Source organism: Streptomyces sp. NPDC057939, from assembly GCF_042887545.1.
Lineage (GTDB): Bacteria > Actinomycetota > Actinomycetes > Streptomycetales > Streptomycetaceae > Streptomyces.
Window position 1 is genome coordinate 1 of record NZ_JBHVPG010000055.1, and the last position, 55,534, is coordinate 55,534.

A 55,534-nucleotide genomic window follows, 5' to 3' on the forward strand; every position below is an offset into this window, starting at 1 on the left:
CCCGCCGCCGCCCACGGGGGTGGCGCGGACGCCGGGGTGGCCGCGGCGAAGGGGGAGCCGCGGCGAAGGGGCCGCCCCGCGGCGCGGGCGGCCCCGGTGCGCCGCGGCGTGCACGGCGTGCGCCGTGGGCGTTCCCGGCGCATCGTGGGCGTCCCGCCCGTCGGCGTGGGCGGGACGCCCCGGGGTGGGGCGGGGCCGGTCGCACGTCGGCCCCGCCCCCGGCTCACGGCACTACGTCCGCGGCGCGGGGCACGCCTGCCAGGCGAGGTGGTACAGGGTGTTGACGCTGGCGTCGGTGGAGTCCATCGCCATGAAACTGGTCGCCTGCGGGTTGGAGGTGCCCGCATTCACGCGCAGTTCCGTATTGATGTTGAAATTGCGCTTTTCCCCGCAGGGCGCCCATACCAGGTCGGCGTATTCCGTCCTGTCGGTCGCCTGCCAGTTGTCGTTGAGGGGTCCGTTGAACTGATGCGTCCGCTGGGAAGTCTGGGGCATTCCCTGGAAGTAGTAGTTCGCCCTTTCCTGACCCGATGCCCCCGGTTGGAGGAATGCGAATCCGCGGTAGTCGGCCTGGACGATCGCGTAGGTGAAGCCGTTGGGCACGTGGACGCGGAGGTTGAGCTGACAGTTCTTGCGGAAGGCCGTCGGCGGGGCGCCGGGCCCGACCTGGGCGAGGTACTCGCTGTACGTGACGGTGAAGGCGGTGTTGTCCGGGGCCACGGCGACCTCGGCGGTGCCTTCGCGGCAGCCCGAGCCGTTCACGGTGGCGAGTTCGATCACGATCTTGTCGGGCGGCGCGGTGATCGGTCCCGATCCGGAGGCTCCGGCCGGCGTGGCGGTGGCGATCAGGGCGGCGGTGGCTCCGCCGATGAGCAGGGTGCGGGACAGCGAGGGGGACATCGTCATCACTCCTGACGGGGTCGGGGGTTGCCGTACTCGCTCACGCCGGTCGGCCCGCGGGGCATTCCTTCCACTCGAAGTGGTAGACCGTGCTGACGCTGCCGTCCGTGGAGTCCATGCTCATGAAGCTCGGGGCCTGCGGGTTCGACGTTCCTGCGTAGACCCGCAGTTCGGTGTTGACGTTGAGGTTGCGTTCCTCGCCGCAGGGCGCCCAGACGAGGTCGGCGTACTCGGTGCGGTCGCTCGCCTGCCAGTTGTCGCTGACGGGGCCGTTGAACTGGTGGGTGCTGCGGGCGGTCTGGGCCTGGCCCTGGAAGTAGTAGTTCGCGCGTTGCTGGCCGAAGGCGCCGCGCTGGAGGTGCGCGAAGCCGCGGTAGTCGGCCCGGGCGATGGCGTACGTGAAGCCCTGGGGGACGTGGATCCGCAGGGCGAGCTGACAGTTCTTGCGGAACTCGGTGCCGCCGGCGCCCGCCCCGGCCTGGGCGAGGTAGTTGCTGTACGTGACGGTGAACGCGGTGTTGTCGGGAGCCGCGGCGACCTCGGAGGTGCCCTGCGGACAACCCGATCCGTTCACCCCGACCACGTCGACGGTGACCCTTCCGGGCGGCGGGTTTTCCGGTGCGTCGGCCTGGACCGGTGCGGTCACGGCCATGGCGGCCAGCGCCAGGACCGCCGCGCCGGTGCAGAGTCTGCGGAGCTGCATTTGTTTTTCTCCATCCTGTGGGAACCACTGCCGAATTCGGCGTGGACATGCCACCACAGGGGGGAGGGAAGGGGAAGGACCCGATGTGGCCAATGACCGTGGGCCGCTTTTCCTGGCCGGATTCCGCGCGGGCGTCATCCGTCGTGTCACCCCGCCCAGCAGCCCGACCGCCCCGCGACGCCCGCCGAAGGCGCTCCGGCCGTTCCGGCGAAGATGTCCAGAAGCACCCGACGCGCCGCCGCGGCACGGCCCGGCGGCACGGCCGGCCGGCACGGGGCGCCGGCACGACACGGCGGCACGACCGCCGCGGCACGGCGCGGCTCGACCCCGGCCCTGCACGACCCGACCCGACCCGACCGCAGTGCGCCATCGACCGCGGTGCGCCATCGACCGCGGTGCGCCCGCGGTGGGGGCACGGCCCCGTACAGCACGGCGGGGCGCGGCCCGCACCGGACCGCGCCCCGCGCCTCCTGGTTCCGCCCGCCCGGGCGGCTACCGCGCCCCGTACACCGGGTGCGGCGGTTCGGCGGCGGCCAGCAGCTTCGCCGCCGCCTCGCCCGCCTCGGCCGGTGTCCGGCGCGCCCCGCTGTCCGCGGTGGGGCCGGGGCGCCAGCCCTCCATGACGGTGATCCGGCCGCCCTCGGTCTCGAAGACCCGGCCCGTGACCCCGGCCGAGGCGTCGGAGCCGAGCCACACCACCAGCGGGGACACGTTCTCGGGAGCCATCGCGTCGAAGGCCCCGGCGGCCGGGGCGGCCATCGTCTCCGCGAAGGTCCGCTCGGTCATCCGGGTCCGGGCCGCAGGGGCGATGGCGTTGACCTGGACCCCGTACCGACCCATTTCGGCCGCGGCGACCAGGGTCATCCCGAGGATGCCCGCCTTGGCCGCGCTGTAGTTGCCCTGCCCGACGGAGCCGAGCAGTCCGGCCCCGGAGGAGGTGTTGACCACCCGCGCGGCCACCTGCCGACCGGCCTTCGCCTCCGCCCGCCACCAGGCGGCGGCCTCCCTCAGCGGCAGGAAGTGGCCCTTGAGGTGGACCCGTACGACCGCGTCCCAGTCGTCCTCGCCGAGGTTGACCAGCATCCGGTCCCGCAGGAACCCGGCGTTGTTGACGAGGGTGTCAAGCCGGCCGAAGGCGGACACCGCGCACTCCACCAGGGAGGCCGCGCCGGCGCCGGTCGCGATGTCCCCGCCGTGCGCGACCGCCTCCCCGCCCCGCTCCCGGATCTCGGCCACGACCCGGGCCGCGGGCCCGTCCGTCTCCGGGTGCCCGTCGAGCCCGACGCCCAGGTCGTTGACGACGACCCGGGCCCCTTCCGCCGCGAAGGCCAGGGCGTGGGCCCGGCCCAGCCCCCGTCCCGCGCCCGTCACGACGACCACACGTCCGTCCGCCATGCCCATATCAGCTCTCCTTGTTGACAGTTGCCGCATCGAGGAACGCCGGACGTTCGCCGCCGCCGTGCACCAGCAGGCTCGCCCCGCTCACGTAGGCGGCCCGGTCCGAGGCGAGGAACACCGCCGCCTCCCCCACGTCCGAGGGCTCGGCCAGCCGACCCAGGGGCACGGTCGCGCCGACCGCGGCGACACCGGCCTCGTCGCCGTAGTGCAGGTGCGACAGTTCGGTCCGCACCATGCCCAGGACCAGCGAGTTGACCCGTACGTCGGGCGCCCATTCCACGGCCATCGACCGGGCCAGGTTCTCCAGGCCCGCCTTGGCGGCCCCGTACGCCGCCGTACCCGGTGAGGGCCGGGTGCCGCTGACGCTGCCGATCATCACGACCGAGCCGCGCGCCGCGCGCAGCCACGGGTGGGCCGCGAGCGAGGCCGTCAGCGGGGCCACCAGGTTGAGGTCGACGACGCGCGCGTGCCGCTCGGCCTCCCCTTCGCCCAGCAGCCGGTACGGGGTGCCGCCCGCGTTGTTGACCAGGCAGTCGAGCCGCCCGTACCGCTCGGCGACCCCGGCGAAGAACTCCCGTACGGCGTCCGGATCGCGCAGGTCGAGGGCGGCGAAATCGGCCTGCCGGCCGTCCGCCCCGACCGGCTCGGTGGGCGGGCGCCGCGCGCAGACGACGACCCGCGCGCCCGCCGCGAGGAACGAGCGGGCGATCCCGGCGCCGACGCCCCGGGTTCCGCCCGTGACGACGACGACCCTCCCATTGAGCTCCATCGGCTGCTACCTTCCTCACCTAACAAATGTTTGGTGGAAAGGTAGCTGATCCGCTCATGGGTGTCTCCACCTCCAGCCCGGACAAGGGCATCGCACTCGTCACAGTCGACTTCCCACCCGTCAACGCGCTGCCCGTGCAGGGCTGGTACGACCTCGCCGACGCCCTGCGCGCGGCCGGCCGCGACCCCGCGGTCCGGTGCGTCGTCCTCGCCGCCGGGGGCCGCGGCTTCAACGCCGGCGTCGACATCAAGGAGATGCAGCGCGACACCGGGCACGCCTCCCTCATCGGGGCCAACCGCGGCTGCGCCGAGGCGTTCGCCGCCGTCTACGAGTGCGAGGTCCCCGTCGTCGCGGCCGTGCACGGCTTCTGCCTCGGCGGCGGCATCGGCCTGGTGGGCAACGCCGACGCGATCGTCGCCTCGGACGACGCCACCTTCGGGCTGCCCGAACTGGACCGGGGCGCCCTCGGCGCCGCCACCCACCTGGCCCGGCTGGTCCCCCAGCACCTGATGCGCACCCTCTACTACACCTCCCGCACCGCGACCGCCGCCGAACTGCACGCGCACGGCTCGGTCTGGAAGGTGGTGCCGCGCGAGGAGGTGCGGGACGCGGCCCTGGAACTGGCCGCCGAGATCGCGCGGAAGGACGGCTACCTGATCCGCCTCGCCAAGGCCGCCATCAACGGCATCGACCCCGTGGACGTGCGCCGCAGCTACCGCTTCGAGCAGGGCTTCACCTTCGAGGCCAACCTCAGCGGTGTCGCCGACCGGGTCCGCGACACCTTCGGGAAGGAAGGGACGGCGTGAGCGACAAGACGATGACCCCCGAGGAGGTGGTCGGCCGGCTGAGCAGCGGCATGACCATCGGCATCGGCGGCTGGGGCTCCCGGCGCAAGCCGATGGCCCTGGTGCGGGCACTGCTCCGTTCCGGGATCACCGATCTCACCGTGGTGTCCTACGGTGGCCCCGACGTCGGGCTGCTCGCCGCCGCCGGCCGGATCCGCCGGCTGGTCGCCCCCTTCGTCACCCTCGACTCCATCCCGCTGGAGCCGCACTTCCGGGCCGCCCGCGAGAGCGGCGCCCTCACCCTCACCGAGCTCGACGAGGCCATGTTCATGTGGGGCCTGCACGCCGCCGCGAACCGGCTGCCCTTCCTGCCCGTCCGCGCCGGACTCGGCTCCGACGTGATGCGGGTCAATCCCGAACTGCGCACCGTCACCTCCCCCTACGCCGACGGCGAGGAGTTCGTCGCCGTCCCCGCCCTGCGCATGGACGCCGCCCTGGTCCACCTCAACCGCGCCGACCGCCTGGGCAACGCCCAGTACCTGGGACCCGACCCGTACTTCGACGACCTGTTCTGCGAGGCCGCGGACACCGCGTACGTATCCTGCGAACAGCTCGTGGAGAGCGCCGAGCTGTCCAAGGCGGGCCCCCCGCAGTCCCTCCTCGTCAGCCGGCACGCGGTCACCGGGGTCGTGGAGACCCCGAACGGCGCCCACTTCACCTCCTGCGCCCCCGACTACGACCGCGACGAGGCCTTCCAGAAGCTCTACGCGTCCACCCCCTGGCCCGAGTTCCGCGCCCGCTTCCTGTCCGGGGCGGGCGAGCACGACTACCAGTCCGCCGTCCGGACCTGGCACGAGGAGCAGAGTTGAGCACCCAGCCCGGAGCCCCGTCCGACACCTCGGCCGACACCTCCCCCCGCGACCCCGCCGCCGCCCCCGTCACCCGGGCCGAGTACTGCGTGATCGCCTGCGCCGAGGCCTGGCGCGACAACGGCGAGGTCCTGGCGAGCCCGATGGGCCTGATCCCCTCCATCGGGGCCCGGCTCGCGAAGCGGACGTTCTCCCCCGACCTGCTGCTCACCGACGGCGAGGCGATGCTGATCGGCCTCGACGGCACCCCCGAGGGCTGGCTCCCCTACCGCCGTCACCTGACGATGGTCACGGGCGGCAAGCGGCACGTGATGATGGGCGCGAGCCAGATCGACCGGTTCGGCAACCAGAACATCTCCTGCATCGGCGACTGGGAACGGCCGACCCGCCAGCTCCTGGGGGTGCGGGGAGCACCCGTCAACACCCTCAACAACCCGGTGAGCTACTGGATCCCCAAGCACTCGACCCGGGTCTTCGTCGAACGCGTCGACATGGTCAGCGGGGTCGGCCACGACCGGGCCGAGGCGGCCGGGGTGACCCGCTTCCACCGGCTGCCCCGGGTCGTCAGCGACCTCGGGGTGTTCGACTTCGCCGGACCGGACCGCTCGATGCGCCTGGTCTCCGTGCACCCGGGGGTGGACGTCGACCAGGTCCGCGCCGCCACCGGCTTCGAGTTGGCGGTGACCGGGGAGGTCCCGTACACGCGGGAACCGTCGCCGGGGGAACTGCGACTGATCCGCGAGGTGATCGACCCCCAGGGGTTGCGCGACCGCGAAGTGCGGGGCTGACGCCGTGGAGACGGCGTTCACGAAGCTGGTCGGGGTCCGCCACCCGATCGTGCAGACCGGCATGGGTTGGGTGGCCGGGCCGCGCCTGGTGTCGGCGGCGGCGAACGCGGGCGCCCTCGGCGTCCTGGCCTCGGCGACGATGACGGTGGACCAGCTGCGCTCGGCGGTGCGGGAGGTCCGCTCCCGCACGGACGCGCCCTTCGGGGTCAACCTGCGGACGGACGCCGGGGACGCCGCCGAGCGGGTGGAACTGATCGTCGCCGAGGGCGTGAAGGTCGCCTCCTTCGCCCTCGCCCCGTCCCGGGAGCTGATCGCCCGGCTGAAGGACGCGGGCGTCGTCGTCATCCCCTCGATCGGTGCCCGCCGGCACGCCGAGAAGGTCGCCGGCTGGGGCGCGGACGCGGTGATCGTGCAGGGCGGCGAGGGCGGCGGTCACACCGGGGACGTGGCGACGACGGTGTTGCTGCCGCAGGTGGTCGACGCGGTGGACATCCCCGTGATCGCCGCCGGCGGCTTCCACGACGGCCGGGGCCTGGTCGCGGCGCTCGCCTACGGGGCGGCCGGGATCGCCATGGGCACCCGCTTCCTGCTGACCTCGGACTCGACCGTCCCGGACGCCGTGAAGGCCGAGTACCTGAAGGCCACGGTGAAGGACGTCACCGTCACCACGGCCGTCGACGGGATGCCGCACCGGATGCTGCGCACCGAACTGGTCGACGCCCTGGAGCGGTCGGGGCGCGCCCGGGCGCTGGCGCGGGCCGTGCGGCACGCGGCCGGTTTCCGGAAGCTGTCGGGACTGTCGTGGTCCGCGATGGTCCGCGACGGCCTGGCGATGAAGCACGGCAAGGACCTGTCCTGGAGCCAGGTCCTGCTCGCCGCGAACACCCCCATGCTCCTCAAGGCGTCCATGGTCGAGGGTCGTACGGACCTCGGCGTCATGGCATCCGGCCAGGTCGCGGGGGTGATCGAGGATCTGCCGTCCTGCGCGGACCTCGTCGACCGCGTCATGGCCGAGGCACACGGCGTGCTGGACCGTCTGTACGGACACGGCGGTCCGCACGTGCTCGGCACCCTGCCACCACCAGGGTGATCCCCCTTCTCCGTCACAGGAGTCGCCCACATGAGCCGTGCCCGAATCCGTCTGGTGATCGCGGCGGCCGCCGCCGTGCTCGCCGCCGGAACCCTGCCCGCCTCCGCGTCCGCGCAGGCGGCGCCCGGAGCCGGGGTCAGTGCCCGGCACCACCAGCCGCGCTGGCAACCGTCGGCTGAAACGATTCGTCAGATTCCTCTCCAGGGCGCCGTCAACGTCCGGGACATCGGCGGCCACCGCACCTACACCGGTGGTCAGGTCCGCCAGGGGCTCGTCTACCGCTCCGACGCCCTGAGCAAGCTGACCGCGACGGACATCACCACCGTCGCCGGTCTCGGCCTCACGAAGGCCATCGACTTCCGCATCCCGATGGAGGTCCAGTACGACGGCGCCGACAAGCTGCCGCCCGGCCTGTCCGCCACCGCCCGCCCGATCAGCGACCTGGGCCTGTACGGGACCCTCGTCGGCGCGATCGGCAGCGGCGACCCCGTCAAGCAGGAACAGATGTTGGGCGGTGGCCGCGCCGAGGCCTACATGCGGGACATCTACCGCACCTTCGTGACGAGCCCCGAGAACCGGGCGCAGTTCGCGGCCACGCTGCGGGAGATCGCCAACGGCGGCCAGGGGCCGCTGCTGTACCACTGCACGTCCGGCAAGGACCGTACGGGTTGGATGAGTTACGTCCTGCTGCGCGCCCTGGCCGTGCCCGAGGCGACCGCCGAACGCGACTACCTGGCCTCGAACACCTTCCGCGGTGCCTACGACGCCCAGGTCCGCGCGGGCCTCAAGCAGTCCGGTCGGATGCAGAACCCCGACCTGCTGATCCCGCTCCAGGAGGTCCGTCAGGACTACCTGGACGCCTCGACCGCCCAGATGGAGGCCGACTACGGCAGCTTCTACGGCTACCTGACGCAGGGCCTCGGCCTGGACCTGCGGACGCTGGCGAAGCTCCAGTCAATTTGGGTCCGGTACCCCCCCGGGCCCCCGGGCCCGCACGCCGCCACGGGGCGGGGCGGCGCGTGTGGCGCCGCCCGGCCCCGTGGTACGTCGTTACGTCGCCCGGAGGTCAGACCGCCCGGCGGCGGCCCTGGCCGGCGGAGCCGACCCGGCTGCGCGCGGACGCGGCGGCCGCGCCGCCGGAGGCACCGCCCCCGGTGCGCCGGCCCTGACCGGTGGAACCACCGGTTCCACCGCCCTGACCGCCCTGACCGCGACGGGCCTGGCCCGCACCGGCCGCGGGGGCCTGCCCGGTGGCGCCCGAACCGGCGCGACGGCCGCGGCCGCCCGCCGCCGGGGCGCCGCCCGCGGCGCCACCGGTGCGCGGGGCACCGGAACGACGGCGCGAACCGCCGCCGTTGCCGTTGCCCGAGCCGGTGCGCTGCTTCGGCGGGGTCGCCTGCGGCACCTCCAGCACCACGGGGATGCCCGAGGGCGCCTTGGCGCCGGTGAGGCGGGCCAGCTCCTCGTCGGAGGACTTGATCTGCGCGGTGCGCGGCGAGATGCCGGCGTCCGACATCAGGCGGGTCATGTCGCGCTTCTGGTCGGGGAGCACCAGGGTGACGACGCTGCCGGACTCGCCGGCGCGGGCGGTGCGGCCGCCGCGGTGCAGGTAGTCCTTGTGGTCGGTGGGCGGGTCCACGTTGACGACGAGGTCGAGGTCGTCGATGTGGATGCCGCGCGCGGCCACGTTGGTGGCGACCAGCGCGGTGACCTCGCCCGTCTTGAACCAGTCGAGGGTGCGGTTGCGCTGCGGCTGCGAGCGGCCGCCGTGCAGGCCGGAGGCCCGTACGCCGTCGGCGAGGAGCTTCTTGACCATGCGGTCGACCCCGCGCTTGGTGTCGACGAACATGATCACCCGGCCGTCGCGAGCGGCTATGCGCGTCGCCACGGCCTTCTTGTCGGTCTCGTCCATGACGTACAGGACGTGGTGCTCCATGGTGGTGACCGCGCCGGCCGACGGGTCGACGGAGTGGCCGACCGGGTCGTGCAGGAACATCTTGACGAGCTTGTCGATGTTCTTGTCGAGCGTCGCCGAGAACAGCATGGTCTGGCCCTCGGGCTCGACCTGCTTGAGGAGCGCGGTGACCTGCGGCATGAAGCCCATGTCGGTCATCTGGTCGGCCTCGTCGAGGACCGTGATGGAGACCTGGGAGAGGTCGGCGTCACCGCGGTCGATGAGGTCCTTCAGACGGCCGGGCGTGGCGACGAGGACCTCGGCGCCGCGGCGCAGGGCGCCGGACTGCCGGTTGATCGACATGCCGCCGACGACGGTCGCGATGCGCAGGTTGACGGCCGTGGCGTACGGGGCCAGGGCGTCGGTCACCTGCTGCGCGAGCTCGCGGGTCGGTACGAGGACCATCGCGAGCGGCGCCTTCGGCTGCGCGCGGCGGCCGGCGGTGCGGGAGAGCAGGGCCAGGCCGAAGGCCAGCGTCTTGCCGGAGCCGGTGCGGCCGCGGCCGAGCAGGTCACGGCCGGCGAGGGAGTTCGGCAGCGTCGCGGCCTGGATCGGGAAGGGTTCGGTCACACCCTGGGCGGCGAGGGTCTTCAGCAGCGCCTCGGGCATGTCCATGTCCTCGAATGCGGCGACCGGCGGCAGGGCCGGGGTCAGCGGTTCGGGCATGGTGAATTCTTGCGGCCGGGCCACGGGGGCGGACTTCTGCCGTCCCGCGCCAGCCTTCGGACGCCCCTGGGCCGTACCTCGACCCCGGGTGGGGCGGCGGCTGGGTCGTGCGGAGCTGGAGCTGGTCATGCGGAAAATGCCCTCCTGATACCGGCAGGTAAAACGCTGAGACGCGGTCTTGCAAACGCGGTCGAGACAGCAGACAAGCCGGGGCCCGCACCTCACGGCGCGGACCCCGGCATGCTGAAGAAATTAGGCGGGGATGATGTTCTCCGCCTGGGGGCCCTTCTGGCCCTGGGTGACGTCGAAGGACACGCGCTGGCCCTCCTGGAGCTCACGGAAGCCCTGGGTGGCGATGTTCGAGTAGTGGGCGAACACGTCCGGACCGCCACCGTCCTGCTCGATGAAGCCGAAGCCCTTTTCCGAGTTGAACCACTTCACGGTGCCAAGTGCCATTTTGAATCTCCTGAATAGGCGGCAAGGGCCCCATCCGGAGACTCCGGTAAAAACAATTAAAGCGCCTGTCGGAGCATTCCCGTCAGGCGCACATAAAGTTCATGGGTACCACAACTGCAACGAGCTCTAAGCTAGCACACGTCCGCCGGGGAGCGCTGCCCCGGGCGTGTGACCTGCCCCGGAAGGCTTCCGGAGCAGGTCGGGAGGGGTGGCGGGAAGCGGCCCGGGCGCGCGTCGGGGAGCTACAGCCGCTCGATGATCGTCACGTTGGCCTGTCCCCCGCCCTCGCACATGGTCTGGAGGCCCCAGCGGCCTCCGGTGCGTTCCAGTTCGTGCAGCAGGGTGGTCATCAGTTTGACGCCGGTGGCGCCCAGCGGGTGGCCGAGGGCGATGGCGCCGCCGTTGACGTTCACCCGGGAGGGGTCGGCTCCGGTCTCCTTGAGCCAGGCCAGGACCACGGGGGCGAAGGCCTCGTTGATCTCGACGAGGTCGATGTCGGCGAGCGACATGCCGGTCTTCTTCAGGGCGTGCGCGGTGGCCGGGATCGGCGCCGACAGCATCCGGATCGGGTCCTCGCCGCGTACGGACAGGTGGTGGATGCGGGCGCGGGGCCGCAGTCCGTGTTCGCGGACGGCCCGCTCGGAGGCGATCAGCATCGCCGCCGCCCCGTCGGAGACCTGGGAGGAGACGGCCGCGGTGATGGTGCCGCCCTCGACGACGGGCCTGAGACCGGCCATCTTCTCCAGGGTGGTGTCGCGGCGCGGACCCTCGTCGACGCGTACGTCCCCGTACGGCACGGTCTCCCGCTCGAAGCGGCCCTCGTCGATGGCCAGCAGGGCCCGCCGGTGGGAGCGCAGGGCGAACTCCTCCATGTCGCGGCGCGTGATGCCCCACTTCTCGGCGATCAGCTGGGCCCCGTGGAACTGGTTGACGGGGGCGTCGCCGTAGCGGGCGCGCCAGCCGGCGGAGCCGGCGTAGGGGCCCTCGGTGAGGCCCAGCGGCTCCGCCGCCTGTCGGGAGGCGAAGGCGATCGGGATCATCGACATGTTCTGGGTGCCGCCCGCGACCACCAGGTCCTGGGTGCCGGACAGGACGCCCTGGGCCGCGAAGTGCACGGCCTGCTGCGAGGAGCCGCACTGCCGGTCGACGGTGACGCCGGGCACCTCCTCCGGCAGGCCCGCCGCCAGCCAGGCCGTCCGGGCGATGTCCCCGGCCTGCGGTCCGACCGTGTCGAGGCAGCCGAACACGACGTCCTCGACGGCGGCCGGGTCGATCCCGGAGCGTTCGACCAGCGCCTTCAGCACGTGCGCGCCGAGATCGGCGGGGTGGACCGCGGACAGGCCGCCGCCGCGCCGCCCCACCGGGGTGCGGACCGCTTCGACTATGTAGGCCTCGGGCATCGGGTCTCCTCTGTTCGGGTCAGGTACGCAGGGCGATCCCGTCGAGCACCATGGACAGGTACTGGCGGGCGATCTCCTCGGGGCTGTGCTGTCCTCCGGGCCGGTACCAGGACGCCGCCACCCAGACCGTGTCGCGGACGAAGCGGTAGGTGAGGCGGATGTCGAGGTCGGCGCGGAAGACCTTGGCCGCGACCCCCCGCTCCAGCGTCCCGAGCCAGGCCTTCTCGAACTTCTGCTGCGAGTCGGAGAGGTAGTGGAAGCGGGGCTGGGCGGAGAGGGTGCGCGCTTCCTTCTGGTAGATGGCGACGGCGGCGCGGTGCCGGTCGATCTCCCGGAAGGACTCGGTGACGAGGGCCTCGATGGTCTCCCTGGGGCCGAGTCCGGCGGCCAGGACGGTGTCGTAGCCCTGCCAGAGTTCGTTCAGGAAGGCGGAGAGGATCTCGTCGAGCATCGATTCCTTGGAATCGAAGTGGTAGTAGAGGCTGCCGGCGAGCATGCCGGCGGCGTCGGCGATCTTCCGGACGGTGGTGGCGTTGTAGCCCTGTGCGGCGAAGACCTCGGCGGCGGTGTCGAGGAGTTCGCGGCGCCGCTCGGGTGACGCGGTCACCTGCGGCTTCTTCTTGGCGGTCTGCTGGTTCGTCGGCTTGTTCGTTGGCACGGGCCCATTCTCGGTCTACGCGTGCTGGCTGCTGACCGACACGGTCTCGCCCGTCATGTACGACGAGTAGCCGCTCGCCAGGAAGACGATGACGTTGGCGATCTCCCAGGGCTCGGCGTACCGGCCGAAGGCCTCGCGGGCGGTGAGTTCCGTGAGCAGTTCCTCGCTGGTGACCTTCACCAGGTGCGGGTGCATGGCCAGGCTGGGGGCGACCGCGTTGACGCGTACGCCGAAGTCCGCGGCCTCCAGGGCGGCGCAGCGGGTCAGGGCCATCACGCCGGCCTTGGCGGCGGCGTAGTGGGCCTGGCCCCGCTGGGCGCGCCAGCCGACGACGGAGGCGTTGTTGACGACGGCGCCGCCGCGACCGGAGGCCCTGAAGGAGCGCAGGGCGGCGCGGGTGCAGCGGAAGGTGCCGTTCAGGGTGACGTCGAGGACGCGGTCCCACTGTTCGTCGGTCATGTCGACGAGGTCGGCGGTGCCGCCGAGGCCGGCGTTGTTGACGACGACGTCGAGGCCGCCGTGGGTCTCCTCGGCGAGGGCGAACAGGGCGCGGACCTGTTCCTCGTCGGTGACGTCGCAGGGCAGGGAGGTGACGCGGGCGGCGCCGAACTCGGCGGCGAGGGCGTCCTCGGTCTCCTTGAGGCGGCGGGCGTGGGCGTCGCCGATGAGGACGCGGGCGCCCTCCTCCAGGAAGCGGCGGGCGGTGGCGCCGCCGATGCCGGCGCCCGCGGCGGCGGTGATGACGGCGGTGCGGTCCGTGAGGAGCCCGTGGGGGGCGACCTGGTCGGGAGCGTTCACGCCCGTACCTCCTTGGGAAGGCCGAGGATCCGCTCGGCGATGAGGTTGCGCTGGATCTCGTCGGAGCCGGCGTAGATGGTGTCGGCGCGGGAGAAGAGGAAGAGCCGCTGCCGGTCGTCGAGGTCGTACGGGTCCCCGTGCGCGCCGTTCGCGACGAGGGAGGCGGCGCCGAGCACCTCCATGGCGAGTTCGCCGAGGTCGCGGTGCCAGCGGGCCCAGTACAGCTTGGCGGTGGAGGGGGCGGTGCCGGGGCGTCGGGCGGTGGCGCGCATGGTCTCCAGGCCGATCCAGGCCTGGACGAGGCGGTCGCGGACCCGTGGGTCGGCGAGGGCGCCGTTGCGGCGGGCGAGGTCGGCGAGGTCTTCGAGTTCGCGGCGGAAGCCGACCTGCTGGCCGAGGGTGGAGACGCCGCGTTCGTAGCCGAGGGTGGCCATGGCGACGGCCCATCCGTCGCCGGGGGCGCCGACGACGTGGGAGGCGTCGGTGCGGGCGCCGTCGAAGAAGACCTCGTTGAACTCGGAGGTGCCGGTGAGCTGGGTGATGGGCCGGACCTCCACCCCGGGCTGGTCCATGGGGACCAGCAGGTAGGACAGGCCCCGGTGGCGGCGGGATCCCGGTTCGGTGCGGGCGAGGACGAAGCACCAGCGGGCCTCGTGGGCGAGGGAGGTCCAGGTCTTCTGTCCGTCCACGACCCAGGCGCCGTCCTGGAGGGCGGCGCGGGTGCGGACGCCCGCGAGGTCGGAGCCGGCGCCGGGTTCGCTGTAGCCCTGGCACCACAGTTCCTCGACCGCCCGGATGGCGGGCAGGAAGCGGCGTTGCTGTTCGCGGGTGCCGTGGGCGATGAGGGTGGGGCCGAGGAGTTGTTCGCCGATGTGGTTGACGCGGGCGGGGGCGTCGGCGAGGGCGTACTCCTCGTGGAAGGCGAGTTGTTCCTCGGTGCTCGCGCCGCGGCCTCCGTGGGCCTCGGGCCAGCCGAGGCAGGTCCAGCCGTGGGCCGCCATGTGCCGTTCCCAGGCGAGGCGTTCGGCGAAGGCCTCGTGTTCGCGGCCGGGTCCGCCGCGCCCCTTGAGGGCCGCGAACTCCCCGGTGAGGTGGGTGCGGAGCCAACTCCGGACCTCGGTGCGGAACTCCTCGACGCTGCTCATGGCCGTACGTTAACCTACCAAACACTTGTTAGGGAAGGATGTCGGTATGCCCGCTGACGACTCCGCCGCGCCGGTGCTCCACGAGCGCCGCGGCCCGGTCGCGTACGTGACCATGAACCGCCCCCGCTACCGCAACGCCCAGAACAGTGCGATGACCTACGCCCTGGACGAGGCCTTCTACCGGGCCGCCGACGACCCCGAGGTCAAGGTGATCGTCCTGGCCGGCGCCGGCGAGCACTTCTCCGCGGGCCACGACATCGGCACACCCGGGCGCGACGCCCACCTGCCCTTCGAGCGGCGGGCCGGACTGTGGTGGGACCACAGCACGCGGACCGGCGCCGAGTCCCGCTTCGCCCGGGAGTCCGAGGTGTACCTGGGGATGTGCCGGCGCTGGCGGGAACTGCCCAAGCCGGTGATCGCCTCGGTCCAGGGGGCGTGCGTGGCGGGCGGGCTGATGCTGGCCTGGGTGTGCGACCTGATCGTCGCCGGCGAGGACGCCTTCTTCGCGGACCCCGTGGTGCGGATGGGCATCCCGGGCGTCGAGTACTTCGCGCACCCGTGGGCGATGCCGCCCCGCATCGCGAAGGAGTTCCTGTACACCGGCGACCGGATGTCGGCCCGGCGCGCGTACGAGATCGGCATGGTCAACCGGGTCGTCGAACGGGACGCGCTGGCCGCCGAGACCGACCGGCTGGCCCTGCGGATCGCGGAGATGCCGGGCTTCGGACTGGCCCTGACCAAGCGGGCCGTCAACCAGGCCGAGGACCTCCAGGGCCTGCACGCCGGCATGGACTCGGTGTTCGGACTGCACCACCTGGCGCACTCCCACAACGCCGAGACGGCGGCGGACTCGCTCGGCGGCATGAACGTCGCCGCCATGAAGGAGGCGAACGGCTGATGGACCTCGATCACTCGGCGGACGTGGAGGCCTTCCGGGCCGAGGCCCGCACCTGGCTCCGGGCGCACGTCCCCGCCCGGCCCCTGCCCTCCCTGGAGACCGAGGAGGGCTTCGCCGCGCACCGCGCGTGGGAGGCCCTGCTGCACTCCGGCCGCTGGTCGGCGGTGTCCTGGCCCGAGGAGTACGGGGGCCGGGGCGCGGACATCGAGCGGTGGCTGGTCTTCGAGGAGGAGTACTGGGCGGCAGGCGCGCCCGGCCGGGTCGCACAGAACGGCATCAGCCTGCTCGCCCCCACCCTCTTCGACCACGCGAGCGCCGAGCAGCGGGCCCGCGTACTTCCCCCGATGGCGAGCGGCGAGGTGATCTGGGCGCAGGCCTGGTCGGAGCCGGAGTCCGGTTCGGACCTGGCGTCGCTGCGGTCGCGCGCCGTGCGCACCGAGGGCGGCTGGCTGCTGTCCGGGCAGAAGACGTGGTCCTCGCGGGCCGCTTTCGCGGACCGGGCCTTCGGCATCTTCCGCACGGACCCGGACGCCCCGAAACCGCACCAGGGGCTGACGTACCTGATGTTCGACCTGCGGGCGCCCGGCGTGACGGTGCGGCCCATCGGCCGGCTCGACGGGAAGCCGGCCTTCGCGGAGCTCTTCCTCGACGGGGTCTTCGTACCGGACGAGGACGTCATCGGGGAGCCCGGGCAGGGCTGGCGGATCGCCATGTCGACCACCGGGAACGAGCGCGGCCTGACCCTGCGCTCCCCCGGACGCTTCCTCGCGGCGGCGGGGCGCCTGGTGGACCTCTGGGAGCGGGCGGGCGATCCCGCCGACACCGCGCTGCGCGACCGGGTCGCGGACGCGGTGGTCGGGGCGCGCGCCTACGAACTGTTCACCTGGGCGGGCGCGACCCGCTTCGCGGCGGGCTCCGCGATAGGCGCCGAGTCCAGTCTGAACAAGGTGTTCTGGTCCCGGTACGACATCGCCCTGCACGAGACGGCCCTGGACCTGCTCGGTCCGGACGCCGAGCTGGCGGACGGCCCGTGGGCCGAACCGTGGGTGTTCTCGCTGGCCGGGCCGATCTACGCGGGCACCAACGAGATCCAGCGCGACATCATCGCCGAGCGGCTGCTCGGCCTCCCGAAGGGCCGCCGCTGATGCGCTTCCAGCCGACCGACGAGCAGTCGGACTTCGCCCGCACCCTGCGCTCCCTGCTCGGCGCGGCCGCCGTCCCGGCGACGGTACGGGCCTGGGCGGACGGGGACCACGGGCCGGGACGTGCGCTGTGGTCCCGGCTCGCGGAAACGGGCCTGTTCGCGCTGGCCGTGCCGGAGGCGTACGAGGAACTGGGGGGCCTGGGGCCGCTGCCGGTGGAACTGGCCCTGGGCTTCGTCGAGCTGGGGCGGGCGGGGGTGGCGGGGCCGGTCGTGGAGACCGCGGCCGCCTCGGTGCTGCTCGCCCGGCTGGGCGACGACGCGCAGGCGAAGCGCTTCCTGCCGGGAATGGTCTCGGGCGGGACCCTGGCCACGCTGACCCTGCCGGGCGGCTCCCCGTACGCCCTGGACGCCGACGCCGCCGCGTACCGGTTCACCGTGTCGGCGGCGGGCGAGCTGCGGCTCTCGGAGGGCCCCGGCGAACCGTTGGCCTCCCTGGACCCGGCCCGCCGGCTGTCGACGCCGGTGGGCGGCGAACTGCTCGCGGCGGGCCCGGCCGTCACCGCGGCGGCCGGGGAGGCGCTGCGCTGGGCACGGCTGCTGACGGCGGCGCAGTGCCTGGGCCTGGGCGAGGCCCTGCTGGCGGACACGGTGGAGTACGCGAAGCGGCGCACCCAGTTCGGAACGCCGATCGGTGGTTTCCAGGCGGTGAAGCACCGGTTGGCGGACACCCTGCTGGCACTGGAGTTCGCCCGGCCGCTGGTCTGGGCGGCGGCGCTGTCCCTGGAACCGGGCGAGGTCGCGGCGGCGAAGCTCACCGCCGGGGAGGCGGCGTACGCGGCTGCGATGACGGCGCTCCAGGTGCACGGCGCGATCGGCTACACCCAGGAGTTGGACCTGTCGCTGTGGCTGCGCAAGGCCCGCCCCCTGCGCGACGCCTGGGGCACCCCGGCCGCCTGCCGCACGGAGGTGCTCCGCAACCTCGGCCGGGGGGCGTAGTCCGGGGGCACGGCGGGGCGCCGTCCCCGGTACGGCCCGGGGGCGCGGCGTGCTCCGGCGCGCGGCCGGTGCGATCCGACCCGAACCGGCGGGCGGAGCCGACGGCCGGCACCGACCGCCGGCACGGCCCGGCCGGGGACCGGGTCGCGCCGCCGGTCCGTCGGCGGTGGGCGGACCCCGGCGGGCGGGGCGCGGCGTGCGCCGACCCGGCGGGCGGGCGTCGCGGCTCGGGGTCAGCCGAGGTGGGCCACGTGGAGGGAGACGACGTACGGCTCCTCGATCGTTCCGGCCGGGAAGAGGTGCTGGAGCCGGGTGCGTTCGGCGTCCATGAAGGCGCGGGTGGCCTCCTCGCCGAGGAGGAGGAAGCCGGAGTGGCTGGAGAGGTTGGCGAGGTGCGCGTCGAGGGGGATGCGGCGCGACCAGCCGACGGTCCGGGAGACGAAGTCGGCGCCGATGCCCTGCGGGAGGGTGCGGAAGTGGGTGGCGCCGTCGGCGGCGAAGAACGCGCGGATGCGGGCGCCCTGTTCGGCGACCCAGGGAACGGACTCGTCGGTGTCGTTCCACCAGATCGCGAGCGAGCCGCCGGGGCGCAGGACGCGTCGGGCCTCGGGGACGGCGCGGGCGGGATCGGTCCAGTGCCAGGCCTGGGCGTAGGTGACGAGGTCGAAGGCGCCGGTCGCCAGGGGCAGCCGGTCGCCGTCCCCGCGGACGACGGGGACCGCGGGGAGCGCCCGCCGGAACTCGGCGGCCATGCCGTCGCCGGGCTCCACGGCGAGCACCCGGGCCCCGCGCGCGTGCATCGGCCCGGTGCCGATGCCGGTGCCCGCCCCGACGTCGGCCACCCTGGCGCCGACGAGCGGCCGGCCGGACAGTTCCTCGACGGCGTCGTACAGGCCTTCGGGGTAGCCGGGGCGGTGCGCCGCGTAGAGGGCGGCGGCTCTGTCGAACGAGCGGGCGCGTGTGGTCATCCCCCCATTGTTCGCCCGTACGACCCCCGCCCACCAGCCCTTTCGGGCAACCGGGCGGGGTCCGGCGACGGGACTCGGACGGCGGGCGCGGACGGCGGGCACGGACTGCGGGCACGGCTCAGTGGAACTCGCTCACGACCTCGATGCGGCCGACGATGTGCGCGTTGAACTCGGGGAGCTCCTCGGCGGGGACCCACAGCTCCAGGATCGTCTCGCCGCCCGCCTGCCGGACCGGGTAGCGCTCCAGGAACGCGGAGTCCACCTCGAAGCGGGTCACGTAGCCGGCGCCGTCGTGCTTGACGTTCCAGTCCCGGGCGATGCGGGTCGCGTAGTCCTCGTTCAGCACCGGGTAGAAGATCGGCTGCTCGGGCAGTCGGGGCGGCCAGGCGCGGTTGTCGAGGGCGCGGACCAGGTCGAGCTCGACGGGGCCGGTGGGACGCCAGAGGGTGGTGGTGGGTGCCGTACGGGAGGACATGGGGACAGAACCTACGCGGTCAGGAGGTGGGCCGCGAGCGGGTTTCAGCGGCGGGAGGCCCCTCGCGAGAGGCGCAGCAGGATCACGCTCTGGAGCAGCAGCAGCGCCGCGAGACCGGCCCCGGCGGCCAGGGGTTCGGCCGGTTCGCCGTACTGCTCCCGGACGGTGGCGCCGAGCCGGGCGACCCCCACCGCGGTGAGGGCGACGAGGAAGCGGGCGGTGAACTCCGCTTGCGTTCCGTGCGGTACGGCGGAGCCGATGACGAACACCGCGAGCAGCACGGGGATCCAGGGTGCCCCGGCCTCGGACAGCAGCAGGGCGGCCCCGGCCTCCACGGCGAGGAGCAGGCAGGTGCGCAGGAGGAAGCCAGGCATGAACACATCATGCCGGACCCCTCCCGACGCCGGCCGGGTGGAGCCCGCCCGGCCACGTTCCGCCCAGGATCCACCACAAGGGCGGGGCCGTGGCACAGCGGTAGTTGCACCCCCCTGCCGGAGGGATCACGCCGGTTCGAATCCGGCCGCCCCGCCCCCACCACCCGCCGGGTCCCGGAGGCTACGGCGTTGCCGCCAGCCAGGCCGCCGCCCCGGCCCGGGCCGCCGCGCCCGCCGGCAGCGGCAGCCCGAGGAAGCCGTGGAAGACGCCCGGGTGGAGCCGGACCTCGCAGTCCACGCCCGCCTCCCCCAGCCGGCGGCCGTACGCCAACCCCTCGTCCCGCAGCGGGTCGCAGTCCGCGAGGACGATCAGCGTGCGCGGCAGTCCGGCCAGGTCCGGGGCGCACAGCGGGGACACGTGCGGGTGTGCCGGGTCGCCGCCGTACTGGTCCCAGTACCAGGCCATGTGGGCGGCGGTGTGGAAGTGGCCGCGCCCGTACGTGGTCACGGACCCGGAGCCCATCGAGGCGTCCAGCGGCGGGTACGCCAGCAGCTGTCCGGCGACGAGTTCCGGCGCCCGCAGTGCGGTGACGGCGGCCAGGTTGCCGCCGCTGGAGTCGCCCGCGACGACCACCCGCGCCGGGTCGCAGCCCAGCGCGGGCGCTTCGGCCCGGGCCCACAGCAACACGCTCAGCGCGTCGTCGGCCGCCGCCGGCCAGGGGTGTTCGGGGGCCAGCCGGTAGTCGGCCGAGACGATCACCGCGCCGGAGGCCAGGGCCAGTTCGCGGCAGAGCCGGTCGTGGGTGTCCAGCCCGCACATCACCCAGCCGCCGCCGTGGAACCAGACGGACAGCGGCCGCCCCTCGGCGCCCGGCGCGGGGTCGTAGACCCGTACGGGGACGCCCGCGGCGACGGTGTCGCGAACGGAGGCCACCTCCGGGCCGGGCGGGCCGGGCACGGCCGCCGCGCGCAGGGCGCTCACGTCACCGGGGCCGGGGAAGCCGGCCGTCATCGCGTCGCACAGCAGTCGGGCGGCCGGCGACAGGGAGTCCGCGCTCATCCGGCCGTCAGCCCCCCGTCGACCGTGAACTCGGCGCCCGTCACGTACGAGGAGGCGTCCGAGCACAGGAACAGCACCAGGTCGCCGACCTCCTCCGGCCGGCCCATCCGCCCGAGCGGCACGTGCGACCAGTCCCGGCCGGAGACGGCCCCGGCCACCATCGGGGTGTCGACGGCGCCCGGGTGCACCGAGTTGACCCGGATGCGGTCCCCGGCCAGGTCCAGCGCCGCCGATCGGGTCAGCCCGCGCAGGGCGAACTTGGTGGAGCCGTAGGCGGCGTGGCCGCGGATCCCGACGAGCCCGGCCGTCGAGGAGATGTTGACGATCGAGCCGCCGCCCCCGGCCCGCAGCAGCGGCGCCACGGCCCGGATGCCGAGGAAGGGGCCCAGCAGGTTGACCCGCAGCAACGTCTCGAACCCCTCGACGCTCTGCTGCTCGACGTGCGCGGTGCGCCACAGGGCGGCGTTGTTGACGAGCGCCGAGACCGTGCCGAAGGCCGATACGGCCGCTTCGGTCACCCCGGCCCAGCTCGCGGCGTCGGCCACGTCGTGGTGGACGAAGACCGCCCGGTCGCCGAGTTCCGCGGCGACCGCCCGGCCCTCCTCCTCCCGGATGTCGGTGACGACGACCCGCGCCCCCGCCTCCACGCACTGCCGGGCCTCCGCGGCGCCCTGTCCGCGCCCCGCACCCGTGATGACGACGACCTTCCCGTCGAGGGAGACCACGGCTCAGCCCTCCAGCGCCGGGGAGGCGCCGGCCGCGTCCCGTGCTTCCAGGGCGCGGAAGTGCGGGATGACCTTCTCGCCCCACTGACGGATGGTCTCCATGCACACCTCCTGCGGCACGGTGCCCATCTGGATCAGGCACATCACCTCGTCGACGCCGATCTCGCGGAGCTGCTCCACGTAGGCGATGGCCGTCTCGGCGCTGCCGTAGGCGTGTTCCGCGTTGTAGGTGCCGGTGTCGACCGGGCGGGCCGGGATGTTCGCCTCGTGGAGTCGGGCGACGAGTTCCTCGCGGCCCTGGGCGAGGGCAGCGACGTGCGAGGCCGCGTCCTCGTCCTCCGCGTAGCCGGTGGGCGCGGGGGCGTTGCCGTACCAGTGGGCGATGGACTCGGCGAAGAACCGTTGCCCTCGGGTGCCCAGCCGCAGGGCCCGTTCGGCGTCGTCGAGGACGATCGTCGGGCACAGCGCGGAGAGGTGGTCGTTGACCTCGCTCGACACCAGGCGCTCGCCGGTGCGGGCGGCGATGGCCTCGTCGTAGACCTTCCGCATGGCGCGCACGTCGTCGGCGCCGGCGAAGCCCATCACCAGGGCGCCGATGCCCAGTTCGGCGGCGAGCTTGAGGGTGTCGTGCTTGGAGCAGGCCATGAACAGCGGCGGGTGCGGGTCCTGCACGGGCCGGGGCAGGATCGCCCCGGGTCCGATGTCGATGGAGCCGTGCCACTCGAACTCCGGCTCGCGCCAGGCCGCGGAGAAGATCCGCAGCGCCTCCTCCATCTGCGGGTAGGTGTCCTCGGGCCGCACCCCGTACATGGACATCTCCTGGCGGGTGGCCCCGCGGCCCGCGCCGATGTCGACGCGGCCCCCGGACAGCACGTCGAGCATGGCGGCCCGCTCGGCCACGCGGACGGGGTGCTGGTAGCCGAAGGGCATGGTGACCACCCCGTGGCCGATGCGGATCTTCCGCGTCCGGGCGGCGACCCAGGTCAGGAAGATCTCGGAGGCGCTCATGTGCGCGTACTGGGTGAGTGAGTGGTGTTCGACCGCCCAGATCCGGTCGAAGCCCATCTCCTCGGCGTGGACCGCTTGCTCGACGCAATCGTGGATGACCTGGCGTTCGCGTTCGGGGGTGGGGTCGACGAGCTGCGCCTCGAAGATCATCGAGAACTTCACGGTGAGGTTCCTCCGTCCGGGACCTGTGCATGTATTTCTAATAGGAATACTTCTAGCAGTCACACCCTTCGGAGGGAAGGGCAGTGCGGGGAGCGGTCGTAGACTGCGCTGCGTGGCAGACGAGACGAACAAGCAGACGCTCCCCGCGACCAGCTGGGCGGTGCTCGGCCTGCTCTCCTTCGGCGAGGAGCTGTCGGGCTACGACCTGAAGAAGTGGTCGGACTGGTCCCTGCGCTTCTTCTACTGGAGCCCGTCCTTCAGCCAGATCTACAGCGAGCTCAAGCGGCTGGAGAAGGCCGGCTACGCCACCTCGCGGTTGATCGCCCAGGACACCGGCACCCGCGACAAGCGCGTCTACCGGATCACCGACGAGGGCATGGCGGCCGTACGGGAGTGGGCGCGCGAGGCGCCCGTGGACCCGCCGGTGCTCAAGCACGGACCGATGCTGCGGATGTGGCTGGGCCACCTGCTGGAGCCGGAGCGGATGCGCGAAGTACTGCTCGGGCACCAGGAGTTCGCCGAGAAGATGCGCCGTCGGGCGGTGGCCGACACCGAGGGCGCGAAGGACGAGGCGGCGTGGGCGTACCCCGCGCTCACCCTCAAGTGGGCCGAGCGGTACTACGCCTCCGAGCGCGACCTCGCCGCGGCCATGCTGGAGGACATCGACGCCCTCCCGACGGAGCCGGGCAAGCGCCCGTAGGTCCGCCGGAAGTAGAGCAGGGGCGCGCCGTCGCGGTGCGCCGTGAGGGTGGTGACCCGGCCGAGCGCGATGAGGTGGTCGCCGCCGTCCAGCACGTCCTCCAGGGCGCACTCCACGGTCGCGAGGACCCCGTCGAGCAGGGGCGCGCCCGCCGCACCCGGCCGCCAGGGGACGTCGGCGAACTTGTCGCCGCCCGTGACGGCGAAGCGGCGGCACAGCTCCTCCTGGTCCGCCGCCAGGATGTTGACGGCGAAGGCCCCCGCGGCGCGGATCCGCGGCCAGGTGGCCGAGGTGCGGGCCGGGCAGAAGCAGACCAACGGCGGGTCGAGCGAGACGGACGAGAAGGACTGCACGGCCATCCCGACGGGGCGGCCGTCGCTCCCGCACGCCGTGATGACGGCGACGCCCGTGCAGAAGCTGGACAGCACCGTCTTCATGTCCGCGTCCGCGGGGCCGGAGGGTGCGCGGGGCGGGCGGGGGTCGGGCGGGGTGGACGCAGTGGCGAGGGTCGACATGAGGGGCCTCCCGAGAAGGTTGTTCCTACTAGGTATATGCCTAACCGAAACAGCTGTGATTGGATACCGCCCACGCTCGCTCGTCAAGTAGGGAGGGTTCGTGACCAGCCCCCGCCAGACCCCGCAAGTGCCCCCGCCGACACCGCGGATGACCCCCGCACCGCCCCCGCCGCCCGCCACCCTCGCCCTGCTCCCCCAGTACGCCGCCGCCGCGTACGGGGAGCGCGAGGCACTGGCCGACGGGGAGGTCCGCTGGAGCTTCGACCGGCTGGCCGCCGAGATCGCCGCCGCCTCCCGCGCGGCCGTCGCCCACGGCATCCGACCCGGCGACCGGGTCGCCGTCCAGGCCCCCAACAGCCGCCACTGGATCACCGCCGCACTCGGCGCGGTGGGCGTCGGCGCGGTCCTCGTACCGGTCAACACCCGCTACAAGCCCGCCGAGGCCGCCGACATCATCCGCCGCAGCGGCGCCCGCGTCCTGTTCACCGAACGCGGTTTCCTCGGCACCGACTACGCCCGCGACCTGCACGCCTCCGGCGAGGACCTCGGGTCGCTCGCCTCCACCGTGATCCTGCGGGGCGGCAGCGGCCCCGAATCGTACGGCGCGTACCTCGCCGCCGGGGAGTCCGTGCCCGATTCCGAACGCGAGGCCCGGGCCGCCCGCGTGCGTCCCGAGGACCTCGGCGACCTCCTCTACACCTCCGGCACCACCGGCCGACCCAAGGGCGTGATGACCACCCACGGCCAGAGCGTGCGGCTGTACGCCTCCTGGTCGGACCTGGTCACGCTGCGCACCGGCGACCGGTACCTGCTGGTCAACCCGTTCTTCCACACCTTCGGCTACAAGGCCGGGATCCTCGCCTGCCTGCTGCGCGGGGCCACCATGCTCCCCGAGGAACGCTACGACGCCGACCGCGTCCTGACCCGCATGGCCGCCGAACGGGTCACCTGCCTGATGGGCCCCCCGACCGTCTTCCACGGCCTGATCCACCACCCCGACCGGGCCGCACACGACCTCTCCGCGCTGCGCCTGGCCGGTACCGGGGCCGCCTCCGTGCCCGCCTCGCTCGTCGAGGAGATCCGCGGCGAGCTCGGCGCCCCGGAGGTGTTCACCGCCTACGGACTGACCGAGTCCGGCGGCGTCGTCTCCGTCTGCCCCACCGACGCCGACGCCCGGACCGTCGCGCACACCGTCGGCCTGCCCCTGCCCGACACCGAGGTCCGCGTCACCGGCCCGCTCGGGGCCGTGCTGCCCGCCGGGGAGCCGGGCGAGGTGCAGGTCCGCGGCTACCACGTCACCCCGGGCTACCTGGACGACCCGGCGGCCACCGCCGAGGCGATCCTGCCCGGCGGCTGGCTGCGCACCGGGGACGTCGGCGTCCTGGACGCGCGCGGCTACCTCTCCATCACCGACCGGTTGAAGGACATGTACGTCGTCGGCGGCTTCAACGCCTACCCCGCCGAAGTGGAGAACGTCCTGCTCACCCACCCCGCCATCGCGGACGCCGCCGTCGTCGGCGCCCCCGACGAGCGCCTCGGCGAGGTCGGGGTCGCCTTCGTGGTGACCACCGCCCCGGTCACCCCCGAGGAGCTGACCGCCTGGACCCGCGAGCGACTGGCCAACTTCAAGGTGCCCCGGCGCTTCACCCTGCTGCCCGAGCTCCCGCGCAACGCGGGCGGCAAACTGCTGAAGGCCGGGCTGCGCCGCACCGCGCGAGGGGAGTCCGCGTGAGCGCCCCCGACCCGACGCCCCTCGACCCGACCCCGGAGCAGGAGCAACTGCGCGACGCCGTACGGGCGGTCCTCGCCCGGCATCCCGACCACGCGGCCTGGGCCCCGCTGACGGCGCAGGTCGGCGCGGCCGCGCTGGCGGTGCCGCCCGAGTACGGCGGCCTGGGCTGCGGGCCCGCCGAGACCGGGGTGGTGATGGCGGAGCTGGGCCGCGCGTTGAGCCCCGTACCGTACCTGGGCTCGGCGGTGCTGACCGTGGAGGCCCTGCTCGCGGCCGGGGACCGGCAGGCCTGCGAGGAACACCTGCCGCGGCTCGCGGAGGGCTCCGCGGTGGGCGCGCTGGCCTGGGCGGAGGAGCCCGGAGGGGGCGGTGGGCGCGGCAGTTGGGAGGCCGCCGACCTGCGCACCCGGGCCGAGCCGGACGGCCGGGCGGGCCGACTCCTCACGGGGGTCAAGCGGTACGTACTGGCGGGCCCGGCCGAGCCCTCCCTGTTCCTCGCGTTCGCCCGCGACGGGGACACCGGCCGCCTCGGCCTGTACGAACTCACCGCCCCGCCGGCCGGGTTCACCGTACGGTCCACGATGGACCCGAGCCGGCCCCTCGCGGAGCTGACCCTGGACCGCACCCCGGCCCGGCTGCTCTCCGCGCACGGCGGGGCGGTCCTCGACCGGGTCCGTGACGCGGCGTGCACCGCGCTGGCCGCCGAACAGGCGGGGGCCGCCGGGCGGGCCCTGGAGGTGACGGTCGCCCACGCGAAGGACCGCCGGCAGTTCGGCCGTCCCATCGGCTCCTTCCAGGCGGTCAAGCACCGCCTCGCCGACATGCACACCGCCGTCGAGACCTCCCGGGCCCTCGCCCTCGCGGCGGCCGTCGCCGGCGCCCCGCCGGAGCTCGCCGCGGCCGCCCGGTCCGCCTGCACGCGGGCGTTCGCGTACGTCGCGGGCGAGATGATCCAACTGCACGGCGGCATCGGCATCACCTGGGAGCACGAGGCCCACCTGTTCTTCAAACGGGCCCACGGAAGCGGACAGTTGTTCGGGACGCCGGCCGCGCACCGGGAACGGCTCGCCGCGATGCTCGGATTCGCGCCCCCGCCCTGACGTACGCTCGGAGCCATGACTGGCAGCGCGATCGACCTCCGCAAGGTGCGGGAAACCGCTCCGTCGCTGGTGAACCTGTACAAGAGCGCCGGGATCTCGCTGCGCAAGCACGACCTGGAGGGCGTGCGCGCCGCGGTGTACCTGGTCCTCGACCACTCCGGGTCGATGCGCCCGTACTACCGCGACGGCAGCGTCCAGGGCCTCGCCGACCGGGTCCTGAGCCTGTCCGCGCACCTGGACGACGACGGCCGGATCCCGGTGGTGTTCTTCTCCACGGAGGTCGACGCCGTCGAGGAGATCACCCTCGGCGGGCACGAGGGCCGGATCGACGCGATCGCCGCGGGCCTCGGCCACATGGGGAAGACCTCCTACGACGCGGCGATGGATGCCGTCATCGACCACCACCTGGACTCGGGGACGAGCGAACCGGCCCTGGTCGTCTTCCAGACGGACGGCGGCCCGCTGAGCAGGCTCGCGGCGGAGAGGTACCTGTGCAAGGCGGCCCGCCTCCCGCTGTTCTGGCAGTTCGTCGGCTTCGGCGACACCCGCAGCAGCCAGTTCGACTTCCTGCGCAGGCTGGACGAGCTGCCCGTCCCCGCGAAGCGGGTGGTGGACAACGCCGGCTACTTCCACGCCGGCCCCGACCCGCGCGCGGTCACGGACTCCGAGCTCTACGACCGGCTCCTCGGCGAGTTCCCGGCGTGGCTCGCCGCCGCCCGCGCGGCGGGGATCGTGCGCGCCTGACCGCCCGTCGTCCACCCCGGGCGCTTTGATGGACGGATGACGACGAACAACTGGTCCGCCTTCGAGAAGGCGGAACCCGAATTCGCGGCGGCCGTCCGGGCCCGCTTCGCCCGGTTCCCGCACCACGTCCTCGCCACCCTCCGCAAGGACGGCTCCCCCCGGGTGGCGGGCCTCAACGTGGAGTTCCGCGGCGGCGAACTGTGGCTCGGCATGATGGCGGGGTCCATGAAGGCCATGGACCTCCGGCGCGATCCGCGGTTCGCCCTGCACACCAACCCGGGCGAGGGCGAGACGATGCCCGACGGGGACGTACGGATCTCCGGGCGGGCCGTGGAGATCGTCGACCCGCCCGAGCTGCACCGCTACGCGGAGGAGACGGAGAGCCCGCACCCCTTCCACCTCTTCCACGCCGACCTGACGGAGGTCGTCCACATCGGCGTGGACGGCGACGACCTGGTGGTCCGGTCGTGGACCCCGGCGCGCGGCGTGCGCACCCTGCGCCGGGGCAACGACGACGAGCCGCCGCGCGAGGACCCGCCGGGCGACCGGCCCGCTGTCAGCTGAGCGCGGGGAGTCCGCCGACGGGGCCGAGGGCGGCCGGGTCGACGTCCAGCCAGTTCCGGTCGATGTTCAGGGTCACCCCGCCGTACGAGGCGTCGTGATCGCCCCGGAACTGGTGGGCCCGGCGCGGGCCGACCCATTGCGGGGTGCGCCCGGACAGGCCCATGTCCTTGTCGGAGACGGAGGCCGCGCCGTTCCACTGGGCGCCCCACAGGACGTCGGGCATGGCCTGCGGCGCCTGGTGGTAGTGGGCGCTGAGCGCCTTCACGCCGGAGCTCGCCGCCACGTACGCCCCGGACCGGAAGCCGCGCTCGTGCAGCCGTACCGTCCACGCCGTGAGGTAGGCCACCGAGGGGGCGTCCCAGGTGGCGCGGTCGGAGTAGTTCTCCAGGTCGTTGTAGAGCACCGTGCCCTCGGGCAGCCCCAGGGAGCGGGCCGCGTCCACCGCCCCGTCGGCGGCGGCCCGGCCCTGCTCGTTCGCCCGGGAGGGGTCGGTCGACAGCCCGGTGCTCTTGCTGTGCCAGGGCTGCGGGCCCACCCAGATCGGCATCAGGTGCCAGCCCGCGGCGGCCTGCCGGCGGACCCAGGCGGCCGTCAGCTGCGGCTGGGCGCAGGCCCGGGCCCGGCCGCCGATGTAGACGCCGACCGCCCGGAACGGGGACCCGGCCCGCCAGCTGTCCATCGAGCGCTGGGTCGGGGCGGTGCAGGCGTCGAACCCCTCGCCGGTGAACGCCTCCTGGGCGGAGCGGGGCGCGTGGACGGCGGCCGGGGCGGCCGTCGCGACGGGAGCGGCCGGCCACGACCGGACGGCGGCGCCCCCGGCCCCGGCGTCGGCCCCGGCCCGGGTCCGTGCGTCCGCGACGGCCCGCGCCAGGAGGGCCCGTACGGTGTCGGGCGCGGCCCCGTACGAGAGGGTGGCCATCACCCCGGTGCGGCGCAGGGCGTACCGCACCTCGTTGCTGTCGCCCTCGGTCGGGGGCAGGGCCCGGCCCCCGTCGACCGCGAGGGTGGGGATGTCGGCGCGCGGCGGGGCTCCGGCGATCGGCTCCAGGTGGAGGGTGTCGGCTCGGGTGGCGGCGGCCCGGCCGGTGCACTCGCTCTGGGTGCCGGCGTGCCCGAGGTAGAGGGTGGGCACGTCCAGCCGCAGGCAGGCCTCGGGGTGCCGGTCCAGGTCGATGACCCGCCAGTCGGCGGGGAGGGCGAGGCGCAGCCCCTGGTAGTCGACGGTCCGCTCGTCCGCGGCGGCGGCGACCACGGCGGGCGACAGGGACGCGACGGGCAGCAGGAGGGCGACGCCCAACAGGCGGCGCAGCAGCGTTCGGGAGGGCATGGGGCCCAGAGTTACCAGAGTGCGCGGCCGCCCCGCCGGGCCGGCGACCGGGCCGGATGGTCCGTCCGGCCCCAGGGCCCCTCCCCCGGAACGACCGCCGGTTGCGGGGTTCCTGACGCGGCGACGGGAGGGACCGCGCCCCCGTCACCCGCACGAGCGAACCGGCCCTCCGGGCCGCGTCGGGACGCCGATCGGACCCCGGGCGCGGGCCGGGGGCGCGGCCCGGGCCCGGATCCCGGACCGGAACCGGAACCGGAACCGGAACCGCGACCGCGACCGCGACCGCGACCGCGACCGGACGGCGTGCACCCCCGTGGCGCGCCGTCCGGTCATTCGTCCGCCCTGTCACCCGTCCGTCGGGGCTGCCGTCCGTCCGGTCAGCAGGACTTCGGGTCCGTGGGCGGCACGAAGACCGCGTCGAGGGCCCGGTCCGTGTCGATGTCCACCGAGGTCCAATCCAGCGAGACGGCGCCACCACTGCTGAAGCTCAGCTCTTCCGGGAGGTCCGCCGTGGTGATCTCCTCACCGACGTAGACGACGGACAGGGTGCCCGAGCACTTCTTCGCGGCGGGCGGCTCGCTCCCGCCGTGGGCGAAGCCCTCTGCCGGCCCCACGCCGACCGTGACGGTGTTGATCGGCGCGTACTCGAACGCGTACCGGTCGGGCTCGGCCGTCGGCCGCGCGCCGAGGCCTCCCGTCAGGGGCGGCAGGGTCGGCCGGGTCGACGCGGGCGAGGGCTCGACCCGGACCCGGGTCGTCTCGACCCAGAAGTGGCTCACCTTCACGGGGACCGGCTCGCAGGACCGGTCCTCGTCCGCCGGGAAGATCATGATCCCGTCGTCCAGGATGAACAGGGCCGGGTCCTGGGGGCGGTCTTCGTGCTTCAGGTTCTTGAGGTAGCCGAGGCGTTGCGCGTCGTCCATGCCGGCCGTGGGCACGCAGGGCGGGGTGGGCGACGGACTCGGGGTGGGCGACGACACGGGCGGCGTCGCGGGGGCGTACGTGGTGGAGCTGGACGGCTCCGCCCTGACCAGGGGGTCGCCCCCGCAGCCCGTCACCGCCAGGAGCGGGACGGCCAGGAGCGAAGCGGTCAGGAACGGTACGGCGGACACGGGTAATCGGCGCATGCGGCCTCCTCGTCGGGCGCGGCCGGGAACTCCTTCGATGCTCCCAGTCGGCCCCCGGCGGCGGCATCCGTAGGACCGCCTACGTATCCCCGGACGCGATTGCGGGTACCGCTGTCCCCGGGGAGGCGCGATGCTGCACGGAACGACGCCACTGGTGGGCCGGGGGGCCGAACTGGACCGGCTGGACGCGGTGATCGGGGGCGCGGGCGCGCCGCCGGGCATCGTCGACCTGACCGGGGCGGCGGGCATCGGCAAGAGCCGGCTGCTGACCGAGGTGTGCGGGCGGGCCGCCCGGCGCGGGCTGACCGTGCTGCGCGGGCGGGCCACCGAGTACGAACGGCACATCCCGTTCCGGGTGTTCGCCGACGCGTTCGCCGATCTGGACCCGGAGCTGCTGCACGGCCTGGCCGGCGGGACCCGGACGGCCCCGGTCCTGTCCGCGACGGGGGCCGGTACGGGCGGCCGGGAGGGGGCCGCCGCCGACCGGTTCGCCGCGCACCGGGCGACGGCCCGGCTGTTGACCGAGCTGGGCGGGCGCGGCGGGGCCGGGCTGCTCATCGCCCTGGATGACCTGCACTGGGCCGATCCGGCGTCCCTGGAGCTCCTCGACCACCTGGTGCGCCACCCCGTGCCCGCCCCGGTGATCGTCATCGGGGCGCGGCGGGACCGGCAGACCTCGCCCTCGTTGGACGCCGCGCTGACCCGGGGCATCGACACCGGCGCCGTGCTGCGGCTGGGCCTCGGCCCGCTGCCGGAACGGGACTGCGTACGGGTGCTCGCCCCGGCCCTGCCGCCCGCGCGGGCCGCCCGACTGTACGCCGCCAGTGGCGGCAATCCGCTGTACTTCCTCACCCTGCTCCAGGGCCAGGCCACCGGGCCCGCCGTCCCGACGGGCGGCCTGACCGCCCTGCTGCTGGACGAGCTGACCCCGCTCACCACCACCCAGCGCCGTACCGCCGAGGCCGTGGCCCTGCTCGGCGACCAGGCGACCACCCCGATGCTCGCCCTCACCGGCGCGGCGCCCGGGACCGGCCTGCCCGCCGCCGACTCCGACGGCGGTGCCCGCGCCCACGCCGACCTCGACGCCGACCTCGACGTCCTGATCGGCCGGGACCTGCTGCGCCCGGGCCCCGGCGGGAGCTGGTCCCTGCGGCATCCGGTGCTGCGGTCCGTGGTGTACGAGAACACCGAGCACCGGCGGCGCACCGGCATGCACCGGCGGGCGGCCGCCGTGCTGACCGGGGCGAACGCGTCCGCGTCCGTACGCGCCCACCACGTGGAGCGGGCGCTCACGGGCTGGGACCCCGGGGCGGCGGCGACCCTGCTGGAAGCGGCCGACGAGTCGCGGACCACCGCGCCGGCGAGCTGCGCCCACTGGCTCGGGGTGGTGTTGGGGATGCTGCCGGACACTCCGGAGCACGGCGCCCGACGCCGTGAACTGCTGCTGCGGCGCGCCCGCGCGCTGAGCGTGTGCGGCGAGCTGCGGGAGAGCCGGAGCGTGCTGTACGAACTGATCGCGCGGGCCGACGCCGACGAGGACGGCGCGCTGCGGGCGGGCGCCGTGACCCTGTGCGCCGCGATGGAACGCCACCTCGGGGACTACGCGGCGGCGGTGGCGCTGCTGCGCCGCGAGCTGTCGCGCGAGCCCGCGCCGGCGCCGGCCGACGCGCTGGCCCTCGGTCTGGAACTGGGCTCGTCCGCACCGCACGCGCTGGCCTATTCCGAGGTGCGGGGCGACGTACTGCGCACCTACGGGTTGGCGCTGCGGCTGGGGAACGAGCCGGCGGCGGCGGAGGCGCTGACCACGGCCGCCCTCGGGGAGACCTACGGCGGTGACCCGGCCACGGCCCGCACGTTGGCCGATCGCGCGGCGGCCCGCGTCGACGCGCTGGCCGGTCGTGAACTGCCCGAGCTGTCGGAGTCGTTGGCCCGGCTGGCGTGGACGGAGTTCTACCTGGACCGGTACCCGGAGGCGGAGCGGCACGCCGACCGCGGGCTGGCCCTCGCCCGTCGGGTCGGTCCCCTCCACCTGCTGCCGCACCTCCTGTTGTGCAAGGCGGTCGTGCACATGAACTCCTGCCGGCTGGTGTCGGCGCTGGAGCTGTGCGACGAGGCCGAGAGCATCGCCCGCGGCATCGGCAGCGACGAACTCCTCGCGCTGGTGGTCGGCAACAAGGCCCAGGTGATGCTGGCGGCCCTGCCGCCGGGCGACGGCGCCGCGCTGGCGACGGCCGAGGAGGGGGTCGCGCTGGCCGGGTCGCGCAGCAGTTGGTGGACCTCGCTGGCCTGGTGCGTGCTGAGCTACGCCTCGCTGTACGCCGGGGACCACCGGCGGGCCCGGGCGGCGATGCTGCGGGCCGGTCGGGGCCCGGAGCTCGCGGGGCTGCAGCCGACGATGCGGCCGCTGTTCCTGGAGGCACTGGTCCACTCGGCGGTCGCGGCGGGCGACCTGACGGAGGCGCAGGACTGGGCCGATCGCGCGGCGGTGGACGCCGAACGGTTGGGGCTGGCGGCCCAGCGGGCCTCGGCGCTGCGCAGCGCGGGCGCCGTGCTGGCGGCCCGGGGCGAGCCCGGTCCGGCGGCGGAGCGCTACTTGCGGGCGGCCGGGGAGTCGGCGCGCGCCGGCGCGACCCTGTGGGAGGCGCAGGCCCTGCTGACGTGCGCCACGTTGACGGGCCTGGCCGGTGACCCGGCAGCGGCGGCGGCCCTGTGGCGGCGCGGTCGGGGGCTGGCGGAGGCGGGCGGGGCCCGTCTCCTGACGGGGTTGGCGGACCTCTTCCCACCGCCGGAACCCGCGCCGGAACCCGCCCCGGCGACCCCGGCGGCGGAGCCCGCGCCCCCGGCCCCGACGGCGGCCCCGCTCCCGCAGCTCACGCCGCGCGAGCGGCAGATCGCCGCCCTGGTGACGGAGGGCCTGACGACCCCGGCCATCGCCGCGCGCCTCTACCTGAGCCCGCGCACGGTCGACACCCACCTCGCGCACATCTACCGCAAGACGGGCGTCACGACACGGTCCGCCCTGGCCGCCCTGGCCGCCCGGTCGGCACCATCTCCGTGAACCCCGGTCGCGCCCCCGTCCGTCCGGCTCCGGGGGTGTTGTCGGTGGGGCCGGTTAGCGTGGTTCGCGTCGAACACGTTCGCGAACTCATGGGGGAAACATGAAGCACACGCACGCGTCCGGGGCCCGTGGGGCGGTCACGCTCGCGGCCGCCGGCGCCGCTCTGGCTATGACGCTCGGGGCCGGCCAGTCCCATGCGGGCGAGGAACTCATCGGGTATCCGGGGCCGGACGGCCTGATCTGGGTCCAGGAGCAGGTCGGTGACGGCGGCTTCGTCTCGGGCGGGCTGGCGCCGTGGCTGGACGGCTTCACCACCTTCGCCTGCGAGGGCGGCGGCAGCATCGAGGTCACGTTCCGTCTCGACGACCACCCCGACCGGAATCCGGCGCCCTTCACCCTGGACTGCCCGTCCGGCAGCCCGGCCCGTGTCACCGTCCCCCTCGGCACCGGCCTCAAGGGCGGCTTCGGCGCCGAGGTGAAGGCCTCGTCCCCGTCCGTACGCTGGGGCGCCACGGTGGTCCAGCCGGAGTAGCCCTTCCCGTCCGCTCCGCGCCCACCGGCGCCGCGCGTACCGTGGGCGCGTGAGCGGGCACAGCTCCGAGGAGGCGACGTGAGCGGTGTGGGCGGCGTGGGCGGCGGCGACTGGACCGGTACGTCGATGCCGTACCTGACTCCCCGGGCGTCCGGAGCCGGCGACGCGTGGGCCGAGGAGGCGCGGGCGGCGGGCCGTCGAGGGGGTCAGCGCATCGTGCACGCCGGGGAGGTCCCGGCGCCGGAAGCCGCCGCCGTCCTCCTCGGCCTGACGGCCGGGGACCCCGTCGTGGTGCGCCGCCGGGTCATCGAACTCGACGGCGAACCGACCGAGTTGACGGACACCTACTACCCGGTGGCCATCGCCGCGGGCACCCCCTTGGCCGGCGTCGCGAAGATCCGTGGCGGAGCCGTGACCCTGCTCGCCGCCCTCGGGCACACCGGGGTGCGGGTCGTCGAGGACGTGACGGCGAGGATGCCGAGCGCCGGTGAGCGCGAGCTGCTGCGCCTCGGCCCCGGCGAACCGGTGCTGCGGCTCGCCCGCACCACCCACGACGCCGCGGACCGGCCGATCCAGGCGGACGTGATGGTGATGCCCGCCGGCCGCGGGCGGTTGCGCTACGAGATCCGGATCGGGTGAGGGACCGGCCGGTAGGCCGGCCGCCCCGGAACGCCACGGCGCCCGTCATCCCTGGTCGGGGACATGACGGGCGCCGTGTCGGGGTTCCGCACTTCGTTGTGCGGGCCGTATGAGGGGTCCCGCCCCGGAGGGCGGGGGTACTGCGGGGGCGTCAGACCATCAGGGAGCGGTCCGTCGGCTTGACCGGGTACGGGAGGGCGCTGGTGCCGGTCAGGAAGCGGTCGACGCCGCGGGCGGCCGAGCGGCCCTCCGCGATGGCCCACACGATGAGCGACTGGCCGCGACCCGCGTCACCGGCGACGAAGACGCCGTCGACGTTGGTCTTGTAGGAGGCGTCGCGCTCGATGTTGCCGCGCGCGTCCAGCGCCAGGCCGAACTGCTGGACCAGCCCGTTCTCCTGGTCGGTGCCCGTGAAGCCCATCGCCAGGGTGACCAGCTGCGCGGGGAGGACGCGCTCGGTGCCGGGCTTCTGGACGAGCTTGCCGTCGACGAACTCGACCTCGACCAGGTGCAGGGCCTTGACGTGGCCGTTCTCGTCGCCCTCGAAGTGGGTGGTGGAGACGGAGTAGACCCGCTCGCCGCCCTCCTCGTGAGCCGAGGTGACCTTGTACAGCATGGGGAACGTCGGCCAGGGCTGGTTGGCGTTCCGGTCCTCGCCGGGCTTCGGCATGATCTCCAGCTGGGTGACCGAGGCCGCGCCCTGGCGGTGGGCGGTACCCACGCAGTCCGCGCCGGTGTCACCGCCACCGATCACGATGACGTCCTTGCCCTCGGCCGTGATCGGCGGGGCCATGAAGTCGCCCTCCTGGACCTTGTTGGCCAGGGGCAGGTACTCCATCGCGAAGTGGATGCCGCTCAGCTCGCGCCCCGGGACCGGCAGGTCGCGGGAGACGGTCGCGCCCGCCGCGATCACGACGGCGTCGAAGCGCTTGCGCAGGTCGGTGGCCGTGATGTCCCGGCCGACCTCGATGCCCGTACGGAACTTGGTGCCCTCCGCGCGCATCTGCTCGATGCGGCGGTTGATGTGCACCTTCTCCATCTTGAACTCGGGGATGCCGTAGCGCAGCAGGCCGCCGATGCGGTCGGCGCGCTCGTACACGACCACGGTGTGGCCGGCCCGGGTCAGCTGCTGGGCGGCGGCCAGACCGGCCGGACCCGAGCCGATGACGGCGGCGGTCTTCCCGGACAGCCGCTCCGGGGGCTGCGGGGTGACGTGGCCGCTGTCCCAGGCCTTGTCGACGATCGAGACCTCGACGTTCTTGATCGTGACGGCCGGCTGGTTGATGCCGAGCACGCACGCCGACTCGCACGGAGCGGGGCACAGGCGGCCCGTGAACTCCGGGAAGTTGTTCGTCGCGTGCAGGCGCTCCGACGCGGCGGTCCAGTCCTCGCGGTACGCGAAGTCGTTCCACTCGGGGATCAGGTTCCCGAGCGGGCACCCGTTGTGGCAGAACGGGATGCCGCAGTCCATGCAGCGGCCGGCCTGCTTGCTGATGATCGGGAGCAGCGAGCCCGGGACGTAGACCTCGTTCCAGTCCTTGAGGCGGTCAGCCACGGGACGGGAACAGGCGGTCTCGCGCGGGGTGGTGAGGAAGCCCTTCGGGTCAGCCATGGGTCGCCGCCTCCATCATCTTCTCCGTGGTCTCGGATTCCGAGAGTCCGGCGAGCTCAGCGGCGTCCTTGGCGGCGAGCACTGCCTTGTACGTGGTCGGGATGATCTTGCTGAACCGGTCCACCGAGGCGGACCAGTCGGCGAGGAGCTTCGCGGCCACCGTCGAGCCGGTCTCCTCCTCGTGGCGGCGCACCACGTCGTGCAGCCACTGCTTGTCGGTGTCGGAGAGTTCGGTCTCGACCGCGCCCGTGTTGCCGACGTTGACGTTGTTCGGGTCGAGGTCGATGACGTAGGCGGTGCCGCCCGACATGCCGGCCGCGAAGTTGCGGCCGGTCTCGCCGAGGACGACGGCCTGGCCGCCGGTCATGTACTCGCAGCCGTGGTCGCCCACGCCCTCCGAGACGACCAGGGCGCCGGAGTTGCGGACGCAGAAGCGTTCGCCGGTGCGGCCGCGGAGGAACATCTCGCCGCCGGTGGCTCCGTAGCCGATGGTGTTGCCGGCGATGGTGGAGTACTCGGCGAGGTGGTCGGCGCCGCGGTCCGGGCGGACGACGACGCGGCCACCGGAGAGGCCCTTGCCGACGTAGTCGTTGGCGTCGCCCTCCAGGCGGAGCGTGATGCCCTTCGGCAGGAAGGCGCCGAAGGACTGGCCGGCGCTGCCGGTGAAGGTCAGGTCGATGGTGTTGTCGGGCAGGCCCGCACCGCCGAACCTCTTGGTGACCTCGTGGCCGAGCATCGTGCCGACGGTCCGGTTGATGTTGCGGATCGCGACCTGGGCGCGGACCGGCTGGGCGTCCTCGGCCGTCGCGGCGTTCAGCGCGTCGGCGGCGAGCTTGATCAGCTCGTTGTCGAGGGCCTTCTCCAGACCGTGGTCCTGCTCGATGAGGGCATGGCGGACCGCGCCCTCGGGCAGCTCGGGCACGTGGAAGAGGGGCTCCAGGTCGAGGCCCTGCGCCTTCCAGTGCGTGACGGCCTTGCTGGTGTCGAGGAGCTCGGCGTGGCCGACGGCCTCCTCGATGGTGCGGAAGCCCAGCTCGGCGAGGATCTCGCGCACTTCCTCCGCGATGAACTCGAAGAAGTTGACGACGAACTCGGGCTTGCCGGAGAAGCGGTCGCGCAGGACCGGGTTCTGGGTGGCGATGCCGACGGGGCAGGTGTCCAGGTGGCAGACGCGCATCATGACGCAGCCGGAGACGACGAGCGGCGCGGTCGCGAAACCGAACTCCTCGGCGCCGAGCAGCGCGGCGATGACCACGTCACGGCCGGTCTTGAGCTGGCCGTCGGTCTGGACCACGATGCGGTCGCGCAGCCCGTTGAGCAGCAGCGTCTGCTGGGTTTCGGCGAGGCCGAGCTCCCAGGGTCCGCCGGCGTGCTTCAGCGAGGTGAGCGGGGAGGCACCCGTACCGCCGTCGTGGCCGGAGATCAGGACCACGTCCGCGTGCGCCTTGGAGACGCCCGCGGCGACCGTGCCGACGCCGACCTCGGAAACCAGCTTCACGTGGATGCGGGCGACCGGGTTGGCGTTCTTGAGGTCGTGGATCAGCTGGGCCAGGTCCTCGATGGAGTAGATGTCGTGGTGCGGCGGCGGGGAGATCAGGCCGACGCCCGGGGTGGAGTGGCGGGTCCTGGCGACCCACGGGTACACCTTGTGGCCGGGCAGCTGGCCGCCCTCGCCGGGCTTGGCGCCCTGCGCCATCTTGATCTGGATGTCGTCCGCGTTGACCAGGTACTCGGAGGTCACGCCGAAGCGGCCGGAGGCGACCTGCTTGATGGAGGAGCGCCGCGCCGGGTCGTACAGGCGGTCCGGGTCCTCGCCGCCCTCACCGGTGTTGGACTTGCCGCCCAACTGGTTCATGGCGATGGCGAGGGTCTCGTGCGCCTCCTTGGAGATGGAGCCGTACGACATGGCGCCGGTGGAGAAGCGCTTGACGATCTCGGAGACCGGCTCGACCTCGTCGATGGAGATCGACGGGCGGCCACCCCCTTCGGCGTCCTTGAAGCCGAACAGGCCGCGGAGCGTCATGAGGCGCTCGGACTGCTCGTTCACGCGGTCCGTGTACTGCCGGAAGATGTCGTACCGGCGGTTGCGGGTGGCGTGCTGGAGGCGGAAGACCGTCTCCGGGTCGAACAGGTGCGGCTCGCCCTCGCGGCGCCACTGGTACTCGCCGCCGATCTCCAGCGCGCGGTGCGTGGCCGCGATGCCGGAGGCCGGGTACGCCTTGGCGTGGCGGGCGGCCACCTCCTTGGCGATGACGTCCAGGCCGGCGCCGCCGATCTTGGTGGCGGTGCCGTTGAAGTAGGCGCCGACGAACTCCTCGTTCAGGCCGACGGCCTCGAAGACCTGGGCGCCGCGGTAGGAGGCGACGGTGGAGATGCCCATCTTCGACATGACCTTCAGGACGCCCTTGCCGAGCGCGTAGATCAGGTTCTTGATGGCCTGCTCCGGCTCCAGGCCGGTCAGGAAGGTACCGGCGCGCAGGAGGTCCTCGACGGACTCCATGGCCAGGTACGGGTTGACCGCGGCGGCGCCGTAGCCGATGAGCAGGGCGACGTGGTGGACCTCGCGGACGTCACCGGCCTCGACCAGCAGGCCCACCTGGGTGCGCTGCTTGGTGGCGATGAGGTGGTGGTGCACGGCGGAGGTGAGCAGCAGCGACGGGATCGGCGCGTGCTCGGCGTCCGAGTGACGGTCCGAGAGGACGATCAGGCGGGCGCCGGCCTCGATGGCCGCGTCGGCCTCGCCGCGGATCTCGGCGATCCGGGCGGCCAGCGCGTCGCCGCCGCCGGAGACCCGGTAGAGGCCGGACAGCGTGGCGGCCTTCATGCCGGGCATGTCGCCGTCGGCGTTGACGTGGATGAGCTTGGCCAGCTCGTCGTTGTCGATGACGGGGAACGGCAGGGTGACGCTGCGACAGGACGCGGCGGTCGGCTCCAGCAGGTTGCCGGCCGGGCCCAGCGAGGACAGCAGCGAGGTGACGAGCTCCTCGCGGATGGCGTCCAGCGGCGGGTTGGTGACCTGCGCGAACAGCTGGGTGAAGTAGTCGAAGAGCAGCCGGGGGCGCTCGGACAGGGCCGCGATCGGCGAGTCCGTGCCCATGGAGCCGAGCGGCTCACCGGCGGTGCGGGCCATCGGCGCGAGGATGACGCGGAGCTCTTCCTCGGTGTAGCCGAAGGTCTGCTGGCGACGGGTGACCGAGGCGTGGGTGTGGACGATGTGCTCGCGCTCGGGCAGGTCCGTCAGCTCGATCTCGCCGGTCTCCAGCCATTCGGCGTACGGAGCGGCGGCGGCGAGCTCGTCCTTGATCTCGTCGTCCTCGATGATCCGCTTCTGGGCGGTGTCGACGAGGAACATCTTTCCGGGCTGGAGGCGGCCCTTGCGGACGACCTTGGCCGGGTCGATGTCGAGGACGCCGACCTCGGAGCCGAGGACGACGAGGCCCTCGTCGGTGACCCAGTAGCGGCCGGGGCGCAGACCGTTGCGGTCGAGGACCGCGCCGACCTGGGTGCCGTCGGTGAAGGTGACGCAGGCCGGGCCGTCCCAGGGCTCCATCATCGTGGAGTGGTACTGGTAGAACGCGCGGCGGGCCGGGGCCATGGAGGTGTGGTTCTCCCAGGCCTCCGGGATCATCATCAGCACGCTGTGCGGCAGCGACCGGCCGCCGAGGTGGAGCAGCTCCAGGACCTCGTCGAAGGAGGCCGAGTCGGAGGCGTCCGGGGTGCAGATCGGGAAGATGCGGTCCAGGGCGCCGTCGCCGAAGGCGTCGGAGGCCAGCTGGGACTCGCGGGCCTTCATCCAGTTCCGGTTGCCCTTGACCGTGTTGATCTCGCCGTTGTGCGCGACGAAGCGGTACGGGTGGGCGAGCGGCCAGGACGGGAAGGTGTTCGTCGAGAACCGGGAGTGGACCAGGGCGAGCGCCGAGGCGAAGCGGCGGTCGGAGAGGTCCGGGAAGAAGGGCTCCAGCTGGCCGGTGGTCAGCATGCCCTTGTAGACGATGGTGCGGGCGGAGAGCGACGGGAAGTACACGCCGGCCTCGCGCTCGGCGCGCTTGCGCAGCACGAACGCCTTGCGGTCCAGCTCGATGCCGGTCGTCCCGTTGGAGACGAACAGCTGCGAGAAGGCCGGCATGGTGGCGCGGGCGCCGTTGCCGAGCAGGTCGGGGGTGACCGGGACCTCGCGCCAGCCGAGGACCGTGAGGTTCTCCTGGGCGGCGATGGCCTCGATCTGCTCCACGGCGACGGCCTGTGCGGTGCCGTCGGCGGGGAGGAAGGCGATGCCGACGGCGTACGCGCCGGCCTCGGGAAGGTCGAAACCGGCCACGTCGCGCAGGAACGCGTCGGGGACCTGGGAGAGGATTCCGGCGCCGTCGCCCGAGTCCGGCTCGGAGCCGGTCGCGCCACGGTGCTCAAGGTTCCGCAGTACGGTCAGCGCCTGCTCGACGAGGGTGTGGGTCGCCTCGCCGGTGAGGTTCGCCACGAATCCGACGCCGCAGGCGTCCTTCTCGTTGCGCGGGTCGTACATGCCCTGCTGGGCGGGGCGACCGTCCATGGGCGACCAGGCGTTGGTGCTGGGGCCGGTCGCGGAGTGCGTGGATGCGGAACGCATCGGCTCTCCCGTCGTCGTCGTGGCATATGTGCATAGCCGAGGGACGACGTTGGCCCTCTGCGAAATTTCGTGCAGGTTACATGATGACGGCAATCCCGAGAAGCGGATATTGCGTTCCAGCATGCGGACACCGCACGAAGCAGGAAGAAGAGGGACCTTCGCGGAGGCCGCAGCCGTTTCCGCAGGGCTTCTGCGGCCACGACCCGGGGCGGAGGTCCCGACGCGGGGCGGGCATCATTGCCCGCGCGCCAAGGTGGGATGCCCGGCGGACACGGAATCGAAACCACCGGGTAATGAACTACTTATGTTGCGTACTGCATAGTGTCTCACTCCCGCGACGGTTAGCCTACGGCGCTGCCGATCCACGTGCCCAGGATGTACGTCACACCCGCGGCCGCGCCACCCAGGACGAGCTGACGGATGCCGCTGTACCACCAGGACCGGGCCGTGACCCGGGAGACGACCGCGCCGCAGGCGAACAGCCCGGCCAGCGCCAGCAGCACCGCGGGCCACAGACTGGTCGCCCCGAGCAGGTAGGGCAGCACGGGGAGCAGGGCGCCGAGCGCGAACGAACCGAACGAGGAGATCGCGGCGACGGCCGGCGAGGGCAGGTCGTCGGGGTCTATGCCGAGCTCCTCGCGGGCGTGGATCTCCAGCGCCTGCTCCGGGTCCCGGGACAGTTGCATGGCGACCTCGCGGGCCAGCGAGGGCTCGACCCCGCGCGAGACGTAGAGCTCGGCCAGCTCCTCCATCTCGTCGACGGGGTGCTTGCGCAGCTGCTGGCGCTCGACGTCGAGCTCCGCCAGGACCAGCTCGCGCTGCGAGGCGACCGAGGTGTACTCACCGGCGGCCATCGAGAAGGCGCCGGCCGCGAGACCCGCCAGCCCGGTGATCACGACGGTCTGCGGGGCGACCGCACCGCCGGCCACACCGGTCATCAGGGCGAGGTTGGAGACCAGTCCGTCCATCGCGCCGAACACGGCCGGTCGCAACCATCCGCCGTTGACGTCCCGGTGGGTGTGGTTGTCGCGGTGTGCGGTGTGCAGCGGTGCTTCGATGTCGATGATGGACATGCGTGGTTCCTCCCCATTTGTGCGAGCGGGTACGCGAAAGCCACGCGAGCCCGGCCCACGCGGGGCCACTCCCCCTGAACACCTCGAAACTACGCACGATTTCTGCCGCCCGCCAGCAAGGAAGGCCGTACTTACCTGGGGTTTCGTCCCTCGGCGACCGGGTGACGGGGACGTTCGGGGGGTGTTTCGCGGCGACCGACAAACCACATGCCGTGGCACAAATCCCCCAAGGGCTCATCATGAGTCCCATCAAGTGGAGAGGCGCGCCATGGAGCTGATTGCATGCAATCCGCAGGTCCTCCTCGAACGGGCCAGGGGCGCTCTTCTTGGCCTCGCCGTGGGTGACGCGCTGGGCGCCCCCGCCGAGAACATGAAGCCGTCGCAGATCCGGGCCAAGTGGGGCAGGATCGAAGGCTTCGTCTCGCCCGATCCGGCGGGCACCGACGACACCGAGTACGCCATCTTCTCGGGCCTGCTGCTCGCCCGGCACGGCTCCGCCCTGACCGTCGCGCACGTCGAACGGGCCTGGCACCACTGGATCGCCGACCTCGACGAGGGGCCGTTCCGCGGCGCGGGCTTCTCCGAACGGGGCACTTTGGAGAACCTCCGCCGGGGCCTGGCCGCGCCCATCTCGGCGCAGCACCGCCACGCCTGGTCGGACGGACTGGCCATGCGGGCCGCCCCCTTCGGGGTGTTCGCGGCGGGCCGACCCGCCGAAGCGGCCCGGCTCGTCGCGATCGACGGCACGGTCAGCCACGACGGCGAGGGCATCTACGGCGGCCAGGCCGTCGCGGCGGGCGTCGCCGCCGCGATGGCGGGCGGCTCCCCCGCCTCCGTCGTCTCGGCGGCCCTGTCCGTGATCCCGTCCGACTCCTGGACCGCACGCTCCCTGCGCCGCGCCGTCACCGCCGCCCCGCGCGGCGAACGCGCGGTCCGCTCGGCGGTCGTGATCGGCGGGTACCCGTGGACGGACCTGGCACCGGAGGCCGTGGGCCTGGCGTTCGGCGCGTTCGCCGCGTGCCGGGGCGAGTTCACGGACTCGGTCCTGACCGCCGTCAACATGGGCCGGGACGCCGACACCACGGCCGCGGTGGCGGGCGCCCTGTCCGGCGCCATGACCGGCGTCGCGGCGATCCCCGCCGACTGGGCGGCGGTCATCGGCCCGGTGCGCGGCAGCTGCCTCCCCTCGATGCGGGGCTACCACGTCCTGGACATCGCGGACCTCCTCACCCCCGAATACGAGACCCCCCGATGACCCCGCCCCCGTACACCCCGAACACGCCGACCACCCCCCGCACGGCGGGCGAACCGGATGGCCCGGGCGGCACGGACGATCAGCCCGTACGCGGCACCCCGGACACGCCCGCCGCCGTCCGCAACCCCGCCGCGGCGGGCACCCCCCGCACGGCGGGCGAACCGGATGGCCCGGGCGGCACGGACGCCGCTCGGCCCGCACCTGGCGCCCCGGGCACGGCGGCCGAAGCCGCGCCCGGGGCGGCCGGCGGTGCGGAGGGCGGCGCTCGTGCTCCGGTCTTCACCCTCGTCGCCGCCGCACCGGGTGCGAACGGAGGGGCCGCCGGCGAGTTCCTCGCCGCCGCCGCGGCGGCGCGGGCCCGGCCGGTCCCGGTCGGCGGCCCCCCGGCGTTCGCGGAGCGAGGGAACGGGCGGGCCCGACCCGGCGGCGGGCGGCTCGTGGTCGCCGAGCGGGCGACCCCCGCCGAAGCCCCCGACCGGGAGCTCGATCCCGGCGCCCGACCCCCCGGAGCCCCGCCGCAGCCGGCCCGGCGGATCGAGGGGCTGCTGCTCGGGCTCGCCGCGGGCGACGCCGCCGGCTGGCCCGCCGCCCGGCACCGGGCCAGCCGGATGCCCGAGTGGACCCGCCGCCTCACCCGCGAGCTCGACACCTTCGCGGAGCAGAACGCCACCACCACCCTCCCCGTCCCCATCGCCCTGAACCAGCCCCCCGAGCCCCTGCGCCTGGGCCCCTCCGACGACGCCGAGTGGGCGGCGTTCGCCGCCGAGTCCGTGCTCACCGCCGCGGGGGTGCTGCTCAGCGACCTCTCCCGGTCCCGCCGCATGCGCGCCGCCATCGACCTGGCCTGGAACGCCCTGGCCTCCGAGGTCGCCGCCGCGGCGGAACGCGCGCCCGAGGTCGAGTCCGCCGTGCTGCCGCTGCGCGCCCGGATCTCCGTACGCGCCGGCCTCGGCAACCTCGCCGCCGGCCTGCGCCCGCCCGCCACCGGGCACGACAACCCGCACTACTTCGACGACGCCGCCTGCGTCCGGGCCTGCGTCCTCGCGGTCGTCCACCCCGGTGACCCGCGCGCCGCCGCCGACCTCGCCGAGTTCGACGCCCGCTACACCCAGGACGGCGACGGCGTCCACGGCGCCCGCGCCATGGCCGCCGCCCTCGCCACCGCACTCGGCGGCTCGGACACCGACGCCGCCGTCGAGGCCGCCCTCGCACAGCTGCCGGAGTCCACCGAGATCGGCCGCAACGCCCGGCACGCCGTCGCCCTCGCCCGCGCCGACGCGGACGGCGGCGCCTTCGCCCTCGTCCCGCTCCTGGAGCACCAGATCGTCGACCACGTCTACAGCTACGGCATCGCCGCCGCCGAGACCGTCCCCGTCGCCCTCGCCCTGGCGACCGCCGCCCGCGGCAGGGTCTCCGAGGCCGTCCCCGCCGCCGCCTGCCTCTCGCGCGTCGCGGACTCCGCGCCCGCCCTCGCCGGAGCCCTCACCGGAGCCCTCGGCGGCGGCGACTCGCTGCCCGCCACCTGGCGCGAGGCCTGCCGCGTGCTGTCCGGCTGCGCCCTGCCCCGGCTGGCCGGGACCGACCTCGTCGAACTCGCCGCGCTCCTCACCCGTACGGAACTCACCTCACCCAAGGGATGATTCGGACATGACGCACACCCCCCTCACCCTCGACGACCGGGTGACCGGCAGCCTGGTCGGGGCCGCCGTGGGAGACGCGCTCGGCGGCCCCGTGGAGGGCTGGTCCCCGGAGCGGATCGTCGAACGGCACGGCGGCCGCGTGCACGGCATCGTCGGCCCCTGGTACGAGGACTGGCGCACCGCCCGCCCCATCGCGCCGTACCACAAGGGCGACGGGCACGTCACGGACGACACCCTGATGACCCACGCGCTGGTACGGGTCTACGCGAAGGTGCGCGACCACCTCGACGCCTACTCCGTCGCCGAGCACCTCGTCCCCGACCTGATGTCCACCCCGCGCTGGATCCCCGAGCTCGAAGCCGAGGCCCTGCCCCTCCAGCGGGTGTTCCTCGCCGAGAAGTGGATCGTGACCCGGTTGCACTACGCGCACGCGGACCCCCGCGAGGCCGGCGTCGGCAACATCGTCAACTGCGGTGCGGCGATGTACATGGCACCGGTCGGCCTGGTCAACGCGGGCAATCCGGGCGCCGCGTACGCGGAGGCGCTGGACGTGACCGGCGCCCACCAGTCCTCCTACGGGCGCGAGGCCGCCGGCGTCTTCGCGGCGGCCGTCGCGGCGGCCTGCGCACCGGGCGCGACGGCGGACTCCGTCGTCGCGGCGGCCCTGGCGCTGGCCAAGGACGGCACCCGGTCGGCGATCGAGGCCGTGTGCGAAGTCGCCTCCCGGTACCGGGACTTCGAATCGGCGCTGGCCCCGCTGCGCGCGGCGGTGGCCCCGTACGACTCGGTCGGCCCGGACTACCGCAACCCCTCCCTCGGTGCCCGCCGCCCGTCGCGCCTGCATTCCATCGAGGAGCTGCCGATCGCCCTCGGCATGCTGCTCGTCGGCAACGGCTCCTACGAGACCTCGGTGCTCGGCGCCGTCAACTACGGCCGGGACTGCGACTCCATCGCGACGATGGCCGGGGCCGTCGCCGGCGCGCTCGGCGGGGAGGCCGCCGTACCGGCCGGCTGGGCCAAGCAGGTCGCCGGGGCCAGCCGCCTCGACCTGCACGAACCGGCCGCCGAACTGGCCGCCGTGGCCCGGGAGGTGTTCGCCCGGGACCGGGACCGGCGCCGGGCCCACGAGAGCGCCTTCGCGGCGATGGCGTCCCCCCGGTGACGGCCGCCGATCCCCCCGGCGCCCTCGTCCGCCTCACCTGGGCGCAGCCCGAGGACCTGCTCGGCCACGAGCTGCGGCAGGCGGACGAGGACGGCCGGGACGCGGGGCCCGTACGGCGTGAGTGGCTCGCGGCCGGCGGCCGCCCGGCCCCCCTCCGCGCCGGCGCCTCCGCCGAACCGGCCCCACCCCGGCTGCGCGCCCTCGCGACCCGCCTCCTGGACGAACTCGACGCCCTCCCGGCCCCTTCGGCCGCCGACGAACCGAGCACCTGGGCCGGGATCCGGGCCACCTGGCCCGTACCCCCGGCCCCGCCGCGGGGGGTGGCGGCCGGGCTGCGGGAGCGGCTGGAGGCCGCCTGGGTCGGGCGTGCCGCGGGGTGCGTCCTCGGGAAGCCCGTCGAGAAGCTCCCCCTCGACGGGATCCGGGCCCTGGCCCGGGCCACCGGGAACTGGCCGCTGTCCGACTGGTTCACCGCCCGGGGCGTCCCGGCGGAGCTCCTCGCCGCGCACCCGTGGAACCGGCGCTCCGCCGGCACCTCCCTCGCCGAGAACATCGACGGCGCCCCCGAGGACGACGACCTCAACCACCCCCTCCTCGGTCTGCTGCTCCTCCAACGGCACGGCAAGGACTTCACCACCGCCGACCTCGGCCGGCTCTGGCTGGACGAACTGCCCGCGGGCCGGACGTTCACCGCCGAGCGGATCGCCTACCGCAACCTCCTCCAGGGCCTCGAACCCCCGTTGACGGCCCGCCGGCACAACCCGTTCCGCGAGTGGATCGGCGCCCTCATCCGGGCCGACGTCCACGGCTGGACGAACCCCGGCGACCCGGTCGCCGCCGCGGCCCAGGCCCACCGTGACGCCGTGCTCACCCACACCGCGAACGGGGTGTACGCCGCCCTCTTCGTCGCCGCCGCCCTCGCCGAGGCCGCCGGCGGCCGGGCCGACGTGCACGGCGCGCTGCGGGCCGGGCTGGCCGTCGTACCGCCCCGGTCGCGGCTGGCGGAGGCCGTCCGCCTCGGTATCCGTACCGCCTCCGACGAGGCGGACTTCGACCGGGTCGTGGACCGGCTGCACGACTGTTACGGCCACTACCACTGGGTACACGCCCTCCCGAACACCGCGCTGCTCGCGGCCGCGCTCACCCACGCGGACGGCGACTTCACGCACTCCGTCTGCCGGGCGGTGTCCGGTGGCTGGGACACCGACTCCAACGGGGCCACCGCCGGTTCCCTCGCCGGGCTGCTGGCCGGATCGCCCGGCCGGATCCCGGAGCGGTGGACGGCGCCGTTGAAGAACCGCCTCTCCACCGGCGTCGCCGGCTTCGACGGCATCGGGTTCGACGCCCTCGCCCACCTCACCGCCCAGGAGGCAGCCCGCTCATGACGGCCATCGCCGTGCTCGGCAGTACGAACATGGACCTCGTCGCCTACGTGCCCAAGGCCCCCCGTCTGGGGGAAACGGTCACCGGCCGCGAGTTCCGCACCGTCCCCGGCGGGAAGGGCGCCAACCAGGCGGTCGCCGCCGCCCGCCTCGGCGCGGAGGTGGTGATGATCGGCGCGGTCGGGGCCGACGAGTTCGGGGTGCGGCTGCGCGCCGCGCTCCACGCCCACGGGGTCGACACGACCGCCCTGCGCACCGTCGAGGGCGCCAGCGGCACCGCCCACATCACGGTCGACGACGAGGGCGCGAACAGCATCATCGTCATCCCGGCGGCCAACGCCCTCGTCACCGCACTGGAGGCGGGTGACGACGCCCGCATCGCCGCCGCCGACTCGCTCCTCCTGCAACTCGAACTGCCCCTGGAGGTCGTCCTCGCGGGCGCCCTGGCCGCGCGCGCCCACGGGGTCCGTACGATCCTCACGCCCGCCCCCGCCCAGCCGCTGCCCGCCGGACTGCTGGCCGCCACCGACCTGCTCGTCCCGAACGAGCACGAGGCGGCGGCGCTCACCGGACTCACCGATCCGCACCGGGCCGCCGAGGCGCTGCTCCAGGACGTCCCGGAGGTGGTGATCACCCTGGGCGCGGCGGGAGTGCTGCACGCCGCGCGGGGGCGGGAGCCGCTGTCGGTGCCCGCGCCACGGGTGCGGGCCGTGGACACCACCGCCGCCGGGGACACCTTCGTGGGCGCCCTCTGCGTGGCCCTCGGCGAGGGCCGCCCGATGCCGCAGGCCCTCGCGTGGGCGGGGTGCGCCGCAGCGCTGTCGGTGCAGCGGCCCGGCGCCCAGGACTCCATGCCCGACCGGGCCGACGTCATGGCGTTCGCCGCCGGCCAGGGCCTCCCCCGATGACCGCGCCCGTCACGGACCCCCGCCCGGGCCCCGGCCCGGTCACGGACTCCCGGCCCGACCCCGGTCCCGGCCCGCTCGCCGGGCTGCGCGTCCTCGACCTGGCCACCCTGTTCGCGGGGCCGCTGGCCGCCACCCTGCTCGGCGACTTCGGCGCCGAGGTGATCAAGGTGGAGCACCCCGGTCGCCCCGATCCGTCCCGCGAACACGGCCCGTCCAAGGACGGCATCGGCCTGTGGTGGAAGCTGCTGGGCCGGAACAAGCGGACGATGACCCTCGACCTGTCGACGCCGGGCGGCCGGGACACCCTGCTGCGGCTCGCCGCCTCCGCCGACGTGGTCATCGAGAACTTCCGTCCCGGCACCCTGGAGAGGTGGGGGCTGGGCTGGACCGAACTGTCGGCGGCCAACCCGCGGCTGGTCCTGGCCCGGGTCACGGCCTTCGGCCAGCACGGCCCGTACGCCCACCGGCCCGGCTTCGGGACCCTCGCCGAGGCCATGAGCGGCTTCGCCGCGATCACCGGGGAACCGGGCGGTCCGCCGACGCTGCCGCCCTTCGGGCTCGCGGATTCGATCGCCGCGCTGACCGCCGCGTACGCGGTGATGACGGCGCTGGCCGGCCGGGACCGCACCGGGCGGGGGCAGGTCGTCGACCTCGCCATCATCGAACCGATCCTGACCGTGCTGGGCCCGCACCCCCTCTGGTACGACCAGCTGGGCTACGTCCAGCGGCGCACCGGGAACCGGTCCGTGAACAACGCCCCCCGCAACACCTACCGCAGTGCGGACGGCCGCTGGCTGGCGGTGTCCGCCTCGGCCCGGTCCGTCGCCGAGCGGGTCGTCCGGCTGGTCGGGCGGCCCGAGCTGGCCGACGAGCCCTGGTTCGCGACGGGCGCGGGCCGGGCCGAGCACGCCGACGTCCTGGACGCGGCCGTCGGCGGATGGATCGCCCTGCGCAAGGCCGACGAGGCCGTGGCCGCCTTCGAGACCGCCGAGGCGGCCGTCGCCCAGGTGTACGACGTACGGGACGTGATGGCCGATCCGCAGTTCGCGGCCCTCGACACGGTCACCGGCGTCGAGGATCCGGAACTCGGCCCGATCCGCATGCAGAACGTCCTCTTCCGACTGTCCGGGACGCCCGGCGGGATCCGCTGGGCGGGCCGCCCGCACGGCGCGGACACCGACGAGGTCCTCATCGAGCTCGGCCTGACCCGGGACGAGATCGCCGCGCTGCGCACCGAGGGGGCACTGTGATCCTGACCTGGCTCTACGCACCCGGAGACCGTCCGGAGGTGGTGGCCAAGGCCCTGCGTTGCGGGGCCGACGCCGTCATCGTGGACCTGGAGGACTCCGTGTCGGTCTCCCGCAAGGAGTACGCCCGGGCCGCCACCGCCGAGCTCCTCACCGAGCGACCGCCGGTCCCCGTCCACGTCCGGGTCAACGCCCTGGGCTCGCCCTGGGCGGGCGCCGACCTGACGGCCCTGGCCCGGCTGCACGGGCTCGCCGGGCTGCGGCTGCCGAAGGTCGACGCCCCGGAGCAGATCACCCGGGTCGCCGACCGCACCGGCGGGGTCGCCCTGTACGCGCTGCTGGAGTCGGCGCTCGGGGTGGAGCGGGCGTACGAGATCGCCCGCGCCCACCCGTGCCTGCACGGGCTGACCCTCGGCGAGGCGGACCTGCGGGCCGATCTGGGAGTGAGCGCGGAGACGGGGCTGGACTGGCCCCGTTCCCGGGTGGTGGTCGCCGCCCGGGCGGCGGGCCTGGCGCCGCCGGCGCAGTCGGTGTTCCCCGACGTCCGGGACCTGGAGGCGCTGGCCGTCTCCTGCGTGCGCGGCCGTTCGCTGGGCTTCCTGGGCCGGGCCGCGATCCATCCGCGTCAGCTCCCGGTCATCGAACGGTGCTTCCTGCCGGGGCCCGAGGAGGTCACGGCCGCCGAGGAGATCGTGTCGGCCGCGCGGGCGATGTCGGGGGCCCTGGCCCTGCCCGACGGCCGCTTCGTGGACCCGGCGGTGGTGGCGGCCGCCCACCGGACGCTGACGCTGTCGCGGCGGTCGGTCTAGGACGGCCGGGGCGTGCCGTCGGCCCGGACCCGGCTCGACGTGCCGGAAGGGGGCGCCGCGACCCGCGCGGCGCCCCCTTCCGGAGCGGACCCTGTCAGTTGCCGAGCGTCCTTCAGCTCTTCCCGGCCTCCGCGGCCTTGTCCTCGCCCGCCTTGGTCAGGTCCGTCCTGACGGCCCCCGCGGACTTGGGCGCCTCGGCGCCCGGCTTCTCGCCCGGCTGTGCGGGCTTGGCGGGCTCGGCCGGCTTCGCGGGCTCGGCCGGCTTGCGCGGTGCGTCCTTGACCGCCTTGGTGCCGGCCGCCGCGTCCTTCGTCCCGCCCTCGGCAGGAGCGTCCCCGACGGCGACGGGAGCCTGCGGTTCGACGACCTCCTCGCGGCCCGGACGCAGCTTCGCCGACAGCACGAAGTAGGTCACGGCCAGGATGAAGACGACGATCGCGGTCCACACGTTCAGCCGCAGGCCCAGGATGTGGTGGGCCTCGTCGACGCGCATGTACTCGATCCAGGCGCGGCCCGCGCAGTACGAGGCGACGTACAGGGCGAAGGCCCGCCCGTGTCCGAGCTTGAAGCGGCGGTCGGCCCAGATGACCAGCACGGCGACGCCGACGCACCACAGCGACTCGTACAGGAAGGTCGGGTGGTAGGTGCCGGCCTCGCGGTTGGGCCCCTCGGTGATCTTCACCGCCCACGGCAGGTCGGTGGCCCGGCCGTACAGCTCCTGGTTGAACCAGTTGCCCCAGCGGCCACAGGCCTGGGCCAGGGCGATGCCGGGGGCCAGGGCGTCGGCCCAGGCCGGCAGCGGGATGCCGCGCAGCCGGCAGCCGATCCAGGCGCCGACCGCGCCGAGCGCGATCGCGCCCCAGATGCCGAGGCCGCCCTCCCAGATCTTGAAGGCGTCGACCCAGTTGCGGCCTTCGCCGAAGTACAGCTGGTAGTCGGTGATCACGTGGTAGAGGCGACCGCCGACAAGGCCGAACGGCACCGCCCACACGGCGATGTCCGCGACCGTGCCCGGCTTTCCGCCGCGCGCGATCCAGCGCTTGTTGCCGAGCCAGACGGCGATGAAAACGCCGATGATGATGCAGAACGCGTAGCCGCGGAGCGGGATCGGTCCGAGATGGATCACGCCGGTCGACGGACTGGGGATATAGGCAAGGGTCATGGCAGACCTGACGCTACCTTGCCGGGCGGTACCGACCGCAACCCACCCGGCAAGCTGACATCAAACCCACACACGGCCCGGCACGCTCGAAACCGCGCCCGGGTCCGTGCTCAGTCCCGCGCGGTCCCCTCGGGCACCGCTTTCGAGCCGGTCGCCGGGGAGGTCCTCCCCGTTCCCGAAGGGGACGCCGTTGCCGACGGCGAGCTCTTGCCGGAGCCGGAACCGGAGCCGGACTTAGGGGCGCCGGACGCCCCGCTCGGGGCCTTCGCCGCCGCCTCGACCTTCGCCTTAAGCTTCTGCGGGGTCAGCGGGTCGGCCTGGTCCGCGAAGATGTCCTTCCCGTCGAGCAGCACCGTGGGGGTGCCCCGGAAGTTCCCGGCCCTGAAGGCGTCCTGCGACTTGCCGACCCAGCTGTTGTGCGTGCCGTCCTCGACGCAGGCGCGGAAGGCGGGGGTGTCGAGCCCGTCGACCTTGCCGGCGAGCTCCAGCAGCTTGGCGTTCTTGCCGTAGGCGTCGTCGACCTCCTCCGGCTGGTTCTCGAACAGCACGTCGTGGTAGGCGGCGAACTTGCCGGCGTCCTGCGCGCAGGCGGCGGCGTTCGCCGACTTCAGCGAGCCGCTGCCGCCCATGTTCCCGTCGATGAGGGTGACGATGTGGTACTCGGTCTTGAGTAGCCCCTTGGCTTCCAGCTCGTGGATGGTGTCCTTGTAGTTGGTCTCGAAGGACTTGCAGGCGGGGCAGCGGAAGTCCTCCCAGACGGTCAGCTGGGAGGGGGCGCCGCTCTGGCCCGTCTGGATGGCGAGCGCGTCCTTCCCCGTCGCCCCGGACGGCGCGACCACCGGCCCGGCCTTCGCGGACTTGTCGCCGGACCCGGCATTGGCCGCGATCAGGCCGACGACGGCCGCCAGGCCGAGTACGCCGACCACCGCCGCCGACACGACCAGGGTCCGCCGGCGCTTGTCCCGGGTCTTCTGCCGCTCGCGCTCCACTTGGAGTCGCTCCCGGGCCGATCGTTTCGTCGCATCGCGGTTCGCACCGTCGTTCTTCTCGCTCACGTTCGGCCAAACGAAGCGGGGAGGCACTCTCGTGCCTCCCCGCTCCCACTTCCACCCGATCGGGCTACATAACCCCCCGTGGGGGCCGCCCCGCGTCAGGACCTGCGTACGCCTTCCGCAAGTTCGCCCGCCAGCGCGCGCACGGCCGTCAGGCCGGACGGCAGGTCCGGGGCGTCCAGCAGCAGCTTCACGAACGCCGAGCCGACGATGACGCCGTCGGCGAAGCCCGCGACCTGCTTGGCCTGCACGGCGTTGGAGACGCCCAGGCCGACGCAGACGGGGAGGTCGGTCGTGGCGCGGGTGCGGCGCACCAGTTCCTGGGCCTCGTTGCCGACGGACTCGCGGGTGCCGGTGACGCCCATCAGGGAGGCGGCGTAGACGAAGCCGGAACCGGCGGCCGTGATGGTGGCGAGCCGGGCGTCCTGGCTGCTGGGGGCCACGACGAAGACGGTCGCGAGACCGTGCTTCTGCGCGTGCTCGCGCCACAGCGCGGACTCCTGGACCGGCAGGTCGGGCAGGATGCAGCCCGCGCCGCCGGCCGCCGCGAGCTCGGCGGTGAACCGCTCGACGCCGTAGCGGTCGATGGGGTTCCAGTAGGTCATGACCAGGATCGGGACCCCGGTGGCCTCGAACGCCTCGCGCACCGTCCGCATGACGTCGGCGATCTTCACGCCGCCGCGCAGGGCGATGTCGTCGGCGGTCTGGATGATCGCGCCGTCCAGGACCGGGTCGCTGTGCGGCAGCCCGATCTCCACGACGTCGGCGCCGCCCTCGATGACGGCCTTGACGGCCTCGATGGCTCCGTCGACGGTCGGGAAGCCGGCCGGCAGGTAGGCGACGAGGGCCGCCCTGTCCTCGGACTTGGCCTTCGCGAGGGTGCTGCTCAGCAGTTCGATGTTGCCGTTGCTCACTTCGACTCCCCCTCGGCGCCTTCGCCGTCGTACAGCCCGAAGTAGCGGGCCGCCGTGTCCATGTCCTTGTCGCCGCGGCCGGACAGGTTGACCACGATCAGGCCGTCCTTGCCCAGCTCCTTGCCCAGGTCGAGGGCGCCCGCGAGGGCGTGCGCCGACTCGATGGCCGGGATGATGCCCTCGGTGCGGGAGAGCAGGCGCAGGGCCTGCATGGCGGCGTCGTCGGTGACGGCGCGGTACTCGCCGCGGCCGCTGTCCTTGAGGTAGGAGTGCTCGGGACCGATGCCCGGGTAGTCCAGACCGGCGGAGATCGAGTAGGGCTCGGTGATCTGGCCCTCCTCGTCCTGCAGGACGTAGGAGCGGGATCCGTGCAGGATGCCGGGCTCGCCCGCGGTCAGGGTCGCGGCGTGCTCGCCGGTCTCGACGCCGTGTCCGGCGGGCTCGAAGCCCACGAGGCGGACGTCGGCGTCCGGGATGAAGGCGTGGAAGAGGCCGATGGCGTTGGAGCCTCCGCCGACGCAGGCGGCGACGGCGTCGGGCAGCCGGCCGGCGCGCTCCAGGATCTGCCGGCGGGCCTCCACGCCGATGACGCGGTGGAAGTCGCGGACCATGGCCGGGAAGGGGTGCGGGCCGGCGACGGTGCCGAAGAGGTAGTGGGTCTCGTCGACGTTGGCGACCCAGTCGCGGAACGCCTCGTTGATGGCGTCCTTGAGGGTCCGGGAGCCGGACTTCACGGCGATGACCTCGGCGCCGAGCATCCGCATCCGGGCCACGTTGAGGGCCTGCCGCTGGGTGTCGATCTCGCCCATGTAGATGGTGCAGTCGAGGCCGAAGAGGGCACAGGCCGTGGCGGTGGCCACGCCGTGCTGGCCTGCGCCGGTCTCGGCGATGACCCGGGTCTTGCCCATGCGCTTGGTGAGCAGGGCCTGGCCCAGCACGTTGTTGATCTTGTGTGAGCCGGTGTGGTTCAGGTCCTCGCGCTTGAGGAAGATCCGCGCGTTGCCCGCGTGCTCGGCGAAGCGGGGCACCTCGGTGAGGGAGCTGGGCCGGCCGGTGTAGTTGACCATGAGCTCGTCGAGCTCGGCGGCGAAGGCGGGGTCGCCCTTGGCCTTCTCGTACTCGACGGCGACCTCGTCGACGGCGGCGACGAGCGCCTCCGGGATGAACTTGCCGCCGAAGTCGCCGAAGTACCCCTCGGCGTTCGGGATGTGACCCTCGGGGTCCGGGATGAAGAACGAGCTGGTGGGCATGGCCACTACTCCTACGTGGTGCGGAAGCGGTACCTACGGGTGACAGGAGTGCTCCGTATCGCGCCGCCGGTCCGCCGCACCGGGACCCACCGGGGTCACGGGCGTACGGACGGAGCGGTCCGCGCCGGCGGCCGTGGGCCGGGGCGTGGGACCGTACGAGGCCGCCGGCCGGTACCCGGGAGGGGCAACGGGCCGGGGAGGGCCGTCGTCAGCGCGCGGCTCCGCCGCGCCATCGCATGCCGTTGACCTGACCGGGCTCGGAGCCGATCACGTAGCGCACCCGCCGGCCGTGCACGCGCCGGGCCGGGGCGCGGCAGCCGCGGGGGCGGCAACCGCGCGCCAGCGGCGCGTGCGCCGTCGGCACACCGGCCGGGCCGTGGCCTGGCCGGGTGCGGACGGGGGAACGGAAGGGCGGCATGGGAAGGGTCAGCTCCGGCCGTGGCGCAGGGCGGGGTGGGCGCCGGCGGCGACGAGGTCGGCCACGGCCGCCTTCGGGTCGCGGCCGGTGACCAGGGACTCGCCGACGAGCACGGCGTCCGCGCCCTCGTTGGCGTAGGCGATCAGGTCGTGCGGTCCGCGGATGCCGGACTCGGCGATCTTCACGATGTGGGCGGGGATCTCCGGGGCGACGCGCTCGAAGGTGGAGCGGTCGACCTTGAGGTCCTTCAGGTTGCGCGCGTTGACGCCGATGATCTTGGCGCCCGCGGCCACCGCGCGTTCGACCTCCTCCTCGTCGTGGACCTCGACGAGCGGGGTGAGACCGATGGACTCGGCCCGCTCGATGAGGGAGACGAGGGCCTCCTGCTCCAGGGCCGCCACGATCAGCAGCGCGAGGTCGGCGCCGTAGGCGCGGGCCTCCCACAGCTGGTAGGCCGTGACGATGAAGTCCTTGCGCAGGATCGGGATGTCCACGCGGGCGCGGACGGCCTCCAGGTCGGCCAGCGAGCCACCGAAACGACGCTGCTCGGTGAGCACGGAGATGACCGACGCACCGCCCGCCTCGTAGTCGGCGGCGAGCCCGGCCGGATCGGCGATCGCGGCCAGCGCGCCCTTGGACGGGCTGGACCGCTTGACCTCGCAGATCACCTTGACGCTGTCGCCGCGCAGGGCGGCGACACCGTCCTTGGCCCGGGGCGCCTTGGCGGCACGCTCCTTGAGCTCGTCGAGGCTGACGCGGGCCTGCCGTTCGGCAAGGTCTTCGCGGACCCCTTCGATGATCTCGTCGAGCACACTCACGC

The 55,534-nt window shown here is 73.8% G+C and carries 50 protein-coding genes, 1 tRNA gene and 1 pseudogene; 24 read left to right on the forward strand and 28 right to left on the reverse strand.

What is annotated here, in order from left to right:
• Positions 1–231: 231 nt before the first annotated feature.
• The 4 genes from ACFVS6_RS35745 to ACFVS6_RS35760 form a co-directional block, all read right to left on the reverse strand.
• Positions 232–906, reverse strand: coding sequence for a DUF4360 domain-containing protein (locus ACFVS6_RS35745; RefSeq protein ID WP_389710674.1), 675 nt, complete (start codon positions 904–906; stop codon positions 232–234).
• A 34-nt stretch (positions 907–940) separates the two neighbouring features.
• Positions 941–1,603, reverse strand: coding sequence for a DUF4360 domain-containing protein (locus ACFVS6_RS35750; protein WP_389710676.1), 663 nt, complete (start codon positions 1,601–1,603; stop codon positions 941–943).
• Positions 1,604–2,095: 492 nt separating this feature from the next.
• Positions 2,096–3,004 (reverse strand): SDR family oxidoreductase, encoded by a 909-nt coding sequence (locus ACFVS6_RS35755; protein WP_389710678.1) that lies wholly within the window; start codon positions 3,002–3,004, stop codon positions 2,096–2,098.
• 1 nt (position 3,005) lies between these two features.
• On the reverse strand, positions 3,006–3,770 hold the full coding sequence (locus tag ACFVS6_RS35760; protein ID WP_389710679.1) for an SDR family oxidoreductase: 765 nt from the start codon (positions 3,768–3,770) through the stop codon (positions 3,006–3,008).
• A 56-nt stretch (positions 3,771–3,826) separates the two neighbouring features.
• Here ACFVS6_RS35760 and ACFVS6_RS35765 point away from each other — a divergent pair, with 56 nt between their 5' ends.
• From ACFVS6_RS35765 to ACFVS6_RS35785, 5 genes and pseudogenes are all read left to right on the forward strand, one after another.
• The gene (locus ACFVS6_RS35765; RefSeq protein WP_389710681.1) at positions 3,827–4,576 is read left to right on the forward strand and encodes an enoyl-CoA hydratase family protein; all 750 of its coding nucleotides are present in this window, start codon (positions 3,827–3,829) and stop codon (positions 4,574–4,576) included.
• Positions 4,573–5,424 carry a CoA transferase subunit A gene (locus ACFVS6_RS35770; RefSeq protein ID WP_389710683.1) on the forward strand — a complete coding sequence of 284 codons (852 nt, stop codon included), beginning with the start codon at positions 4,573–4,575 and terminating at the stop codon, positions 5,422–5,424. Before ACFVS6_RS35765 ends, ACFVS6_RS35770 begins: the two co-directional genes overlap by 4 nt.
• Positions 5,421–6,212 carry a CoA-transferase subunit beta gene (locus ACFVS6_RS35775; RefSeq protein WP_389710685.1) on the forward strand — a complete coding sequence of 264 codons (792 nt, stop codon included), beginning with the start codon at positions 5,421–5,423 and terminating at the stop codon, positions 6,210–6,212. The genes ACFVS6_RS35770 and ACFVS6_RS35775 overlap by 4 nt, the downstream gene beginning before the upstream one ends.
• A gap of 4 nt (positions 6,213–6,216) precedes the next feature.
• A complete protein-coding gene (locus ACFVS6_RS35780) occupies positions 6,217–7,302 on the forward strand; it encodes an NAD(P)H-dependent flavin oxidoreductase (protein WP_389710687.1) in 1,086 nt (361 codons plus the stop codon).
• A 30-nt stretch (positions 7,303–7,332) separates the two neighbouring features.
• Positions 7,333–8,250 (forward strand): annotated as a pseudogene (locus ACFVS6_RS35785) (tyrosine-protein phosphatase); the annotation flags it as partial.
• 118 nt (positions 8,251–8,368) lie between these two features.
• On the opposite strand, the gene ACFVS6_RS35790 reads toward ACFVS6_RS35785, so the two are convergent.
• The 6 genes from ACFVS6_RS35790 to ACFVS6_RS35815 all read right to left on the reverse strand — a co-directional run bounded on the left by ACFVS6_RS35790 (position 8,369) and on the right by ACFVS6_RS35815 (position 14,379).
• Entirely contained in the window at positions 8,369–10,051 is a 1,683-nt protein-coding gene (locus ACFVS6_RS35790) for a DEAD/DEAH box helicase (RefSeq protein ID WP_389710689.1), read from the reverse strand.
• Between the two features lie 123 nt (positions 10,052–10,174).
• On the reverse strand, positions 10,175–10,378 hold the full coding sequence (locus tag ACFVS6_RS35795) for a cold-shock protein (RefSeq protein WP_030010141.1): 204 nt from the start codon (positions 10,376–10,378) through the stop codon (positions 10,175–10,177).
• 242 nt (positions 10,379–10,620) lie between these two features.
• Positions 10,621–11,778 carry an acetyl-CoA C-acetyltransferase gene (locus ACFVS6_RS35800; protein ID WP_389710690.1) on the reverse strand — a complete coding sequence of 386 codons (1,158 nt, stop codon included), beginning with the start codon at positions 11,776–11,778 and terminating at the stop codon, positions 10,621–10,623.
• A 19-nt stretch (positions 11,779–11,797) separates the two neighbouring features.
• Positions 11,798–12,436 carry a TetR/AcrR family transcriptional regulator gene (locus tag ACFVS6_RS35805; RefSeq protein ID WP_281210881.1) on the reverse strand — a complete coding sequence of 213 codons (639 nt, stop codon included), beginning with the start codon at positions 12,434–12,436 and terminating at the stop codon, positions 11,798–11,800.
• 15 nt (positions 12,437–12,451) lie between these two features.
• Positions 12,452–13,234 carry an SDR family oxidoreductase gene (locus ACFVS6_RS35810; protein ID WP_389710693.1) on the reverse strand — a complete coding sequence of 261 codons (783 nt, stop codon included), beginning with the start codon at positions 13,232–13,234 and terminating at the stop codon, positions 12,452–12,454.
• Entirely contained in the window at positions 13,231–14,379 is a 1,149-nt protein-coding gene (locus ACFVS6_RS35815; protein WP_389710695.1) for an acyl-CoA dehydrogenase family protein, read from the reverse strand. Before ACFVS6_RS35815 ends, ACFVS6_RS35810 begins: the two co-directional genes overlap by 4 nt.
• A gap of 46 nt (positions 14,380–14,425) precedes the next feature.
• On the opposite strand from ACFVS6_RS35815, the gene ACFVS6_RS35820 reads away from it, so the two are divergent.
• Genes ACFVS6_RS35820 through ACFVS6_RS35830 form a run of 3 tightly spaced genes read left to right on the forward strand, consistent with a single transcriptional unit; the run spans position 14,426 to position 17,417 of the window.
• Entirely contained in the window at positions 14,426–15,277 is an 852-nt protein-coding gene (locus ACFVS6_RS35820) for an enoyl-CoA hydratase (RefSeq protein WP_389710697.1), read from the forward strand.
• Complete coding sequence (locus ACFVS6_RS35825; protein ID WP_389710699.1) at positions 15,277–16,422, forward strand: acyl-CoA dehydrogenase family protein; 1,146 nt, start codon at positions 15,277–15,279, stop codon at positions 16,420–16,422. Before ACFVS6_RS35820 ends, ACFVS6_RS35825 begins: the two co-directional genes overlap by 1 nt.
• On the forward strand, positions 16,422–17,417 hold the full coding sequence (locus ACFVS6_RS35830) for an acyl-CoA dehydrogenase family protein (protein WP_389710701.1): 996 nt from the start codon (positions 16,422–16,424) through the stop codon (positions 17,415–17,417). Before ACFVS6_RS35825 ends, ACFVS6_RS35830 begins: the two co-directional genes overlap by 1 nt.
• A gap of 233 nt (positions 17,418–17,650) precedes the next feature.
• On the opposite strand, the gene ACFVS6_RS35835 is transcribed toward ACFVS6_RS35830, so the two are convergent.
• From ACFVS6_RS35835 to ACFVS6_RS35845, 3 genes are all read right to left on the reverse strand, one after another.
• Entirely contained in the window at positions 17,651–18,385 is a 735-nt protein-coding gene (locus ACFVS6_RS35835) for a class I SAM-dependent methyltransferase (protein ID WP_389710703.1), read from the reverse strand.
• Between the two features lie 118 nt (positions 18,386–18,503).
• Positions 18,504–18,860 (reverse strand): hypothetical protein, encoded by a 357-nt coding sequence (locus ACFVS6_RS35840; protein WP_389710705.1) that lies wholly within the window; start codon positions 18,858–18,860, stop codon positions 18,504–18,506.
• Positions 18,861–18,904: 44 nt separating this feature from the next.
• A complete protein-coding gene (locus ACFVS6_RS35845) occupies positions 18,905–19,234 on the reverse strand; it encodes a hypothetical protein (RefSeq protein ID WP_389710707.1) in 330 nt (109 codons plus the stop codon).
• Between the two features lie 80 nt (positions 19,235–19,314).
• On the opposite strand from ACFVS6_RS35845, the gene ACFVS6_RS35850 reads away from it, so the two are divergent.
• Positions 19,315–19,394 (forward strand) — tRNA-Gly (locus ACFVS6_RS35850).
• 21 nt (positions 19,395–19,415) lie between these two features.
• Here the strand turns inward: ACFVS6_RS35850 and ACFVS6_RS35855 are convergent.
• Genes ACFVS6_RS35855 through ACFVS6_RS35865 form a run of 3 tightly spaced genes read right to left on the reverse strand, consistent with a single transcriptional unit; the run spans position 19,416 to position 22,189 of the window.
• Entirely contained in the window at positions 19,416–20,294 is an 879-nt protein-coding gene (locus ACFVS6_RS35855; protein WP_389710709.1) for an alpha/beta hydrolase, read from the reverse strand.
• Entirely contained in the window at positions 20,291–21,019 is a 729-nt protein-coding gene (locus ACFVS6_RS35860; RefSeq protein WP_389710711.1) for an SDR family NAD(P)-dependent oxidoreductase, read from the reverse strand. Before ACFVS6_RS35860 ends, ACFVS6_RS35855 begins: the two co-directional genes overlap by 4 nt.
• A 3-nt stretch (positions 21,020–21,022) precedes the next feature.
• Entirely contained in the window at positions 21,023–22,189 is a 1,167-nt protein-coding gene (locus tag ACFVS6_RS35865) for an LLM class flavin-dependent oxidoreductase (RefSeq protein WP_389710713.1), read from the reverse strand.
• 112 nt (positions 22,190–22,301) lie between these two features.
• Here ACFVS6_RS35865 and ACFVS6_RS35870 point away from each other — a divergent pair, with 112 nt between their 5' ends.
• Complete coding sequence (locus tag ACFVS6_RS35870; RefSeq protein ID WP_389710715.1) at positions 22,302–22,889, forward strand: PadR family transcriptional regulator; 588 nt, start codon at positions 22,302–22,304, stop codon at positions 22,887–22,889.
• Here ACFVS6_RS35870 and ACFVS6_RS35875 read toward each other — a convergent pair.
• Positions 22,808–23,404: a flavin reductase family protein gene (locus ACFVS6_RS35875; RefSeq protein WP_389710717.1), complete on the reverse strand. Its 597-nt coding sequence runs from the start codon at positions 23,402–23,404 to the stop codon at positions 22,808–22,810. The two genes, ACFVS6_RS35870 and ACFVS6_RS35875, sit on opposite strands and share 82 nt — an antisense overlap.
• Positions 23,405–23,552: 148 nt before the next feature.
• Between ACFVS6_RS35875 and ACFVS6_RS35880 the strand changes: the two genes are divergently transcribed.
• From ACFVS6_RS35880 to ACFVS6_RS35895, 4 genes are read left to right on the forward strand one after another with little or no spacing between them, the layout of a single operon-like run.
• Positions 23,553–25,136 carry a FadD3 family acyl-CoA ligase gene (locus ACFVS6_RS35880; RefSeq protein ID WP_389710760.1) on the forward strand — a complete coding sequence of 528 codons (1,584 nt, stop codon included), beginning with the start codon at positions 23,553–23,555 and terminating at the stop codon, positions 25,134–25,136.
• Entirely contained in the window at positions 25,133–26,236 is a 1,104-nt protein-coding gene (locus tag ACFVS6_RS35885) for an acyl-CoA dehydrogenase family protein (RefSeq protein ID WP_389710719.1), read from the forward strand. The genes ACFVS6_RS35880 and ACFVS6_RS35885 overlap by 4 nt, the downstream gene beginning before the upstream one ends.
• A gap of 15 nt (positions 26,237–26,251) precedes the next feature.
• Positions 26,252–26,980, forward strand: coding sequence for a VWA domain-containing protein (locus ACFVS6_RS35890; RefSeq protein WP_389710721.1), 729 nt, complete (start codon positions 26,252–26,254; stop codon positions 26,978–26,980).
• 36 nt (positions 26,981–27,016) lie between these two features.
• Positions 27,017–27,544: a pyridoxamine 5'-phosphate oxidase family protein gene (locus tag ACFVS6_RS35895; RefSeq protein WP_389710723.1), complete on the forward strand. Its 528-nt coding sequence runs from the start codon at positions 27,017–27,019 to the stop codon at positions 27,542–27,544.
• On the opposite strand, the gene ACFVS6_RS35900 is transcribed toward ACFVS6_RS35895, so the two are convergent.
• On the reverse strand, positions 27,537–28,871 hold the full coding sequence (locus ACFVS6_RS35900; RefSeq protein WP_389710725.1) for a DUF1906 domain-containing protein: 1,335 nt from the start codon (positions 28,869–28,871) through the stop codon (positions 27,537–27,539). The genes ACFVS6_RS35895 and ACFVS6_RS35900 overlap by 8 nt on opposite strands.
• Before the next feature lie 377 nt (positions 28,872–29,248).
• Positions 29,249–29,998, reverse strand: a complete 750-nt coding sequence (locus ACFVS6_RS35905) for a hypothetical protein (protein WP_389710727.1) — start codon at positions 29,996–29,998, stop codon at positions 29,249–29,251.
• Positions 29,999–30,128: 130 nt separating this feature from the next.
• Between ACFVS6_RS35905 and ACFVS6_RS35910 the strand changes: the two genes are divergently transcribed.
• The 3 genes from ACFVS6_RS35910 to ACFVS6_RS35920 all read left to right on the forward strand — a co-directional run bounded on the left by ACFVS6_RS35910 (position 30,129) and on the right by ACFVS6_RS35920 (position 34,227).
• Complete coding sequence (locus ACFVS6_RS35910) at positions 30,129–33,056, forward strand: AAA family ATPase (RefSeq protein WP_389710728.1); 2,928 nt, start codon at positions 30,129–30,131, stop codon at positions 33,054–33,056.
• 100 nt (positions 33,057–33,156) lie between these two features.
• A complete protein-coding gene (locus tag ACFVS6_RS35915) occupies positions 33,157–33,588 on the forward strand; it encodes a hypothetical protein (RefSeq protein WP_389710730.1) in 432 nt (143 codons plus the stop codon).
• A gap of 126 nt (positions 33,589–33,714) precedes the next feature.
• A complete protein-coding gene (locus ACFVS6_RS35920) occupies positions 33,715–34,227 on the forward strand; it encodes a GntR family transcriptional regulator (protein ID WP_389710761.1) in 513 nt (170 codons plus the stop codon).
• A 151-nt stretch (positions 34,228–34,378) separates the two neighbouring features.
• Here ACFVS6_RS35920 and ACFVS6_RS35925 read toward each other — a convergent pair whose 3' ends face one another.
• The 3 genes from ACFVS6_RS35925 to ACFVS6_RS35935 form a co-directional block, all read right to left on the reverse strand.
• Positions 34,379–35,839: a glutamate synthase subunit beta gene (locus tag ACFVS6_RS35925; protein ID WP_389710732.1), complete on the reverse strand. Its 1,461-nt coding sequence runs from the start codon at positions 35,837–35,839 to the stop codon at positions 34,379–34,381.
• The gene (gltB, locus tag ACFVS6_RS35930; RefSeq protein ID WP_389710734.1) at positions 35,832–40,442 is read right to left on the reverse strand and encodes a glutamate synthase large subunit; all 4,611 of its coding nucleotides are present in this window, start codon (positions 40,440–40,442) and stop codon (positions 35,832–35,834) included. The genes ACFVS6_RS35925 and gltB overlap by 8 nt, the downstream gene beginning before the upstream one ends.
• 341 nt (positions 40,443–40,783) lie before the next feature.
• A complete protein-coding gene (locus tag ACFVS6_RS35935) occupies positions 40,784–41,515 on the reverse strand; it encodes a VIT1/CCC1 transporter family protein (RefSeq protein WP_389710736.1) in 732 nt (243 codons plus the stop codon).
• 268 nt (positions 41,516–41,783) lie between these two features.
• Between ACFVS6_RS35935 and ACFVS6_RS35940 the strand changes: the two genes are divergently transcribed.
• The 7 genes from ACFVS6_RS35940 (at position 41,784) to ACFVS6_RS35970 (ending at position 49,918) form a co-directional block, all read left to right on the forward strand.
• Positions 41,784–42,770 (forward strand): ADP-ribosylglycohydrolase family protein, encoded by a 987-nt coding sequence (locus ACFVS6_RS35940; RefSeq protein ID WP_389710738.1) that lies wholly within the window; start codon positions 41,784–41,786, stop codon positions 42,768–42,770.
• 437 nt (positions 42,771–43,207) lie between these two features.
• Positions 43,208–44,410, forward strand: coding sequence for an ADP-ribosylglycohydrolase family protein (locus ACFVS6_RS35945; RefSeq protein WP_389710762.1), 1,203 nt, complete (start codon positions 43,208–43,210; stop codon positions 44,408–44,410).
• A gap of 7 nt (positions 44,411–44,417) precedes the next feature.
• Positions 44,418–45,572 (forward strand): ADP-ribosylglycohydrolase family protein, encoded by a 1,155-nt coding sequence (locus ACFVS6_RS35950; protein ID WP_389710740.1) that lies wholly within the window; start codon positions 44,418–44,420, stop codon positions 45,570–45,572.
• Positions 45,569–46,957 carry an ADP-ribosylglycohydrolase family protein gene (locus ACFVS6_RS35955; RefSeq protein WP_389710742.1) on the forward strand — a complete coding sequence of 463 codons (1,389 nt, stop codon included), beginning with the start codon at positions 45,569–45,571 and terminating at the stop codon, positions 46,955–46,957. The genes ACFVS6_RS35950 and ACFVS6_RS35955 overlap by 4 nt, the downstream gene beginning before the upstream one ends.
• Complete coding sequence (gene rbsK / locus ACFVS6_RS35960; RefSeq protein ID WP_389710744.1) at positions 46,954–47,862, forward strand: ribokinase; 909 nt, start codon at positions 46,954–46,956, stop codon at positions 47,860–47,862. The genes ACFVS6_RS35955 and rbsK overlap by 4 nt, the downstream gene beginning before the upstream one ends.
• Positions 47,859–49,112, forward strand: coding sequence for a CaiB/BaiF CoA transferase family protein (locus ACFVS6_RS35965; protein ID WP_389710746.1), 1,254 nt, complete (start codon positions 47,859–47,861; stop codon positions 49,110–49,112). Before rbsK ends, ACFVS6_RS35965 begins: the two co-directional genes overlap by 4 nt.
• The gene (locus ACFVS6_RS35970) at positions 49,109–49,918 is read left to right on the forward strand and encodes an HpcH/HpaI aldolase/citrate lyase family protein (RefSeq protein ID WP_389710748.1); all 810 of its coding nucleotides are present in this window, start codon (positions 49,109–49,111) and stop codon (positions 49,916–49,918) included. Before ACFVS6_RS35965 ends, ACFVS6_RS35970 begins: the two co-directional genes overlap by 4 nt.
• A 112-nt stretch (positions 49,919–50,030) precedes the next feature.
• On the opposite strand, the gene lgt is transcribed toward ACFVS6_RS35970, so the two are convergent.
• The 6 genes from lgt to trpC all read right to left on the reverse strand — a co-directional run bounded on the left by lgt (position 50,031) and on the right by trpC (position 55,532).
• The gene (lgt, locus tag ACFVS6_RS35975) at positions 50,031–51,080 is read right to left on the reverse strand and encodes a prolipoprotein diacylglyceryl transferase (RefSeq protein WP_389710750.1); all 1,050 of its coding nucleotides are present in this window, start codon (positions 51,078–51,080) and stop codon (positions 50,031–50,033) included.
• Between the two features lie 110 nt (positions 51,081–51,190).
• Entirely contained in the window at positions 51,191–52,135 is a 945-nt protein-coding gene (locus tag ACFVS6_RS35980) for a DsbA family protein (RefSeq protein ID WP_389710752.1), read from the reverse strand.
• 95 nt (positions 52,136–52,230) lie between these two features.
• A complete protein-coding gene (trpA, locus tag ACFVS6_RS35985; RefSeq protein WP_389710754.1) occupies positions 52,231–53,046 on the reverse strand; it encodes a tryptophan synthase subunit alpha in 816 nt (271 codons plus the stop codon).
• Positions 53,043–54,296 carry a tryptophan synthase subunit beta gene (trpB, locus tag ACFVS6_RS35990; protein WP_281205960.1) on the reverse strand — a complete coding sequence of 418 codons (1,254 nt, stop codon included), beginning with the start codon at positions 54,294–54,296 and terminating at the stop codon, positions 53,043–53,045. Before trpB ends, trpA begins: the two co-directional genes overlap by 4 nt.
• Before the next feature lie 208 nt (positions 54,297–54,504).
• Positions 54,505–54,714, reverse strand: a complete 210-nt coding sequence (trpM, locus tag ACFVS6_RS35995; RefSeq protein ID WP_281205961.1) for a tryptophan biosynthesis modulator TrpM — start codon at positions 54,712–54,714, stop codon at positions 54,505–54,507.
• A gap of 8 nt (positions 54,715–54,722) precedes the next feature.
• Positions 54,723–55,532: an indole-3-glycerol phosphate synthase TrpC gene (gene trpC / locus ACFVS6_RS36000; RefSeq protein ID WP_388899855.1), complete on the reverse strand. Its 810-nt coding sequence runs from the start codon at positions 55,530–55,532 to the stop codon at positions 54,723–54,725.
• Between the last annotated feature and the right edge of the window lie 2 nt (positions 55,533–55,534).

Bases quoted from the DNA above. Each gene is read 5' to 3' on its own strand.
- ACFVS6_RS35910 (WP_389710728.1), top strand. From the start codon at position 30,129: ATGCTGCACGGAACGACGCCACTGGTGGGCCGGGGGGCCGAACTGGAC.
- ACFVS6_RS35790 (WP_389710689.1), bottom strand. From the start codon at position 10,051: ATGACCAGCTCCAGCTCCGCACGACCCAGCCGCCGCCCCACCCGGGGT.
- ACFVS6_RS35835 (WP_389710703.1), bottom strand. From the start codon at position 18,385: ATGACCACACGCGCCCGCTCGTTCGACAGAGCCGCCGCCCTCTACGCG.
- ACFVS6_RS35765 (WP_389710681.1), top strand. From the start codon at position 3,827: ATGGGTGTCTCCACCTCCAGCCCGGACAAGGGCATCGCACTCGTCACA.
- ACFVS6_RS35745 (WP_389710674.1), bottom strand. From the start codon at position 906: ATGACGATGTCCCCCTCGCTGTCCCGCACCCTGCTCATCGGCGGAGCC.
- ACFVS6_RS35795 (WP_030010141.1), bottom strand. From the start codon at position 10,378: ATGGCACTTGGCACCGTGAAGTGGTTCAACTCGGAAAAGGGCTTCGGC.
- ACFVS6_RS35905 (WP_389710727.1), bottom strand. From the start codon at position 29,998: ATGCGCCGATTACCCGTGTCCGCCGTACCGTTCCTGACCGCTTCGCTC.
- ACFVS6_RS35800 (WP_389710690.1), bottom strand. From the start codon at position 11,778: ATGCCCGAGGCCTACATAGTCGAAGCGGTCCGCACCCCGGTGGGGCGG.
- lgt (WP_389710750.1), bottom strand. From the start codon at position 51,080: ATGACCCTTGCCTATATCCCCAGTCCGTCGACCGGCGTGATCCATCTC.
- ACFVS6_RS35760 (WP_389710679.1), bottom strand. From the start codon at position 3,770: ATGGAGCTCAATGGGAGGGTCGTCGTCGTCACGGGCGGAACCCGGGGC.
- ACFVS6_RS35855 (WP_389710709.1), bottom strand. From the start codon at position 20,294: ATGAGCGCGGACTCCCTGTCGCCGGCCGCCCGACTGCTGTGCGACGCG.
- ACFVS6_RS35845 (WP_389710707.1), bottom strand. From the start codon at position 19,234: ATGCCTGGCTTCCTCCTGCGCACCTGCCTGCTCCTCGCCGTGGAGGCC.
- trpM (WP_281205961.1), bottom strand. From the start codon at position 54,714: ATGCCGCCCTTCCGTTCCCCCGTCCGCACCCGGCCAGGCCACGGCCCG.
- ACFVS6_RS35840 (WP_389710705.1), bottom strand. From the start codon at position 18,860: ATGTCCTCCCGTACGGCACCCACCACCACCCTCTGGCGTCCCACCGGC.
- ACFVS6_RS35750 (WP_389710676.1), bottom strand. From the start codon at position 1,603: ATGCAGCTCCGCAGACTCTGCACCGGCGCGGCGGTCCTGGCGCTGGCC.
- ACFVS6_RS35915 (WP_389710730.1), top strand. From the start codon at position 33,157: ATGAAGCACACGCACGCGTCCGGGGCCCGTGGGGCGGTCACGCTCGCG.
- ACFVS6_RS35965 (WP_389710746.1), top strand. From the start codon at position 47,859: ATGACCGCGCCCGTCACGGACCCCCGCCCGGGCCCCGGCCCGGTCACG.
- gltB (WP_389710734.1), bottom strand. From the start codon at position 40,442: ATGCGTTCCGCATCCACGCACTCCGCGACCGGCCCCAGCACCAACGCC.
- ACFVS6_RS35815 (WP_389710695.1), bottom strand. From the start codon at position 14,379: ATGAGCAGCGTCGAGGAGTTCCGCACCGAGGTCCGGAGTTGGCTCCGC.
- ACFVS6_RS35825 (WP_389710699.1), top strand. From the start codon at position 15,277: ATGGACCTCGATCACTCGGCGGACGTGGAGGCCTTCCGGGCCGAGGCC.
- ACFVS6_RS35830 (WP_389710701.1), top strand. From the start codon at position 16,422: ATGCGCTTCCAGCCGACCGACGAGCAGTCGGACTTCGCCCGCACCCTG.
- ACFVS6_RS35935 (WP_389710736.1), bottom strand. From the start codon at position 41,515: ATGTCCATCATCGACATCGAAGCACCGCTGCACACCGCACACCGCGAC.
- ACFVS6_RS35950 (WP_389710740.1), top strand. From the start codon at position 44,418: ATGACGCACACCCCCCTCACCCTCGACGACCGGGTGACCGGCAGCCTG.
- ACFVS6_RS35895 (WP_389710723.1), top strand. From the start codon at position 27,017: ATGACGACGAACAACTGGTCCGCCTTCGAGAAGGCGGAACCCGAATTC.
- ACFVS6_RS35940 (WP_389710738.1), top strand. From the start codon at position 41,784: ATGGAGCTGATTGCATGCAATCCGCAGGTCCTCCTCGAACGGGCCAGG.
- ACFVS6_RS35920 (WP_389710761.1), top strand. From the start codon at position 33,715: ATGCCGTACCTGACTCCCCGGGCGTCCGGAGCCGGCGACGCGTGGGCC.
- ACFVS6_RS35925 (WP_389710732.1), bottom strand. From the start codon at position 35,839: ATGGCTGACCCGAAGGGCTTCCTCACCACCCCGCGCGAGACCGCCTGT.
- ACFVS6_RS35755 (WP_389710678.1), bottom strand. From the start codon at position 3,004: ATGGGCATGGCGGACGGACGTGTGGTCGTCGTGACGGGCGCGGGACGG.
- rbsK (WP_389710744.1), top strand. From the start codon at position 46,954: ATGACGGCCATCGCCGTGCTCGGCAGTACGAACATGGACCTCGTCGCC.
- ACFVS6_RS35875 (WP_389710717.1), bottom strand. From the start codon at position 23,404: ATGTCGACCCTCGCCACTGCGTCCACCCCGCCCGACCCCCGCCCGCCC.
- trpB (WP_281205960.1), bottom strand. From the start codon at position 54,296: ATGCCCACCAGCTCGTTCTTCATCCCGGACCCCGAGGGTCACATCCCG.
- ACFVS6_RS35820 (WP_389710697.1), top strand. From the start codon at position 14,426: ATGCCCGCTGACGACTCCGCCGCGCCGGTGCTCCACGAGCGCCGCGGC.
- ACFVS6_RS35900 (WP_389710725.1), bottom strand. From the start codon at position 28,871: ATGCCCTCCCGAACGCTGCTGCGCCGCCTGTTGGGCGTCGCCCTCCTG.
- ACFVS6_RS35880 (WP_389710760.1), top strand. From the start codon at position 23,553: ATGACCCCCGCACCGCCCCCGCCGCCCGCCACCCTCGCCCTGCTCCCC.
- ACFVS6_RS35890 (WP_389710721.1), top strand. From the start codon at position 26,252: ATGACTGGCAGCGCGATCGACCTCCGCAAGGTGCGGGAAACCGCTCCG.